The sequence below is a fragment of the Taklimakanibacter deserti genome (genome assembly GCA_003574785.1).
Genome location: QORU01000002.1, coordinates 166,417 through 221,874 on the forward strand (window position 1 = coordinate 166,417; position 55,458 = coordinate 221,874).

The 55,458-nt window shown below is 62.7% G+C and carries 57 protein-coding genes and 2 tRNA genes (2 of these 59 cut by a window edge); 14 read left to right on the forward strand and 45 right to left on the reverse strand.

Translation table 11 applies throughout. The annotated features are described in order from the left end of the window. The 5 genes from DS839_RS04055 to DS839_RS04075 form a co-directional block, all read right to left on the reverse strand. Window positions 1–1,712, reverse strand: the 5' portion of a protein-coding gene (locus DS839_RS04055) for a D-apionate lactonase family protein (RefSeq protein WP_119268999.1). Its footprint begins 244 nt before the window's first position; the window shows 1,712 of its 1,956 coding nt (coding positions 1–1,712); it begins with the start codon at window positions 1,710–1,712; the stop codon falls past the left edge of the window. 17 nt (window positions 1,713–1,729) lie between these two features. Continuing rightward, window positions 1,730–2,695: an ABC transporter permease gene (locus DS839_RS04060; protein ID WP_119269000.1), complete on the reverse strand. Its 966-nt coding sequence runs from the start codon at window positions 2,693–2,695 to the stop codon at window positions 1,730–1,732. Next, window positions 2,692–4,596 (reverse strand): sugar ABC transporter ATP-binding protein, encoded by a 1,905-nt coding sequence (locus DS839_RS04065; RefSeq protein WP_119269001.1) that lies wholly within the window; start codon window positions 4,594–4,596, stop codon window positions 2,692–2,694. The genes DS839_RS04060 and DS839_RS04065 overlap by 4 nt, the downstream gene beginning before the upstream one ends. A gap of 75 nt (window positions 4,597–4,671) precedes the next feature. Continuing rightward, window positions 4,672–5,655: a substrate-binding domain-containing protein gene (locus tag DS839_RS04070; RefSeq protein WP_119269002.1), complete on the reverse strand. Its 984-nt coding sequence runs from the start codon at window positions 5,653–5,655 to the stop codon at window positions 4,672–4,674. Window positions 5,656–5,699: 44 nt separating this feature from the next. Further along, complete coding sequence (locus tag DS839_RS04075) at window positions 5,700–6,446, reverse strand: FadR/GntR family transcriptional regulator (protein WP_119269003.1); 747 nt, start codon at window positions 6,444–6,446, stop codon at window positions 5,700–5,702. A gap of 226 nt (window positions 6,447–6,672) precedes the next feature. Between DS839_RS04075 and DS839_RS04080 the strand changes: the two genes are divergently transcribed. Further along, a complete protein-coding gene (locus DS839_RS04080; protein ID WP_368911148.1) occupies window positions 6,673–7,722 on the forward strand; it encodes a nucleotidyltransferase family protein in 1,050 nt (349 codons plus the stop codon). 198 nt (window positions 7,723–7,920) lie between these two features. On the opposite strand, the gene DS839_RS04085 is transcribed toward DS839_RS04080, so the two are convergent. The 6 genes from DS839_RS04085 to DS839_RS04110 form a co-directional block, all read right to left on the reverse strand. Then, window positions 7,921–7,996: transfer RNA gene (locus DS839_RS04085), tRNA-Val, on the reverse strand. 46 nt (window positions 7,997–8,042) lie between these two features. Continuing rightward, window positions 8,043–8,819 (reverse strand): class I SAM-dependent methyltransferase, encoded by a 777-nt coding sequence (locus tag DS839_RS04090; RefSeq protein ID WP_119269004.1) that lies wholly within the window; start codon window positions 8,817–8,819, stop codon window positions 8,043–8,045. 272 nt (window positions 8,820–9,091) lie between these two features. Then, window positions 9,092–9,367, reverse strand: coding sequence for an HU family DNA-binding protein (locus DS839_RS04095; RefSeq protein WP_119269005.1), 276 nt, complete (start codon window positions 9,365–9,367; stop codon window positions 9,092–9,094). 249 nt (window positions 9,368–9,616) lie between these two features. Next, window positions 9,617–12,052, reverse strand: coding sequence for an endopeptidase La (gene lon / locus DS839_RS04100; protein ID WP_119269006.1), 2,436 nt, complete (start codon window positions 12,050–12,052; stop codon window positions 9,617–9,619). A gap of 254 nt (window positions 12,053–12,306) precedes the next feature. Then, a complete protein-coding gene (gene clpX / locus DS839_RS04105) occupies window positions 12,307–13,584 on the reverse strand; it encodes an ATP-dependent Clp protease ATP-binding subunit ClpX (protein WP_119269007.1) in 1,278 nt (425 codons plus the stop codon). 186 nt (window positions 13,585–13,770) lie between these two features. Continuing rightward, on the reverse strand, window positions 13,771–14,397 hold the full coding sequence (locus tag DS839_RS04110; protein ID WP_119269008.1) for an ATP-dependent Clp protease proteolytic subunit: 627 nt from the start codon (window positions 14,395–14,397) through the stop codon (window positions 13,771–13,773). A gap of 147 nt (window positions 14,398–14,544) precedes the next feature. Between DS839_RS04110 and DS839_RS04115 the strand changes: the two genes are divergently transcribed. Then, complete coding sequence (locus DS839_RS04115) at window positions 14,545–15,852, forward strand: hemolysin family protein (protein WP_119269009.1); 1,308 nt, start codon at window positions 14,545–14,547, stop codon at window positions 15,850–15,852. Beyond that, entirely contained in the window at window positions 15,849–16,463 is a 615-nt protein-coding gene (locus tag DS839_RS04120; RefSeq protein ID WP_119269010.1) for an exopolysaccharide biosynthesis protein, read from the forward strand. Before DS839_RS04115 ends, DS839_RS04120 begins: the two co-directional genes overlap by 4 nt. Before the next feature lie 45 nt (window positions 16,464–16,508). Here the strand turns inward: DS839_RS04120 and tig are convergent, their stop codons facing one another. The 7 genes from tig to DS839_RS04155 all read right to left on the reverse strand — a co-directional run bounded on the left by tig (window position 16,509) and on the right by DS839_RS04155 (window position 22,561). Continuing rightward, the gene (gene tig / locus DS839_RS04125; protein ID WP_119269011.1) at window positions 16,509–18,083 is read right to left on the reverse strand and encodes a trigger factor; all 1,575 of its coding nucleotides are present in this window, start codon (window positions 18,081–18,083) and stop codon (window positions 16,509–16,511) included. Window positions 18,084–18,165: 82 nt separating this feature from the next. After that, window positions 18,166–18,250 (reverse strand) — tRNA-Leu (locus DS839_RS04130). A 33-nt stretch (window positions 18,251–18,283) separates the two neighbouring features. Continuing rightward, window positions 18,284–19,747: an NAD(P)H-hydrate dehydratase gene (locus DS839_RS04135; RefSeq protein WP_119269012.1), complete on the reverse strand. Its 1,464-nt coding sequence runs from the start codon at window positions 19,745–19,747 to the stop codon at window positions 18,284–18,286. A 39-nt stretch (window positions 19,748–19,786) separates the two neighbouring features. After that, entirely contained in the window at window positions 19,787–20,185 is a 399-nt protein-coding gene (locus tag DS839_RS04140; RefSeq protein ID WP_119269013.1) for a VOC family protein, read from the reverse strand. Between the two features lie 94 nt (window positions 20,186–20,279). Beyond that, window positions 20,280–21,470 carry a pyrophosphate--fructose-6-phosphate 1-phosphotransferase gene (locus DS839_RS04145; RefSeq protein ID WP_119269014.1) on the reverse strand — a complete coding sequence of 397 codons (1,191 nt, stop codon included), beginning with the start codon at window positions 21,468–21,470 and terminating at the stop codon, window positions 20,280–20,282. A gap of 58 nt (window positions 21,471–21,528) precedes the next feature. After that, complete coding sequence (locus DS839_RS04150; RefSeq protein ID WP_119269015.1) at window positions 21,529–21,912, reverse strand: nuclear transport factor 2 family protein; 384 nt, start codon at window positions 21,910–21,912, stop codon at window positions 21,529–21,531. A 10-nt stretch (window positions 21,913–21,922) separates the two neighbouring features. Then, a complete protein-coding gene (locus DS839_RS04155; RefSeq protein WP_119269016.1) occupies window positions 21,923–22,561 on the reverse strand; it encodes a glutathione S-transferase N-terminal domain-containing protein in 639 nt (212 codons plus the stop codon). Window positions 22,562–22,644: 83 nt separating this feature from the next. Here DS839_RS04155 and DS839_RS04160 point away from each other — a divergent pair, with 83 nt between their 5' ends. After that, a complete protein-coding gene (locus tag DS839_RS04160; protein WP_119269017.1) occupies window positions 22,645–23,241 on the forward strand; it encodes a TetR/AcrR family transcriptional regulator in 597 nt (198 codons plus the stop codon). Here the strand turns inward: DS839_RS04160 and DS839_RS04165 are convergent. Next, complete coding sequence (locus DS839_RS04165) at window positions 23,228–23,824, reverse strand: GNAT family N-acetyltransferase (RefSeq protein ID WP_119269382.1); 597 nt, start codon at window positions 23,822–23,824, stop codon at window positions 23,228–23,230. The two genes, DS839_RS04160 and DS839_RS04165, sit on opposite strands and share 14 nt — an antisense overlap. Window positions 23,825–24,032: 208 nt before the next feature. Between DS839_RS04165 and DS839_RS04170 the strand changes: the two genes are divergently transcribed. Both DS839_RS04170 and glnA read left to right on the forward strand, forming a co-directional pair. Beyond that, the gene (locus DS839_RS04170) at window positions 24,033–24,371 is read left to right on the forward strand and encodes a P-II family nitrogen regulator (RefSeq protein ID WP_119269018.1); all 339 of its coding nucleotides are present in this window, start codon (window positions 24,033–24,035) and stop codon (window positions 24,369–24,371) included. Window positions 24,372–24,415: 44 nt separating this feature from the next. Further along, on the forward strand, window positions 24,416–25,834 hold the full coding sequence (glnA, locus tag DS839_RS04175; protein WP_119269019.1) for a type I glutamate--ammonia ligase: 1,419 nt from the start codon (window positions 24,416–24,418) through the stop codon (window positions 25,832–25,834). Window positions 25,835–26,024: 190 nt separating this feature from the next. Here the strand turns inward: glnA and DS839_RS04180 are convergent, their stop codons facing one another. Both DS839_RS04180 and DS839_RS04185 read right to left on the reverse strand, forming a co-directional pair. Beyond that, window positions 26,025–27,659 carry an amidohydrolase gene (locus DS839_RS04180; protein WP_119269020.1) on the reverse strand — a complete coding sequence of 545 codons (1,635 nt, stop codon included), beginning with the start codon at window positions 27,657–27,659 and terminating at the stop codon, window positions 26,025–26,027. A 237-nt stretch (window positions 27,660–27,896) separates the two neighbouring features. Further along, window positions 27,897–28,994: a pyridoxal phosphate-dependent aminotransferase gene (locus tag DS839_RS04185; protein ID WP_119269021.1), complete on the reverse strand. Its 1,098-nt coding sequence runs from the start codon at window positions 28,992–28,994 to the stop codon at window positions 27,897–27,899. A gap of 118 nt (window positions 28,995–29,112) precedes the next feature. Here DS839_RS04185 and DS839_RS04190 point away from each other — a divergent pair, with 118 nt between their 5' ends. Further along, window positions 29,113–29,463: a hypothetical protein gene (locus DS839_RS04190; protein WP_119269022.1), complete on the forward strand. Its 351-nt coding sequence runs from the start codon at window positions 29,113–29,115 to the stop codon at window positions 29,461–29,463. 75 nt (window positions 29,464–29,538) lie between these two features. Further along, window positions 29,539–30,219: a L,D-transpeptidase gene (locus tag DS839_RS04195; protein ID WP_368911153.1), complete on the forward strand. Its 681-nt coding sequence runs from the start codon at window positions 29,539–29,541 to the stop codon at window positions 30,217–30,219. Between the two features lie 134 nt (window positions 30,220–30,353). Here the strand turns inward: DS839_RS04195 and DS839_RS04200 are convergent, their stop codons facing one another. From DS839_RS04200 to DS839_RS04210, 3 genes are all read right to left on the reverse strand, one after another. Further along, complete coding sequence (locus tag DS839_RS04200; protein WP_119269023.1) at window positions 30,354–30,842, reverse strand: BA14K family protein; 489 nt, start codon at window positions 30,840–30,842, stop codon at window positions 30,354–30,356. A gap of 163 nt (window positions 30,843–31,005) precedes the next feature. Beyond that, on the reverse strand, window positions 31,006–31,542 hold the full coding sequence (locus DS839_RS04205; protein ID WP_162918295.1) for a BA14K family protein: 537 nt from the start codon (window positions 31,540–31,542) through the stop codon (window positions 31,006–31,008). Window positions 31,543–31,595: 53 nt separating this feature from the next. Further along, the gene (locus DS839_RS04210; protein ID WP_119269025.1) at window positions 31,596–32,747 is read right to left on the reverse strand and encodes a BaiN/RdsA family NAD(P)/FAD-dependent oxidoreductase; all 1,152 of its coding nucleotides are present in this window, start codon (window positions 32,745–32,747) and stop codon (window positions 31,596–31,598) included. 64 nt (window positions 32,748–32,811) lie between these two features. On the opposite strand from DS839_RS04210, the gene DS839_RS04215 reads away from it, so the two are divergent. Continuing rightward, window positions 32,812–33,126, forward strand: coding sequence for a hypothetical protein (locus tag DS839_RS04215; protein WP_119269026.1), 315 nt, complete (start codon window positions 32,812–32,814; stop codon window positions 33,124–33,126). Between the two features lie 30 nt (window positions 33,127–33,156). Here the strand turns inward: DS839_RS04215 and DS839_RS04220 are convergent, their stop codons facing one another. The 4 genes from DS839_RS04220 to DS839_RS04235 form a co-directional block, all read right to left on the reverse strand. Beyond that, on the reverse strand, window positions 33,157–35,349 hold the full coding sequence (locus DS839_RS04220; RefSeq protein ID WP_119269027.1) for a TonB-dependent hemoglobin/transferrin/lactoferrin family receptor: 2,193 nt from the start codon (window positions 35,347–35,349) through the stop codon (window positions 33,157–33,159). Window positions 35,350–35,524: 175 nt separating this feature from the next. After that, window positions 35,525–36,457, reverse strand: a complete 933-nt coding sequence (locus DS839_RS04225) for a dimethylarginine dimethylaminohydrolase family protein (RefSeq protein WP_119269028.1) — start codon at window positions 36,455–36,457, stop codon at window positions 35,525–35,527. A gap of 114 nt (window positions 36,458–36,571) precedes the next feature. Next, window positions 36,572–37,486: a transcriptional regulator GcvA gene (gene gcvA / locus DS839_RS04230; RefSeq protein ID WP_119269029.1), complete on the reverse strand. Its 915-nt coding sequence runs from the start codon at window positions 37,484–37,486 to the stop codon at window positions 36,572–36,574. Between the two features lie 175 nt (window positions 37,487–37,661). After that, window positions 37,662–38,000 (reverse strand): hypothetical protein, encoded by a 339-nt coding sequence (locus DS839_RS04235; RefSeq protein WP_119269030.1) that lies wholly within the window; start codon window positions 37,998–38,000, stop codon window positions 37,662–37,664. Between the two features lie 289 nt (window positions 38,001–38,289). Here DS839_RS04235 and DS839_RS04240 point away from each other — a divergent pair, with 289 nt between their 5' ends. Next, window positions 38,290–38,481: a hypothetical protein gene (locus tag DS839_RS04240; protein WP_119269031.1), complete on the forward strand. Its 192-nt coding sequence runs from the start codon at window positions 38,290–38,292 to the stop codon at window positions 38,479–38,481. On the opposite strand, the gene DS839_RS04245 is transcribed toward DS839_RS04240, so the two are convergent. Genes DS839_RS04245 through DS839_RS04255 form a run of 3 tightly spaced genes read right to left on the reverse strand, consistent with a single transcriptional unit; the run spans window position 38,482 to window position 40,382 of the window. Beyond that, the gene (locus DS839_RS04245; RefSeq protein ID WP_119269032.1) at window positions 38,482–39,039 is read right to left on the reverse strand and encodes a thioredoxin family protein; all 558 of its coding nucleotides are present in this window, start codon (window positions 39,037–39,039) and stop codon (window positions 38,482–38,484) included. Window positions 39,040–39,093: 54 nt separating this feature from the next. Then, window positions 39,094–39,654: a GNAT family N-acetyltransferase gene (locus tag DS839_RS04250; protein WP_119269033.1), complete on the reverse strand. Its 561-nt coding sequence runs from the start codon at window positions 39,652–39,654 to the stop codon at window positions 39,094–39,096. Continuing rightward, window positions 39,651–40,382, reverse strand: coding sequence for a glutamine amidotransferase-related protein (locus DS839_RS04255; protein ID WP_119269034.1), 732 nt, complete (start codon window positions 40,380–40,382; stop codon window positions 39,651–39,653). The genes DS839_RS04250 and DS839_RS04255 overlap by 4 nt, the downstream gene beginning before the upstream one ends. A 222-nt stretch (window positions 40,383–40,604) precedes the next feature. On the opposite strand from DS839_RS04255, the gene DS839_RS04260 reads away from it, so the two are divergent. Both DS839_RS04260 and DS839_RS04265 read left to right on the forward strand, forming a co-directional pair. Further along, window positions 40,605–40,796, forward strand: coding sequence for a DUF1127 domain-containing protein (locus DS839_RS04260; protein WP_119269035.1), 192 nt, complete (start codon window positions 40,605–40,607; stop codon window positions 40,794–40,796). A gap of 73 nt (window positions 40,797–40,869) precedes the next feature. Further along, the gene (locus DS839_RS04265; RefSeq protein WP_162918296.1) at window positions 40,870–41,094 is read left to right on the forward strand and encodes a hypothetical protein; all 225 of its coding nucleotides are present in this window, start codon (window positions 40,870–40,872) and stop codon (window positions 41,092–41,094) included. Between the two features lie 4 nt (window positions 41,095–41,098). On the opposite strand, the gene DS839_RS04270 is transcribed toward DS839_RS04265, so the two are convergent. From DS839_RS04270 to parE, 3 genes are all read right to left on the reverse strand, one after another. Further along, window positions 41,099–41,326, reverse strand: a complete 228-nt coding sequence (locus DS839_RS04270) for a KTSC domain-containing protein (RefSeq protein ID WP_119269037.1) — start codon at window positions 41,324–41,326, stop codon at window positions 41,099–41,101. Between the two features lie 6 nt (window positions 41,327–41,332). Continuing rightward, window positions 41,333–41,689 carry a DUF2934 domain-containing protein gene (locus tag DS839_RS04275; RefSeq protein WP_119269038.1) on the reverse strand — a complete coding sequence of 119 codons (357 nt, stop codon included), beginning with the start codon at window positions 41,687–41,689 and terminating at the stop codon, window positions 41,333–41,335. 136 nt (window positions 41,690–41,825) lie between these two features. Then, window positions 41,826–43,859, reverse strand: coding sequence for a DNA topoisomerase IV subunit B (parE, locus tag DS839_RS04280; RefSeq protein ID WP_119269039.1), 2,034 nt, complete (start codon window positions 43,857–43,859; stop codon window positions 41,826–41,828). A 180-nt stretch (window positions 43,860–44,039) separates the two neighbouring features. On the opposite strand from parE, the gene DS839_RS04285 reads away from it, so the two are divergent. Continuing rightward, window positions 44,040–44,357: an ArsR/SmtB family transcription factor gene (locus DS839_RS04285; RefSeq protein ID WP_119269040.1), complete on the forward strand. Its 318-nt coding sequence runs from the start codon at window positions 44,040–44,042 to the stop codon at window positions 44,355–44,357. A gap of 23 nt (window positions 44,358–44,380) precedes the next feature. Continuing rightward, window positions 44,381–45,457, forward strand: a complete 1,077-nt coding sequence (locus DS839_RS04290; RefSeq protein ID WP_119269041.1) for an alkene reductase — start codon at window positions 44,381–44,383, stop codon at window positions 45,455–45,457. On the opposite strand, the gene DS839_RS04295 is transcribed toward DS839_RS04290, so the two are convergent. The 11 genes from DS839_RS04295 to DS839_RS04345 form a co-directional block, all read right to left on the reverse strand. Further along, a complete protein-coding gene (locus tag DS839_RS04295; RefSeq protein ID WP_119269042.1) occupies window positions 45,435–46,481 on the reverse strand; it encodes an Ldh family oxidoreductase in 1,047 nt (348 codons plus the stop codon). The genes DS839_RS04290 and DS839_RS04295 overlap by 23 nt on opposite strands. 11 nt (window positions 46,482–46,492) lie before the next feature. Continuing rightward, a complete protein-coding gene (locus DS839_RS04300; RefSeq protein ID WP_368911159.1) occupies window positions 46,493–47,326 on the reverse strand; it encodes an ABC transporter permease in 834 nt (277 codons plus the stop codon). Further along, on the reverse strand, window positions 47,307–48,077 hold the full coding sequence (locus tag DS839_RS04305) for an ABC transporter ATP-binding protein (protein WP_119269043.1): 771 nt from the start codon (window positions 48,075–48,077) through the stop codon (window positions 47,307–47,309). The genes DS839_RS04300 and DS839_RS04305 overlap by 20 nt, the downstream gene beginning before the upstream one ends. A 195-nt stretch (window positions 48,078–48,272) precedes the next feature. Further along, complete coding sequence (locus DS839_RS04310; RefSeq protein WP_119269044.1) at window positions 48,273–49,274, reverse strand: ABC transporter substrate-binding protein; 1,002 nt, start codon at window positions 49,272–49,274, stop codon at window positions 48,273–48,275. Between the two features lie 26 nt (window positions 49,275–49,300). After that, window positions 49,301–50,524 carry a UxaA family hydrolase gene (locus tag DS839_RS04315; RefSeq protein ID WP_368911162.1) on the reverse strand — a complete coding sequence of 408 codons (1,224 nt, stop codon included), beginning with the start codon at window positions 50,522–50,524 and terminating at the stop codon, window positions 49,301–49,303. Further along, window positions 50,517–50,813, reverse strand: a complete 297-nt coding sequence (locus tag DS839_RS04320; protein ID WP_119269045.1) for a UxaA family hydrolase — start codon at window positions 50,811–50,813, stop codon at window positions 50,517–50,519. Before DS839_RS04320 ends, DS839_RS04315 begins: the two co-directional genes overlap by 8 nt. Window positions 50,814–50,817: 4 nt before the next feature. Then, complete coding sequence (locus DS839_RS04325; RefSeq protein WP_119269046.1) at window positions 50,818–51,780, reverse strand: dihydrodipicolinate synthase family protein; 963 nt, start codon at window positions 51,778–51,780, stop codon at window positions 50,818–50,820. Further along, window positions 51,777–52,904, reverse strand: a complete 1,128-nt coding sequence (locus tag DS839_RS04330) for an ABC transporter ATP-binding protein (RefSeq protein WP_119269047.1) — start codon at window positions 52,902–52,904, stop codon at window positions 51,777–51,779. The genes DS839_RS04325 and DS839_RS04330 overlap by 4 nt, the downstream gene beginning before the upstream one ends. Then, entirely contained in the window at window positions 52,891–54,054 is a 1,164-nt protein-coding gene (locus DS839_RS04335; protein WP_162918297.1) for a sialidase family protein, read from the reverse strand. Before DS839_RS04335 ends, DS839_RS04330 begins: the two co-directional genes overlap by 14 nt. An 8-nt stretch (window positions 54,055–54,062) precedes the next feature. Next, complete coding sequence (locus DS839_RS04340; RefSeq protein ID WP_162918298.1) at window positions 54,063–55,271, reverse strand: sialidase family protein; 1,209 nt, start codon at window positions 55,269–55,271, stop codon at window positions 54,063–54,065. A 38-nt stretch (window positions 55,272–55,309) separates the two neighbouring features. Beyond that, a protein-coding gene (locus DS839_RS04345; RefSeq protein ID WP_119269050.1) for an aldehyde dehydrogenase family protein crosses the window boundary here: on the reverse strand, window positions 55,310–55,458 show its 3' end. It continues 1,321 nt past the right edge of the window; the window shows 149 of its 1,470 coding nt (coding positions 1,322–1,470); its start codon lies off the right edge, out of view; its stop codon occupies window positions 55,310–55,312.

Consider the following 55,458-nt stretch of genomic DNA (forward strand, 5'->3'; position numbering starts at 1 on the left):
TCGATGGAGGATTGCAACAATCGGACCGGTCGGCCTTTGAGCTTCGCCAAACCTCTGACGACATGCCAGACAGGATAGAGCTCGCCTTTGCCCTCGAACCCGGGCTGCGGGAACGCAGTCGGTACGGACAGGACGCCGAACGGGCCGACCGCGCCGCCGAGGGCGATCGCCTCAGCACCGCCTTCAGCGAAGGCCGCGAAATAGCCGAGGTTCCAGGCCGCACCCATGATGCCGCGCTGGCGCGGATCGTTGAAGTTCACCGCCTGCCTGATATTGCGCGGGTTTGCGACAGCCGCTTCCCCATAGGGGTTGTCGCGCAGCCCGATCGCGGAGGGTCCCACGGAATAAGGCAGCCCCTTCGCGATGGCCGGCACGGTCCTGACGATATGCGGCAGGCATTCGAGCGTGTCCATCAGCGAACGGTCGTCGCCGGCATGGAAGATCGCCGCTGTCGTGAATGTCACGAGGTCGATCGCCTCCGTCGGCGGACGCTTGCGGTTCAGTTCGGTGAAGAAGCTGAACATGCCGCCGCCGATGCGCGACCCAGGGAAGGCCCGGCGCGTCGCGGCATAGAGTTTCGCCGCATCCGGCGCCGGCGGCCAGACGCTTCCGGGGAGCGTGCATTTGAGATCGGGCGCCGGCGATACAAGGACCGTCGTGAAGGGATGGTCCAGCCGCGCCGCGACCTTGCCGAGGGCGTCGATTTCGGCTGATGCACCGTCATCGTCCAATTGTTCGACCACGGCTTCCAGCCAGGGCTCTGCCCCCATCGCGACGGCGGCCTGGACCTGCTTCGCCAGCGTTTCGGCATTATGGCCGCGCCTCGGATCGTGGTGGCAGATCACATGGGACAAGCCGAGCTGATGCAGCTTTTCGGCCTGTCTCAAGGCCGCGGCGGCATCCTCCGGCTGATGCCCCACACCCAGCGGCGGCACGGCACCCTTGGCTTCCGCAAGGCTCAGCACGGCGCTGCTGGCGCCCTGGCGGCGGGCCCCCTTGGAAGCACCTGTGATCGTCAGTGTAATTTTCTGGTCGACGCCCTCGCCCGGCGCGATCCGGTAAGGCCATGGCAGGGCCAGCGGCCGGACATAGGTCTTGTAGGACGCGTCGGTCCAGTTCCGCTGGTCCTCCATCTCGAAGGCATCTCCTTCCATGCGGCAAGTGACCGCCTGCCCGCCGGCCGAGACATACGAGATCTCGCGCAGGTCCATCATCGGCTGTACAGGATCGATCTCGACCGGGAAACGCGTCTCGATCCTTTCGCCGGTGGTATGGGTGATCGTCGCCGCGGCTCCGCTGACGCCGGTGATCGGGTGCAGGACGACGAAGCCGGTCCGATTGGTCAAAAAGCCGGTTTGCGTCTTGCCGCGGCCTGAATAGGTCAGCACGCCCGACGCCAAGCCTTCTATCGCTACCTCGTAGTCGAAGGTCTCGTCTTTGCTCGCAACACCCGCGCGATAGCCTATCGCGAAACGGCTCTCGTCTTCCTCAACGACGAGATCGGAAATGTCGGGGATGAGCGTGGCCCAGTCCTTGTCGCGCACCACAAATGAAATGGCGCGGATCACTTCCTCGCCATGCATGCGGATGTCGCGCAGATTGGCGCCGTCGAAGAGGACGCTGAGCGGCCCGGCCCGGAGCAGCCGCTCTTTCGCGGGCGCTTCCTCGGTGCCGTAGAGACGGACGGCGCGGGATGGTTCGGATCGTGTCATGGCGTTGTCCCAGGCTTTCAGATGCGCCGCGATTTCCAGGTGATAAGGCGTTCGGCCAGCAGTGCCAGGATGATGATGGCGCCAATCGCGGTGCCTTGCCAGAAGGGCGAAACGCCGAGCAGGTTGAGTCCGTTGCGGATCATCACCATGATCAGCACACCCATCAGCGTACCGAATATCGAACCGCGCCCGCCGAAAAGGCTGGCGCCGCCGATCACCACGGCCGCGATGGCATCGAGCTCCAGCTGGCTGCCGCCGATAGGATCGGCCGACATGATCTGCGCCAGCGAGAACGTCATCGCGGTTGCCGCAAGGGCGCCCGACACGACATAAGGCAGGATGGAATAGAACGTGGTGCTGAGGCCCGCCGCCCGGGCGGCTTCGATGTTCGATCCGACCGCGTATATCGTGCGCCCGCCCTTCGAGTAGGTCAGCCAGGCCCAGGTGGCGATATAGAGCGCGATCAGGAAAATGACGTTGGTCGGAATTCCCAGGACCGTCGTGTAGACGATGTCCTGAAGACCCATCGGCAGGCCCGAGATCGACCTCTGCCCTGACACGATATAAGCGAGGCTGCGCCCCATGGCCATGACACCCAGCGTCACCACGAAAGGCGCCAGTCCAAAGATGGCAATGAGCACGCCCGAGAAAAGCCCGATCAGCGCGCCACAGCCCACCGCGATCACGATCGCCACCGGAATGGGAAGCTCCTTCAGCAGCAGCGCCAGGACAATGCCGCTGAGGCCCGCGACGGAGCCGACTGAAAGGTCTATGCCGCCGGTCAGGATCACCAGCGTCATCCCCACCGCAATGATGCCGAGCACCACCGACTGATCGAGAATGTTGAACATGTTCCGTTCGGTGAAAAAGTGCGGCGAGATGATCGACAGTATCAGCGCCAGCACGACGGCGAGCACCAGCATTCGGAATTCCAGCGTGTTGGCGAACCTGGGTAGCGCAAATGACCGGCCGGGTTCGCTCATGCGTGGATCTCTTCGTCTTGACGTGATGTGATCAGGCCGGCCATCCGGTCGGCCAGGGATTCATGGTCGGGCAGCTTCGCGCCGGGAGGCAGGCTGAGACCTATCCAGCCCAGATCGTGGCCCCGGCGGTTGGACATTCGCGTGAGCAGAGTGGACCGGCCGTCCTTTTCGGTCACCACGCCGGGCTTGCGCTCTTCCAGGGCAGCCGGGATCGCCGTCTCTTGCGCGAAATAGACATGTCCCGCCGCGAAGCCCGTAGGAACGCCTCCCTTTCCCTCGGCAACGGCGAGGCAGACGAACTGGTCGCCGTCGATCAGGCCCCAGAACGCCGTGCCGCCGTGACGGGCGACGAGGTCCCGCAGGAAAACGGCGTTGCGTTCCGCCGAGCTGCGCGGGGCGGCGAGGAGCGTGAGGCTCTCTTCATTGAGGCGCGAGGCGGGAAGGTCGGCGATCGTGTAGCCGTCGCTCATCACCACGACGCGCTCGCAGATGCCGAGCAGCTCTTCGAAATCGGACGAGATGACCACCACCGCGATGCCCTTTTCGGCGACTTCGCGCAGCAGTTCGTAGATCACCTGCCGCGTGCCGATGTCGACCCCTTTGGTCGGCTCATCGAGGATGAGCACTTCCGGCTCGATAAGCAGCCAGCGCGCGATGATGACCTTCTGTTGCATGCCCCCCGAGAAATGAAGAAGATTCGCATCCATGCGATCGGCGGGAAGCCCGAGCCTCGCCATCAGCTCGCCGGCCTGCTTGCGGCGCAGGGAGTGGCCGCGGCCCAGTCCCCGGTGCTTGCCCATTTGCGCCAGGAACAGGTTCTCGCCGACGGTCATGTCGGGCACGATGTTCTGAGCCCGCCGGTCTTCGGCGACCATGCCCATGCCGGCGCGGATCGCGGCGATGGGGCTCTTCGGGTGGATTTCCTTGCCGGCGACGAAGACCTGCCCACCGGCGCGAGGGCGCAGCCCGAAGATCGCTTCGGCGCTTTCCGAGCGCCCTGCTCCCACAAGGCCGCCGAGGCCGAGAATTTCGCCTTTGCGCACCGAGAACGAGACATCGCGCACGGCCGGCGGCGCGCTGAGCCTGACGACATCGAGCACGACCGGCCGCTCGCCTGCAGCCTTTGTCGAGGGCGCCTTGCGATAGACGTTGCCGATGTCGCGCCCGACCATGTGCCGGATGATATCGTTCTGGGAAAGACCCGCCGTCGGCACACCTTCCGCCACAGTCCTGCCCTCCCGCAGGATCGTCACGCGGTCGGTGATGGCAAACACTTCCTCGAGCCTGTGGGACACGAAGGCGAGCGCCTTCCCGCTGTCTTTCAACCGCGTCATGATGTCGAACAGACGGTCGACCTCGGTCGGCGACAATGAGGCGGTCGGTTCGTCGAAGATCACGAGCTCGGCGTTGAGCGCCAGCGCCTTGGCGATTTCGACGAGCTGGCGCTGCGCGGCCGAAAGCCGGCGCACCTCCATGTCGAGCGGCAAGGCGTGATCGTGGCCGAGCTCGGACAGGATCGCCTGTGCCCGCTGGCGCAACTGCGCGAAGGAGAGTCGTCCCGGCATCGCATATCTGGGCAGGAAGATGTTTTCCAGGACGCTCATATCGGGGGCCAGGCTCGTCTCCTGAGCGACCAGCGCGATCCCGGCGCGCAGCGCGTCGCGGGCGGAACCGACGGCCAGCGGAGCATCCTTGAACAGGATTTCTCCCGAGGTCGGTGAAAGATGTCCGCAGACGATCCGCGACAGGGTCGACTTGCCGGCGCCGTTCGCGCCGAGCAGCCCGCAAATCTCATGTCGTCGGAGCGCCATCGTCGCATCCCTGAGCGCATAGGCGCTGCCGAAGATGCGCGTCACATTCCGGGCGACAAGCAGAGGCTCGCGGGTCTTGCTGTCGGTCATCGGCGGGAGAATTACCACAAGAAAGGTCCGGGGACTGCCGTCCCCGGACGGGTTTCGGTCACAAGCGTACCGCCATTACATCTCGTTGGCGAACACCGTTTCCTTGATGACCGGCAGTTCCTGCTCGATGTTCTTGCTGGTCACGATCTTGATCGGCACGAGGACCTCCTTCTCGGGGGTCTTGCCCTCCAGATGGGCGAGCATCGCGCGCGCCGACTCCTGACCCATCAGATAGGGTTGCTGCATGCCGGAAACGATCAGGTCGCCCGACTGCAGCAGCGGCACGAATTCCGGCACGCCGTCGAACCCCGCCACCAGCACTTCGCCGGTGAGACGAGCCGACTTGATCGCCTGCAGGGCGCCGAGCGTCGGTCCGTCCGTCTGCACGAACAGGCCCTTCATATCCGGATTAGCGGTCGTCATGTCCTGGGTGAACTTGAACGTCTCGTCGGCGGTGTAGGTCTGCATCTGCTGGAGGCCCGCTTCCTTGGCGATGCCGGCCGCCGTCATCGCATCCTTGAAGCCCTTGGTGCGGGCCTGGCCGTTGAGCCGGGCCTGGCTGATGCCGACGATGCCGACGCTGCCGTCCTGCTTCCCGGCGGCCTTCATGGCTTCGGCCAGGGCTTTGCCGACGCCGTTGGCGCCTTGATAGTTGTCAGAGATGATGAACGAGACATAGTCGCCGCCGTCGGTGCCGATGTCGGCGATGACCACCGGGATTTTCGCCTGCTTGGCGAGATCGAGCACCGCCGGAGCGGTCGAGCTGTCGGTGGGCGAAATGATGATGCCGGCCACGCCGCGGGCGATCGCGTCCTTGGCGTTCTTGAGCTGGGTCTGGGCATTGTTGCCGGAATCCAGCGCCTGATAGGTGTAGCCGCCGGCGGTCGCGACATTCTCGATGCCTTTGGAGAGGTACCGCCAGAAGGCGAGGTCAAGGCCGGGGGTCAGATAGACCAGTTCCTTGGATTGCGCGAGCGCGGTGGTCGCCGTGCCGGCGATGCCGGTCAGCGCGGCAACGCCCGCGAGGGCAGTGGTGGCAAAAAGGCGTCTTGTCAGCATGGAAATCCTCCCTGTTGTGCTGAATGGTTGTCCGCAATGCGCCCTCATCGCTTCCGGGCGGACTGCGTCAAGAGTTGTTGGGTCGTCGTGTAGATGCGTGTTTCGTGGATGGCGAAGGCCTTCGCGGCCGCTTCGGGATCGCCGGCCTCGAGCCCGGCAAGGATGGCGCGATGGTCGGCGATGCTCGTCGCGATGCTCGCGGGCTGGGCCACCGCGCGTCTTCGGTGGTCGAGAAGATACGAATAGAGATCGGCGGCCATATCCGCCAGCGCGGCATTGCCGCCGGCTCGATAGATGGCGGTGTGGAACTCGCGGTCGCAGATGAGGAAGCGGACCGGATCGTTGCTGGCAGCCTCCTGCGCCGCGATAGACTTGCGCAAGGTGTCGAGGGTCGCCGGCTCGATCCTTACGGCAGCGGCCCGCGCAACCTGATCCTCGATCAAGAGCCGCGCCTCGTGGACATCATCGAGGCTGTAGCCGGAGATGTCACGGAAGCGCGCCGACTGGACCGCGAGGTCCCCGACTTCGGTGGAGGCCACGACGGTGCGCGTGCCCTGGGCAACCGAAAGAATACCCTTGGTGGAAAGAATCAGGATCGCGCCCCGCACCGTTTCGCGGCTTACCGACAAGGCTGCCGCGAGCTCGCGCTCGCTGGGCATCGGATCGCCGACATCGAGAACGCCGGTCGCAATGAATGTCGCGATCTTCTGGACGACGAAGTCCTTCATGGACTGTTTCGGCACGCCGTTCAGCGCGCTTGCTTCGTCCGTCAGAATAGCCCGTAAATCCATTGTCCCGCCTGCGTTACAGGTCTGGTGGTCCGGTAAACATACCAGTAGACCTGCTGCGGACGGGCGTCAATATCGACGCAAAGACAGCGAAAATTCGGCCATTTGGGACGCTTCAACACCCGCAAGAGCCTCACGCCCAGCGCGACGTCCGGGCGATCCCTATCACAAACTTGCATTTTTGGTATAAATCGCTTATAACAAAATTGCAAATTTGGGATAAGCCCATATGACTCGCGAATTGGACCTTGCCTACACCACGATGGTCGCAGAGTTGCTGGACCGTGTTCTGGACGCGCAATTCGATGCCGATTTCGACGAAACCGGCCTGTTCCGAAAGCGCAAGGTGAACGATCGAAGCTACTGGTATTACAAGCCCTCTGAAAGAGGCACGGCCGCTCAGCCCGACAAATATGTCGGGCCCGCCGATGATCCGGCGATTGCCAAGCGCGTGTCGCAGTTTGCCGCCATCAAGGATGATTACCAGCGGCGGCGTAAACTGGTCTCGACGCTGACGCGGGAAGCCCGGCTGTTCAGTCCGGACAAGAAGGTCGGTGATCTCATCGAAGCCCTTTGGAAAGCCGGCGTGTTCCGCTTGCGCGCCTGTCTCGTGGGCACCGTGGCTTACCAGGCTTACGGAGCGGTGCTCGGCTACAGGCTGGCAGGCACGGCGATGCAGACGGGCGATATTGATATCGCCCAATTTCGGGCGACCTCCGTTGCCGTGGAAGACAGCATTCCACCCATATTGGAGATACTCCAAACCGTGGACGCCAAATTCCGGCCGGTTCCCGGGCTGCGGGACGAAAAAGGAATCACGCGCTTTGCCGGCCGGAACGGGCTTCGTGTTGAATTCCTGACGCCCAATCAAGGCAGTGACGATCGGATGGGGCGTCCCGTGTCCTTGCCGGCATTGGGAGGAGCGGCCGGAGAGCCTCTGAGGTTTCTGGACTATCTCATTCATGATCCGGTGCGAACGGTGATCCTGTACAAAGGCGGAATACCTGTCCTGGTGCCTCAGCCGCAGCGCTTCGCGGTGCATAAGATGATCGTGGCGACGCGGCGTTCCGGCAGCGGATCCAAGGATCTGAAGGATCTTCGACAAGCCAATTCGATCGCCACGGCGCTGCTGGCGACAGGACGGCATGCGGGTCTCACCGAAGCCTTTCACGTGGCCGAGAAGCGTGGGCCGCATTGGAGAGAGGCCCTCGCAAAAGCGCGCAAAAGGATGCAGCCGCTTGGGCTGAATGACGTCGAGAAGTGCTTGAACGCAAGCTGACACTTCGCTTTGGCTCGCTTGCCGAGCCGTAGCTCGCGGCAACAGGCCCGCCTTCGTCCTTTGGCTTCGGCGCGGCAGCCTTCGCATGCTTCGCGAGCGAAGTGTTTGATGGCCTGCCAGCCGTAGCTCGCGGAAACAGGCCCGCCTTCGCCCTTTGGGCTTCGGCGCGGCGGCCTTCGCATCTTCGCGAGCGAAGGCTGGTGGGCGGTGAGAGACTCGAACTCCCGACATCTTCGGTGTAAACGAAGCGCTCTACCAGCTGAGCTAACCGCCCTTCGAGGCCTCGCCTCTTAGCCGCCGGGGCCCTTCAAAGCAAGCCGCTAGGCCTCCAGGCGGCGGGCCGTCACCAGGCGGAACATGTTGCGCAATTTGGCCACGCCCTTGGCGTCGACGAAGGGGGCCAGCGCCTCTTCGAGCGTCTTGCGCACGGTTGCCTCGCCCTTGTGGCGGATGGCGCGCTCCGAGGCCGAGAGGATGGCGTTCACGGCGGTGGCGAGATCGGGATAGGTCAAGGTGGCGGTAATGTCGCCCTTGATCTCGGGCTCGAGGCCCGCATCGCGCATGAACTCATCGGCCGTCGCCGCCAGCGGCAAGGTCGGGACCGGCGGCTCGGGCGGCAGCAAGGCCAGGACATGCGGCATCACCTCGCCCTGGAGGTCGCATTTCTCGCGCGGGCCCCAGACCAGCATCGTCACCGTTCCGCCCTTGCGCGCCACGCGCGCCGCCTCGGCAAAGGCCTTGCGCTGATCGCGGGCGTACTGGAAGGAGTTGATGCCCGTCACCACATCGAAGGTCTCGTCGACGAAAGGCAGATCCTCCATGTCGCCCACCAGGATCTTGGCGCCCGGCAGGCGCTCGCGAGCGAGGCTCGCCAGATTCTCCGACGCATCGAAGCCCGAGACATGGGCGCCGCGTTCGCGCGACAGCACCAAGGCGCCGCCAGCGCCGCAGCCTATGTCGAGATGGCGGCTCCCCTTCCCGATCCGCGCCTGGTCGAGAACGGCGACATAGACATCGCGCCAGGCGGGCTCGTTGGCGAGGGCCCAATCCTGCGCCCGCGCCCCCCATAATTCGCCCTGCTCCTTCGCTGTGGTCATTGATCTCCTGTTATCCGCCTGGATCGCTTGGACTGCGTTCCCTGCTCCAAAAAGCCGGCGCTTCAATCTAATGATATGTAATTGCAAGATTTTTTAAAAACGAAATCGTGCCCTGAGGGCCGATTTTCAAAGTTTCCCTGTATTTTCCCTGTATCTGCGAAGCGCCAGGAAAATTTATGGCCGGCTTGCGGAAAGACCCTCACAAAAAATGCCCCGCGTGTGACTGAAGGGCACGCGGGGCTGATGTGATTTGGGCCGTCTGAAGCTGGCGTCTAGCCGTTCACCGCCTTCTTCAGCATCTTGCCGGCGCGGAATTTCGGCCGCTTGGAGGCCGGCAATTTGATCATCTCGCCGGTCTGCGGATTGCGCGCCTGGCCCGCCTTGCGGCGTCTCACCGAGAAGGTGCCGAAGCCGACGAGCCTGACGTCGTCGCCACCGCGCAACGCCTTCATGATATTGCCGAGCGTCGCCACGACGGCCTCGCCCGCTTCGCCCTTCGTCAGCTTGGCATCCTTTGCCACCTTGGCGATGAGTTCGTTCTTGTTCATGACCCAATTCCTCGTTGGTGATTGAGTGAGTACACGCAACTACGCCACAACGCCGTTCGAACCATTCGCCGCCCAAAAGAGAGGCTTTGCAAGCGCTTTCTCCCCACCCCGGAATTCGTGACTCAATTCAAGCAGTTATTGGGGGTTATCAACAGAAAGCGGCGCCTCCCTTGGGGAGACGCCGCGCATTTTCGGGTTCAGACTGATTCGCGGAAACCTTTGATTCCCTTAGGAATCTGGGGCCCGCTTTCAGTGGGCGGTCATCGGCTCGCCGGTCTCGTCCGGCTTGCGGCGCGAACGCTCGGCGGCCTCTTCGGCCTCCTCGTCCCAGGTGATGGCCTCGGGATGCTTCAGCAGGGCGTGACGCAGCACCTCGTCCATCCGGGCGACGGGGATGATCTCCATCTCGGACTTCACATTGTCCGGGATCTCGGCCAGGTCCTTGGCGTTCTCTTCCGGGATCATCACCTTCTTGATGCCGGCGCGGAGCGCTGCGAGCAGCTTCTCCTTGAGGCCGCCGATGGGGAGCACGCGGCCACGCAAGGTGATCTCGCCCGTCATCGCCACGTCCTTGCGGACCGGGATGCCGGTCATCACCGAGACGATGGCTGTCACCATGGCGATACCGGCCGAGGGACCATCCTTGGGGGTCGCACCTTCCGGCACATGCACATGGATGTCCTTCTTGTCGAAGATCGGCGGCTTGATGCCGAAATCGGTGGCCCTGGAGCGCACATAGGAGGATGCGGCCGAGATCGATTCCTTCATCACGTCGCGCAGGTTGCCGGTGACGGTCATCTTGCCCTTGCCCTGCATCATCAAGGCTTCGATGGTGAGGATCTCACCGCCGACCTCGGTCCAGGCAAGACCGGTGACGACACCCACCTGGTCCTCGCGATCGATTTCGCCATGGCGGAACTTCGGCACGCCGAGATACTTCTCGACGACGTCGGGGGTCGCCTTGATCTTCTTCTTGGCGGTCTTGGACATCATGATGTCCTTGATCGCCTTGCGGGCAAGCGAGTTGATCTCGCGCTCGAGGTTGCGGACGCCCGCTTCGCGCGTATAGCGACGGATCACTTCCATGATGCCGGCTTCGGTCAGCTCGAACTCCTTCTTGTCGAGGCCGTGATTCTCCATGGCCTTGGGCAGAAGGTGGCGCTTGGCGATCTCGAGCTTCTCCTGCTCGGTATAGCCCGCGATGCGGATGATCTCCATGCGGTCCATGAGGGCCGGCGGGATGTTGAGCGTGTTCGCCGTAGTCACGAACATCACATTCGAGAGGTCGTATTCGACCTCGAGATAGTGGTCCATGAAGGACGAGTTCTGCTCGGGATCCAGCACTTCGAGAAGCGCCGATGACGGATCGCCGCGGAAGTCCATGCCCATCTTGTCGATCTCGTCGAGCAGGAAGAGCGGATTGGCCTTCTTCGCCTTCCTCATCGACTGGATGACCTTGCCGGGCATCGAGCCGATATAGGTGCGCCGGTGACCGCGGATCTCGGCCTCGTCGCGAACACCACCCAGCGACATGCGGATGAATTCGCGTCCCGTCGCCTTGGCGATCGACTTGCCGAGCGAGGTCTTGCCGACGCCCGGAGGACCGACGAGGCACAGGATAGGGCCGCGCAATTTATTGGTGCGGCTCTGCACCGCGAGATACTCGACGATGCGCTCCTTCACCTTCTCGAGGCCGAAGTGATCGGCATTGAGAACGTCGTCGGCGAATTTGAGGTCGCGCTTGATCTTGCTCTTCTGGCCCCACGGGATGTTGAGGAGCCAATCGAGATAGTTGCGCACCACGGTCGCTTCCGCCGACATCGGGCTCATCTGGCGGAGCTTCTTGAGCTCGGCCTCGGCGCGCTCGCGCGCTTCCTTGGAGAGCTTGGTGTTCTTGATCTTCTGGTCGAGCTCGTTCAGCTCGTCGCGCTCGTCGCCATCGCCCAGCTCCTTCTGAATGGCCTTCATCTGCTCATTCAGATAGTACTCGCGCTGGGTCTTCTCCATCTGGCGCTTGACGCGCGAGCGGATGCGCTTCTCGACCTGGAGAACGGAGATCTCGCTCTCCATGAGGGCATAGACCTTCTCCAGCCGCTTCGCGGGCGACGTCAGCTCGAGCAGCTCCTGCTTCTCGGGGATCTTGATGGCAAGATGGGCGGCGATGGTGTCGGCGAGCTTGGCATAGTCGGTGATCTGCGACAGCGTCGCCATCACTTCCTGCGGCACCTTCTTGTTGAGCTTCACATAGCTCTCGAACTGCGCCATGGCGGTGCGCGACAGGGCCTCGGTCTCGGACTGCTCGTCGGACTCGTTCGGCAGCACGGCGATCTTCGCCTCGAAGAATTCGGCGCGGTCGGTGAAATTCTGGATCTTGGCGCGCTCCAGGCCTTCGACCAGGACCTTGACGGTGCCGTCGGGCAGCTTGAGGAGCTGCAGCACCTGGGCGAGCGTGCCCACCTCGTAGATGGCATCGGCCTGCGGATCATCGTCGGCCGGGTTCTTCTGCGCCACCAGCAGGATGCGCTTCTCCTCGCGCATCACGTCCTCGAGCGCCCGGATGGACTTCTCCCGGCCGACGAAGAGCGGCACGATCATGTGGGGGAAAACGACGATATCGCGAAGCGGGAGGACGGGGAGCGTTTCGGGTCCGGCGGAAGACGCAGGCCGGGAGGGGGTCGAGGTCATTTTGTTTCCTTTCGCGGGTTGGGCCACGCGTGAAATCCGCACTCCTAATACGTTCCCCAAGGGGCAAACGCATCAACTTTCCAAGCTACGGACTTTCGGTGCCGAGACTCAGGCCACACCATCCGCAAGTGCCCTATTTTACGCGGAAACTTGCGGGCAGCACAGCTCAAATCCGCTCCTCAAATGGAGGCAGCGTTAACGTTTTTCAATCCCTTGACAAAACGCCTGAAGCGGCATGGTTCCCGCCTACTACTTTAGGCGGAGACGGGGGCAGCCTTGATCGATTGCTTCTCGCGATCGGCATAGATCAGCAAGGGCCTGGCATCGCCGTCGACGACGTCCCTCGAGATCACCACTTCCTGGACCCCGTCCATGGCCGGCAGATCGAACATCGTGTCGAGGAGGATGGCCTCCATGATCGACCGCAAGCCGCGGGCACCCGTCTTGCGCTCGATGGCCCGGCGGGCGATGGCGCGCAGCGCCTCCTCGGCCACCGTCAGCTTGACCCCTTCGAGCTCGAACAGGCGCTGATACTGCTTGATGAGCGCGTTCTTGGGCTCGGTCAGGATCTGGATGAGCGCCGGCTCGTCGAGGTCATCGAGCGTCGCCACGACCGGAAGACGGCCGACGAATTCCGGGATCAGGCCGAACTTCAGCAGGTCCTCGGGCTCGAGCGCGCGCAGGACCTCGCCGGTGCGCCGGTCTTCCGGCGACTTGACCTCGGCGCCGAAGCCGATGCCCGAACCCTTGCCGCGCTGCGCGATGATGCGCTCGAGGCCGGCAAAGGCGCCGCCGCAGACGAAGAGGATGTTGGTGGTATCGACCTGCAGGAACTCCTGCTGGGGATGTTTGCGGCCGCCCTGCGGGGGAACCGAGGCGACGGTCCCTTCCATGATCTTGAGCAGCGCCTGCTGCACGCCCTCGCCCGACACATCACGCGTGATTGAAGGATTGTCCGACTTGCGCGAGATCTTGTCGACCTCGTCGATATAGACGATGCCGCGCTGGGCGCGCTCGACATTGTAGTCGGCCGACTGCAAGAGCTTCAGGATGATGTTCTCGACATCTTCGCCGACATAGCCCGCTTCGGTGAGCGTTGTCGCATCCGCCATGGTGAAGGGCACATCGAGGATGCGGGCGAGCGTCTGGGCGAGCAAGGTCTTGCCGCAGCCCGTCGGACCGACGAGCAGGATGTTCGACTTGGCGAGCTCGACGTCGTTGTTCTTCTGCGCGTGGTTGAGGCGCTTGTAGTGATTGTGGACCGCGACGGAGAGAACCTTCTTGGCGTGGTCCTGGCCGATGACATAGTCGTCGAGAACCTTGCGGATCTCGTGCGGGGTCGGCACGCCGTCCTTGGTCTTCACCAGCGAGGATTTGTTCTCCTCACGGATGATGTCCATGCACAGCTCGACGCATTCATCGCAGATGAATACCGTAGGCCCGGCAATGAGCTTGCGGACCTCGTGCTGGCTCTTGCCGCAGAAGGAGCAGTACAGAGTGTTCTTGCTGTCGCCGCCGCCGGATTTGGTCATCGTAAGTCTTCCTTGAACTCTCAACTGGCCGGGCCCGAATGGCTGTCACCATTTTGACACGGCCGACTCAATTTCAGCATGCGCCATGCCGGTTAATCAAGGATTGATTCAACCGGCGTGCCAGTCGGCCCCAAGGGCAGCCTTCCGTGCAAAACTATAATAGGGGGTAAAAGCCAAATTCGCCAATTATTTGGCCTCTGCCGGAATCGGCCGCTTCTCGATCACTTTGTCGATCAGGCCGAACTCCTTCGCCTTCTCGGCGGTGAAGAAATTGTCCCTTTCGAGCGCCTCCTCGACCGCCTTGAGCGACTGGCCGGTGTGCTTCTCGTAGATCTCGTTCAGCCGGCGCTTGAGCGCCTCCACTTCCTTGGCATGGATCAGGATGTCGGTCACCTGGCCCTGGAAGCCGCCGGAGGGCTGATGCACCATGATCCGGGCATTGGGCAGCGCGAAACGCATGCCCTTGTCGCCGGCCGCCAGCAGGAGCGAGCCCATCGACGCCGCCTGTCCCATGACGGTCGTCGAAATGGCCGGTCTGATGAACTGCATCGTGTCATAGATCGACAGACCCGCGGTCACCACGCCGCCCGGCGAATTGATGTACATCGAGATTTCTTTTTTGGGGTTTTCCGCCTCGAGGAAGAGGAGCTGCATCGACACCGATGCCGCCACCGCATCGTCGATGGGCCCGGTGATGAAGATGATGCGCTCGCGCAGGAGCCGCGAGGGAAGGTCATAGACACGCTCGCCGCGGGATTCCTGGACAATGACCTGGGGCCAAAAAGAACTATAAGTTTCAATAGGATCGCGCATGAAAATCCTGGAATTTGCGATTCGGGATGAGGTTCAGCCCCGCATAGATAAGTGATCGCCGGGCAATCCGGAAGAGGTCCAGCATTTCCGCATCCCTGCGTCAAGGGATTTGCAACCGGGGGGTCGCTGCCCCATTATTGCGAAATCATGCCTCTCCTAGACATTATTGTCGTCGTCATCCTCATTCTCATCAATGGCCTTTTCGCGATGTCGGAACTTGCGGTCGTCTCGGCGCGGCGGCCGCGCCTCAAGACGCTGGCCGATCGGGGCGTGAAAGGCGCCAAGCGGGCGCTGGCGCTCGCCGCCCATCCGGGACGCTTCCTGTCGGCGGTGCAGATCGGCATCACCCTCGTCGGCATCCTGGCCGGCGCCTATTCGGGCGCCTCGCTCGGCGATCATGTCTCCCTGTGGTTCCAGGATTTCGGAATGAGCAAGAACCTGGCCGAGCCCTTGGGGCTGGGCCTCGTCGTCGCGGTCATCACCTATTTCTCGCTGATCATCGGGGAACTCGTGCCGAAGCAGCTCGCCTTGCGCAATGCCGAACGCATCGCCTGCATCGTCGCCCCCTTCATGACCATCTTGTCGCAGGCCATGAGCCCGGTCGTGTCGCTGCTCGACGCCTCCGGCCGGTTCGTGCTCTTCCTGCTGCGCCGCAAGGCCTCGCCCGACTCGCAGGTGACCGAAGAGGAGATCCGCACGCTCATCGCCGAGGCCGAAACCGCGGGCGTCCTCGGGCGCGATGAACGCCAGATGATCTCGGGCGTCATGCAGCTCGGCAGCCGCCCGGTGCGCGCCGTGATGACGCCCCGCCATGACGTCGATGTCATCGATCTGACCGATTCCGTCGCGAAGATCCGCCGCCGGATCACGGAAAGCGTGCATTCGCGCCTTCCCGTCTGCGACGGCGATCCGGAAATCATCATCGGCATCATCCAGGCCAAGGACATGCTCAACGCCTATCTCAAGGGCCGCAAGCCCGATCCGCGGAAATTCGTGCGCCAGGCGCCGGTCATCCCCGACACGATGGACGCGCTCGATGTGGTGGCGAAGCTCAGGGACAGCCCCGTCCATGTCGGCCTCGTGCATGACGAATTCGGCCATTTCGAAGGTGTGGTCACCTCGGCCGACATCCTTGAGGCGATCGTCGGCAGCTTCCATACCGAGGAAGGCCCGCCCGAGCCCGATGCCACCGAGCGCGACGACGGCTCGTGGCTGCTTTCGGGCAGCATGCCGGTCGATGATCTCGAACAGCTGTTGAGCCTGCCTTTGCCCGAGAAGCGCGTCTATCACACGGTGGCGGGCCTCATGCTCGAACGCTTCGGCCGGCTGCCGAAAGTGGGCGAGCATGTCGATTTCGCCGGCTGGCGCTTCGAGATCGTCGATCTCGACGGGCGGCGCATCGACAAGGTGCTGGCGGCGCGCCCGCTGGCGCTCAGACGTAAGGGGGCGGCGTGAGACAGCCGCATTCCGAACGGCTCTCCGATATCCTGAAAAGGCTGGGCGAGAACGGAAATCCCGACATGACGCTCGGCGACATCATCAAGGCGCTGGGCGAGCGCGGCTTCGGCGCGCTCATCCTGCTGTTCGCAGCACCCAATCTCATTCCGCTGCCGCCCGGATCGTCCTTCGTCTTCGGCGTGCCTCTGGTCTTCATCACCGCGCAATTGATGATCAAGCAGGACAAGATCTGGCTGCCGAAACGGCTCAATGATGCCCGGATGGGCGGCGGCCGCCTGCTCCATCTGCTGCAGCGGCTCGTGCCCTATGTGGTCAAGGTCGAGAAGCTGCTCAAGCCGCGCGGCACGCTCCTCACCTCGGCCTTCGGCGAAAGGCTCGCGGGGCTGGCGGGACTGTTCTGCGCGATCGTCCTGCTCCTGCCCATCTTCGGCGCCAATATGGCACCGGCCCTCGCGCTGTGCTGCTTCGCGCTCGGTCTCATCGAGCAGGACGAGATCGCGATGCTGGCGGGCTGGCTCGGCACTTTCGCCACCGTCGTCATCCTGGCCCTGCTCTATCTGTTCGGCACCGCGATCTTCGCCTTCCTCAGCAACTGGATCACCCCATAAAAAAGGCGGCCGAACCGGCCGCCTTCAATCCATATCGGGCAGAGACTACTCGGCCTTCTTCGCCTTCTTGGCGGGAGCCTTCTTCTTGGCCGGCGCCTTCTCAGGCTCATGGGCATGATCGTGATCATGATGCGCGTGATCGTGATCATGATCGTGGTGATGATGATCGTGATCGTGGTCATGATCATGGTGGTGATGATCATGATCGTGGTCATGATCATGGTGGTGATGATCATGGTCGTGGTCATGATCATGGTGGTGAGCGTGATCATGCTCATCCTCGTCCTGCACCAAAGCCTGCAGCTCTTCGCGCGTCACCTGCTTTTCCGCGACATTGGCCTTGGACACGATATGATCGACGACCTTCTGCTCGAAGATCGGGCCGCGCAGCTCGAGCAGCGCATTGGCGTTCTTGCGGTAGTAATCGAATACCCGGCGCTCCTGGCCCGGGAACTGGCGGGCGCGGTCGACGAGAGCGCGCTGCAACTCCTCATCGGTGATGGTGACGCCTTCCTTCTCGCCCAGGGTTCCGAGGACGAGGCCCAGGCGCACGCGGCGCTCGGCGATGGCGCGATATTCCTTGCGCGCCTCTTCTTCCGTCGTGCCCTCGTCGGCAAAGCCCTTGCCGGTGCGCTGCATCTCGGTCTCGAGCGCGTTCCAGATGCCGTTGAACTCGGTCTCGACTAGCTTTTCCGGCAGCTCGAAGCTGTAGGTCTTGTCGAGCGCATCAAGCACGTCGCGCTTGAGCTTGAGACGGGTCATCTGGCCGAACTCCTGGCCCAGGCGCTCGCGGATCGTCTCCTTGAGCTTGTCGAGGCCCTCGAGGCCGAGCTTCTTGGCGAATTCATCGTCGATCGCCGTTTCCTTCTGCGCCTCGACGCTCGCCACCTTGACGTCGAACTCGGCCGCCTTGCTGGCGAGCGTCGCCACGCCATAGGTCGCGGGGAACGTAACCTTCACAGTGACGTCATCGCCCGTCTTGGCGCCCGTGAGCTGATCCTCGAAGCCCGGGATGAACTGGCCGGAGCCGAGCTCGAGCGGCACATTCTCGGCGGTGCCGCCCTCGAAGGCCTCACCGTCGATCTTGCCGACGAAGGAAATCGTCACCCGGTCGCCCTTCGCCGCCTTGCCGTCCTTGGCCTGCCAGTCCTTGTACTGGCCGGCGATACGGCCGAGCGCCTCATCGACATGCGCATCGGTCACCTCGATCACATGGCGCTGCAGCTCGAGGCCGGTCGTGTCCGTAAGCTCGAAGGTCGGAATCACCTCGAGCGACATGGTGTAAGCGAGGTCGCTCTTGCCGTCGAAGATGCGCGCCACTTCCTCTTCGTCTTCGGGAAGCTTCACTTCCGGCTGATAGGCCGGCTTCAGGTTGCGCTCCTCGAGCACCTTCTTGCTGGCATCGTCGAGCTGCTTCTGCACGACCTCGGCCATCACCGACTTGCCATAGACGCGTTTCAGATGCGGCACCGGCACCTTGCCGGGACGGAAGCCCTTAAGATGCGCCTTGCCGGCCATCTCGGTCAGACGCTTGTTGACTTCCTTGTCGAGATCCTGGGCGGCGACGACGACTTTGAATTCGCGCTTCAGGCCGGAGCTCAGCGTTTCGGTAACCTGCATGTTCCCTGCTCAATCCTTATGGGGTTCGTACTTCTTCGCAGCATCTGTTGCGAAACCAGGCTTGCTTCGGGCGCTGAGGCCTTGGTGCGGGCGGAGGGACTTGAACCCCCACGGGTTGCCCCACAGGAACCTAAATCCTGCGTGTCTGCCAATTTCACCACGCCCGCGCCGAGGCTCGGGCCCGTTGCGATGGGCGCGGTCTATAGCAGAGGGTTTTGCGCGATGCCACTAGAAATGAGGCCAGGTAAGTCCTCGGCGATGAGGCCGAAACCGCCGAATTTCCGGGCCGCTTCGCCATGGAGCCACATGGCGGCAGAGGCCGCCTTGAGGGGCTCGAGGCGCTGGGCCAGGAGACCCGTCACCAGGCCCGCCAGCACGTCGCCCGAGCCCGCCGTGGCGAGACTCGCCGGCGCGTTGGTATTGACGATCGCCCGGCCATCGGGGCTCGCGGCGACGCTGTCCGGCCCCTTGAGCAGGATGACGGCATGGCTCAGCGCCGCCGCCTTCAGGGCACGCTCACATTTCGACTCCGCCGCCCCGTCCATATTCTTGAAAAGACGGGCGAACTCCCCCTCGTGAGGGGTCATCACCACGGCCCGCTCGGGGAATTCGCCTACAGCGTCGAAGAGCTCCTCCGGCGCCTCGGCGAATGACGTAAGGGCATCGGCATCGAGGACGACCGCGGCACCGCTGGCGAGCGCCGCACGCACCTTTGCCCGCGTGGCCGACCCGACGCCGATGGCGGGACCGAGGCAAACGGCATTCTTCCGCCGGTCGGAAAGAAGCCTGCCCAGGGCCAGGGCATCATCGGCCTCGGCCAGCATGACGGCGGTCAGATGCGCGGCATTCGCCGCCAGGGCGGCCTTGGGCGAGGCCAGAGTGACGAGGCCGGCGCCCACCCGCAAGGCGGCGAGCGCCGCCAGGCGGGCCGCCCCCGTCTGATGCGCGGCACCGGACAGGATGACGGCATGGCCGCGCTGATATTTGTGCTGCCCGGCGCTGGCAACCGGCAGGTCCGGCGCGTGGTTCTCCGAGAGCGTCGGCGCGATGATCTCGAGAACCTTCGCCGGAATGCCGATATCGGCGACGACGGTCTCACCGCAATAGGAGCGTCCCGGCATCAGCACATGGCCGGGCTTCTTACGGAAGAAGGTCACGGTGAGGGCGGCGTGGAAGGCGTCGGGCCTCGCCTGCCCCGTGGCGCCATCGAGCCCCGACGGCACATCGATGGCGACAACCGGCACGGTCGTTTCCCTGATCCGCGCGACGAGTTCGTCGCTCAGGCGTTTGGAGAGGCCGGCGCCGAACAGCGCATCGACGATGAGACCGGCACGTCCCGGCGCACCAAAGGTTTCGACGGGACCCGCCCAGCGTCCGGCCATGATGGCCGCATCGCCCTTGAGCTTCGATGGATCACCCAGGAGAGCGAGCCGCACCGGCCATCCCCATTGTGCGAGATAGCGCGCCACGACGAAGCCGTCGCCGCCATTGTTCCCGGGCCCACAAAGAACGAGAGTCGGGCGCGCGCCGAAGCGGCGGATGATCTCTTCCGCGACGGCGCGGCCCGCATTCTCCATGAGCGTGAGCGAGGGCACGCCCGCTTCGACGGCGAGCGCGTCGGCGCGATACATCTGCTGAGGCGTCAGGAGCGCATGGGCATACATGCGGTCATGTTCGCCGAGCCGGTTCCCTGCCGCAAGACGCTACTTCTTGGCGGGCGCGCTGATCGACCAGTGATGGCCGTAAGGATCGGCGAGCAGACCCCAGCGGTCGCCCCAGAACTGGTCGTCGAGCGGTGCGAGCACCGTGGCGCCCGCCTTGGTCGCGCGCTCCCACCATTTGTCGGGATCATCGACGCGCAAAGCGAGCATGATGCCGGCCGGGCTGGTGTTGGGCGAGCCGTGTTCCGGGAACGCATCCATGAGGAAGACATCATGGTCATTGACCTTGATATGCGCGTGCATCAGGCGCTTGCCGTCCTCGGCATCATGGCGGCCCACTTCCTCGGCGCCGAACGCCTTCTTGTAGAAATCGATCGCGGCCTTGGCGTTGTTGTCGTTGATGGTCATATGCGGGATGAGACCGGTGCTGTACTGCGTCATGTGGTTCTCCCTGGGTGAAGTTCAGTCGAAATGCCGTCCCGACGCCTATTGCAATGGAGTCTACCTCACAATGTTGCAAAATCGTGTCGGTGCTTCAGCCTTGCTCCTGGCCGATCTCGTGCAGCAGGGCTGTGAACCAGGAAGCCGAAGGATCGAAATGCTTGCCGCCCTTGATGCGCGAAAACTCGATCGTGCTGAGTTGCCCGCCCCGTTCCTCGTCATGGCCGACGAGTCCGCTCTCGCCCGTGAGGCCCGAGGCCACGGCATGATCGACCATGGCGCGGATGAGCTTGAGGTCGTCCGCGCCGGCGGCGGCCGAGCGCACGAAATAGCCCGACTTCTGCACCAGGGTGCGCTCCGCCCCGATGAGCTTGGCGAAGCGCTTTGAGAACCAGTCGCCAACATTGATCTTGTCGATCTTGACGTGACCGAAGGCATCGCGCTCGACGGCCTCGCCGCGGGCTTCCATCTCGCGCACCAGATCGGCGACGCCCGCACCTTCGCTGAGGAAGATCGCGACCGAGTTCTTGCTGTTCATGACCGCTTTGAGCCTTCGCGCCTCGGCGTCGATGGCGATGGGTATTTCGGGGATATAGAGGGCGTCGATGTCCTTCTGGACCACGGTGAAGGGTGATGGCGCCTTGGCCCTGAGGCGGCGGCGATAGGCTTCGGCCGTTGCCGCCGCGAGCCAGCCCGAGTTGCGGCCCATCACCTCGTGGATCACCAGCGTACGCGGTGCGGTGGTGCGCTCATTGACGACATTCTCGAAGAAGACGGCGCCCTGCTCCGCCGCCGTCTGCGCACCCAGCGACTGGCGGATCGGCACGATGTCGTTGTCGATCGTCTTGGGCAAGCCCACCACGGTGAGCTTGTGGCCGCTATCGGCCAGGAAGCGCGCCAGGTCGGCGGCCGTCGTATTGGTGTCGTCGCCGCCGATCGTGTGGAGGATCGTGACCTTGTCCTTCAGCAATTGCGCCGCCGCCACGTGCAGCGGATCCTCGCCCTCCTTGATGAACCCGCGCTTCACGAGGTCGGCGGCATTGGTCAGCTTGACACGGCTGTTGCCGATCGGGCTGCCGCCTTCCGCCTCGAGGAGATGCGCCTCCTTGCGAATAGCTGCCGTGATGGGGATGCTGTCGCCAAGGAGCAGACCCTGATAGCCATAGCGATAGCCGATGATCTCGGCATCGGGGGCAAGGCTCGAATAGCGCATGATCAGGCCGCCGACAGCCGCGGAGAGACAAGGCGCAAGACCGCCTGCGGTCAGCATCGCCACTTTGACCATGAGCCTGATCCTTCACGCAAATGAACTGCCCCAGTGGTGACAGTTCACGCCGTCGCGATCAAGAGGCCTTTACGTAGCCGAGCGCTTCGACGATCCGTCCGTCTCTCACACGCATCAGGTTGACGCCACGGACGGAACTCGCACGATCTGGCCCCCAGACCAGCCGCCAGCGGATCTCGCCGCGATCGCCGCGGGCGATAATGGTCTCCGGCTCGAAATGCGCATCCGCCATGGTGGCGATATGGGTCCACAGCGCGATGCACGCCGCCTTGCCTTCATGGCGCGAGCCATCGGGCGCGGGGTTGGTGTTCTCGATGACGCAATCTTCCGCCACCAGCTCCGAGAGTGCGGCCGGATCGTGGGTAAGGAAGACCTGGTTGAAGCGCTCGAGGATCGCCTCGGTCGCGCGGCTCTCGGCATCCTGAAAGCTGGCGCTGGTCATGTTCTTCTCCTCATGCTGCGAGCGCCGGGGCAAAGAAAATGCCGTCGCCCCAAGGCGCCAGGCCCTCGGCCTGCAAAGCCGCGAGGACCGCCGGTCGCCCGCCGACACGCTGCATGAAGACCTCGAGGCTCGGCCAGCGCGAGAGGTCGATACCGTTCCACTGCGACCAGTTCAGGCAAACGAAGAGATAGGCGTCCGCCACGCTGAACGTGTCGCCCAACAGATAATCACCGGTGAAACGGTTGGCGATCCAGTCCAGCCGGGGTGCCACATGCTTGTAAAGTGCCTCCTTCACCGGCGCATAGTCGGGGGTCAGCATCTGGGCCATGGGCTTATGGAGCTCGGTGGCGATGAAGTTGAGGAGCGATTGGACGAGCCGCCTGCCCTTGGCGTCATCAGGGATGAAACCTGTCTCCGGCTTGAGGCTCACCAGATATTGGAGGATCGCCGTCCCCTCGATGAGGATCTCGCCATCGTCAAGCACCAGGGCCGGCACATAGCCGTTCGGATTGATGGCGAGGAAATCCTCGCCGTTGCTGGCGCGGTGGGTGGCGCGATCGACGCGAATGATCTCGATATCGAGCCCGAGCTCATAGGCGATGATATGCGATGCGAGCGAACATGCCGCGCGTTGCGTATAGAGCTTCATATTGACCTCCTGCCTTGATTTTTGTACTATCTCGCATATATATCGGAAGCCGTCAATCATTTTATGCGGAACAGTACAATATTATGCCAAAGCGTGGCCGCCCCATCGAATATGACCCCGAAGCGGCTCTCGCTTCGGCGCGCGACGTCTTCTGGGCAACCGGATTTGCGGCGAGCTCGCTCGATGCCCTGAGCGAGGCGACCGGCATGAACCGGCCGAGCCTCGCGGGCGCCTTCGGCGACAAGGAAACGCTCTATATCGCGACACTCGAGCAGTATCGCGACGCCGGTGTCGTAGCGCTCAAGGAAACGCTGAATGGCAGCCGGCCGCTCGCCAGGGAGCTCGCCCAGGTCTATGCGAAATCCATCGACATCTATCTGGGGTCGGACGATGCGGCCAAGGGCTGCCTTCTGATCGGCACGGCGTCGGTAGAGGCGGTCTGCCGCCCGGCGATCCGGCGCGTCCTGTCGGAAAGCCTCACGGCCTTCACCGCCATCATCGAAGAGCGCCTGCGCAAGGCGGTTCGCGACGGCGAGATCGCCAGAAACGCCGATGCCGCGGCGCTGGCGCAGATCGCCGGCGCGATACTGCATTCCTTGGCGGTGAGGGCGCGCGCCGGCGAGCCGCGCAAGGCCCTCGATAAACTGGCGAAGACCGCCGTCGAGCTTATTTGTTCTTGAAGGAAAGCCGCATCAGGGGCCGCCTGAGCGAGCGGCGCGCCACTTCCTCGAAGCCCAGCTCACGGAACACCGAGACGACGCCGACGAAGCCCTCGCCCCACATCAACGGCTTATCGGTCTCGATCGGGCAGACATCGATCGCCGTCGCCTTCTTCTTTTTCGCATAATCGACGGCGGCCTTGGCGAGGTCGGTCATCAGGCCGCGCTTCCTGTGCCCGGTGCGGACATAAAAGCATGTGATGGCATAATGCGTCTCAGGGTCCTTCCCGGGCTCGAGCGCCGACGTCTTGGCCTTCTCGAAGCGGATGACCTCGGCGCGGGGCGAGACCGCGACCCAGCCGATCGCCTGGCCCTTCTCATAAAGCAGAAGGCCCGGCACCGGTCCCGCCGTGACGCAGGATTTGAAGGCCTTCTTCCGCTTGTCCCGGCCCATGGCCTGGAAGTCCTTGGCCGTAAGCCTCGGCCACATGCACCAGCAGCCGGAATTCGCGCCCTTCTCCGGCCCGAACAGATCCTCGACATCCGCCCAGCGCGATGGCGTCAGGGGCCTCACCGTATATGACTGCTTGACCGCCTTGCCCATGATCCGATCCATAACCCGTTTCAGCCGATTTGTCCGTTGCCGGATTTGCATGCCCAAGGCTTGGGCGAATGCCTTATAATTAGGCAATGGAATCGCGCAAGCTGGCGTCATCCAAATGTCAGCCGGTTGATTTCATTTATTTTTTTGTCCCAATGCCGGTTGGCATGCGGCCTGCAAACAGGCCCGCAAGATCAGAACAGGGGTGTGCATGAAAAAGATCGAGGCCATCATCAAGCCGTTCAAGCTCGACGAAGTGAAAGAAGCCCTGCAGGAAGTGGGGCTGCAAGGCATCACCGTCACCGAGGCCAAGGGCTTCGGGCGCCAGAAGGGCCATACAGAGCTCTATCGCGGTGCCGAATATGTCGTCGACTTCCTGCCCAAGGTGAAGATCGAGATCGTCCTCGCCGACGAGCTCGTCGACAAGGCGGTGGAGGCGATCCAGAACGCGGCGCGCACCGGGCGCATCGGTGACGGCAAGATCTTCATCTCCACCATCGATCAAGCGATCCGCATCCGTACCGGCGAGTCGGGCACGGACGCGCTCTGATTTCTTCAAAAAAGCAACCAAGCCAACCAGAGGGATAACAGAAAATGGCAAAGCCAAAAGATGCCGATGCAGTATTGAAGCTCATCAAGGAAAAGGATGTGAAATACGTCGATCTCCGCTTCACCGATCCGCGCGGCAAGATGCAGCATCTGACGATGGACGTGTCGCAGATGACGGAAGATGCGTTCGCCGAAGGGCTGATGTTCGACGGCTCCTCGATCGCGGGCTGGAAGGCCATCAACGAGTCCGACATGGTGCTGATGCCGGATCCCGCCACTGCCCATATGGACCCCTTCTACGCGCAGACGACGCTCGCCGTGTTCTGCGACATCCTCGAGCCTTCGACGGGTGAAGGCTACGCGCGCGACCCGCGCATGATCGCCAAGCGCACCGAGGCCTATCTCAAGCAGACCAAGATCGGCGACACCGTCTTTGTCGGTCCCGAGGCTGAATTCTTCATCTTCGACGACGTGCGCTTCGCCTCTTCGCCCTACAATTGCGGCTACAAGCTCGACTCGGTCGAATTGCCGACCAACATGGATCGTGAATACGAGACCGGCAATCTCGGCCACCGCATGCGCACCAAGGGCGGCTATTTCCCGATGAATCCGCAGGATTCGGCGCAGGACATGCGCTCGGAGATGCTGTCGGTCATGGGCCAGATGGGCCTCTCGGTCGAGAAGCACCATCACGAGGTGGCGGCCGCCCAGCATGAGCTCGGCACGAAATTCCAGCCGCTGGTCACCGCCGCCGATCACATGCAGATCTACAAATATGTGATCCACAATGTGGCGCATGCCTATGGCAAGACCGCCACCTTCATGCCGAAGCCGGTGTTCGGCGACAACGGCTCGGGCATGCATTGCCACTTCTCGATCTGGAAGGACGGCAAGACGCAGATGGCCGGCAATCAGTATGCCGACCTCTCGGAAACCTGCCTCTTTTTCATCGGCGGCGTGATCAAGCACGCCAAGGCGGTCAATGCCTTCACCAACCCGTCGACCAATTCCTACAAGCGCCTGGTGCCGGGCTATGAGGCGCCGGTGCTGCTCGCCTATTCCTCGCGCAACCGCTCGGCGTCGTGCCGCATCCCGCACACGTCCAACCCCAAGGCGAAGCGTGTCGAGGTGCGCTTCCCGGATCCGACGGCCAATCCCTATCTCGGCTTCTCGGCCGTCATCATGGCGGGCCTCGACGGCATCGTGAACAAGATCCATCCCGGCGATGCGATGGACAAGAACCTCTACGATCTGCCGCCCGCCGAGCTCAAAGGCATCCCGACGGTCTGCGGCTCGCTGCGCGAGGCGCTCTCATCGCTCGACAAGGACCGCGAATTCCTGAAGAAGGGCGGCGTCTTCTCGGACGACCAGATCGACAGCTTCATCGAACTCAAGATGGAAGAGAACATGCGGTATGAGATGATGCCGCACCCGATCGAGTTCGACATGTATTACAGCTGCTGAGCCTGAACTACCCCTGGAAACTGGCCGGAGGTGCTGAGCCTCCGGCCTTTTTATTGATCGGTTGTCTGTATTGTCATGCCGTTCGATGACGAAGACATTTTCTCCTTTGCGGATCGCCAGACCCAGAACCCGCCAATCGCGACGATCAGCAGCCAGATCAGGACAAGCAGGATCGGGTGGCGTATCGGCATCAGCCGGCGAATCCCTCATGCCGATAGACCTCGCATCCGCCGAGCAGAGTCAGCATCACTTGCGTCGCGGCGATGTCGTAGGGATCGATGGCGAAGAGATCCTGGTCGAGAACGATCAGATCGGCATGTTTGCCGAATTCCAATGACCCGGTGTCGGCCGAGCGCCAGGCGGCGGCCGCGGCATTGACCGTATAGCCCTTAATGCATTCATCGAGCGTCATGCGCTCCTCAGGCAGAAAAGCCGGATAGTCCCTGCTTTTGCTCGGCGGCTGGCGCGTGATCGCGGTCTGCATGATCTTGAACGGATTGAGGGTCGAGACACCCCAGTCGCTTGACAGAGCGCAAGTGGCCCCAGCATCGATGAGCGAGCGGAAGGGATAGATCCAGCGCGCCATGCGCGGACCCGCGATCGGGACCGCGACATCGGTCACCGAAGGCTCGTTGCACGCCCAGAGCGGCTGGATATTCGGCATGACGCCGAGCCCGGCGAAACGCGGAATGTCGTCGGGATCGACGCATTGCACATGCGCGAGCTGATGCAGGCTGGGCCAGGCGCCATTGACGTCGCGCGCCGCTTCCAGCGCATCGAGCGCCACCCGCACCGCCTTGTCGCCGATCACATGGCAATGGATCTGGAAGCGTGCCGCGTCGAAGGCGATGAAGAGCTCGCGCAAGTGGTTCTCGCCGAACATGACCGGCGCATTGCCACCCTGCTCGTCATGATAGTCCTCGATCATCGCGGCGGTGCGGTTCTCGAGCACGCCGTCGATGAAGAACTTGGCCGAATGCACCTTGAGCATGGGCGAAGCGAAATCGCGGCGCAAAGCTTCGATGCGCTTCAATGCGCCATCGACCGTGTCGGAGGGCTCGACCAGCGCCGTCGAGGCGACCCGCACGGTCAGCCCGGTGCTTTGCTCCACCGCGCGATAGACGCGCAAATAACGCTCGGTGACCTGCGCATCGAGAATGCCGGTAAAACCGTAGCGGTTGGCGAGCGCCTGGCCAAAACGCACGCCGTCTTCCCAATCGCTGTCGGGTGTCTGCGGCATGCGCTCGCGCAGCCACTCGATGGCGAGTTCATGCAGCATGCCCGTCGGCCGGCCTGATTTGTCGCGCGCGAAGCGGCCATTCTCGGGATCGGCGACAGCCTTGTCGAGCCCGACCCGCTCGCAAGCCTTCGAGTTGATGACGGCACTGTGATAATCCGAGGAAAAGAGCAGCACGGGCCGGTCGGGCACCACGGCATCGAGCACCTCGCGGGTGAGGTTGTGCTCACCGAAAATGCCGGAATACCAGCCATGGCCCCTGACCCAGTCGCGCTCGGGCTTGCTCGCGGCAAACCGGCCAAGGGCTTCCTGCAATTCGGCGATGGTGCGCGTCCCGGCGAGATCGACGTCGAGCGCGTGACGCGTGCCCGAATCCTGCAAATGGATATGGGTGTCCTGGAAGCCCGGCAGCACCAGCCTGCCGCCGGCGTCGATCACCCGGGTGGCCTTGCCGGCGAGTGCTTTGATTTCAGAGGTCGTGCCCAGGGCCGCGACACGGCCGCCGCGCGAGGCCAGCGCCTCAGCCTGCGGCTTCAACGGATCCATGGTCCGTATGTTGGCATTGATGACAATGAGATCAGGCGTCATTCATTTCCCCCTTATTCGAGCCGCGCCGGAAAGTCCGGAGCCCGCAAACCAGTATCATTGTCGTCGGTGATGAGCTTGACGAAGATGAAATAGCGCCCGCCCCTAGCCCGGCGACGGATTGCCGACGATGAATATCTTGAGATCCCTGCCCCTCACCTGAACCGCACTCTGCCCTTTATCGTGCTCACCATCGCCTGGAGCGCCGCGACGACACAAGAGCCAGCTCCGGTCACCAGATCAAACGGGGGCGACATGGTGGAGAGCCTCGGCAAAGAGATCGAGCTCATCATCAGGCGCGACACTCACCCGGATGCAACGGTTCAAGGGCTGAACACCCGGCATGCGAACGAAAATGCCACGCTCGATCAGGGCATCGAGCACGCTCTTGGCGAAGGCGCCGTCGCGGCCGCAATCGATGGTGACGAAATTGGTGGCAGACGGCAAAGGCCGAAGCCCCTCGCCGCGGGCGATCGCGGCGAGGCGCTCGCGCGCCCGCCCGACCTTGGCGATCACGTCCTGAAGGTAGGGCTGGTCAGCGAGCGCCGCGAGGGCCGCCGCCTGCGCCATGCGATTGACCCCGAAATGATTGCGCACCTTGTCGAAGCATTTGACGAGGTGGGCCTCGCCGATCACATAGCCGATGCGCGCCCCCGCCAGCCCATAGGCCTTGGAGAAGGTGCGGAAGCGCAGGAGCTTCGGATTGTCGAGATCGAGCGGCGGTAAGGTGCCGAGTGGTGCGAATTCGCCATAGGCCTCATCGAGGATGAGGACCGTGCCGTCGGGGACGTTGTCGATGAGCTCCTCGACCTGGGCCTGAGCCCACCACGAGCCCATGGGATTGTCGGGATTGGCGAAGAAGATCAGCCGCGCTTTTTCGCGCTTCGCCAGATCGAGCAAGGAGGCCGGATCCTCGCGATCCGCAACATAGGGTGTCGTCACCAACCGCCCGCCATAGCCCGCGACATGGAAGTTGAAGGTAGGATAGGCTCCGAGCGATGTCGCGACGGTGATGCCCGGCTCGACGAACATCCGCACAGCATAGCCGAAGAGCGCATCGATCCCCTCGCCTACCGCGATGTTCTCCGGGCGTACGCCGTGATGCCGTGCCAGCGCCTGCTTGAGGTCGTGGTTCTCGGGGTCGCAATATTTCCATACGTCAGACGCCGCCTCGGCGATCGTTCTCTTGACGTAGGGTGATGGGCCGAAGCCGTTCTCATTGGCGCCGAGCCGCGCCCTGAAGGCGACGCCGCGCTGGCGTTCCAGCGCCTCGGGACCGACAAAGGGCACCGTCGAGGGCAGCCCATTCACAAGAGGTGTCAGCGGTATGCTCGGCACGCAGGGCCTCCATACGTCAATTCAAAGTGTGGCCATAGCGCAACAGTCGCCAAATTTGCACGCAATTTCACAATCTCGTGAGTCCTCCCCGCCACGAAGGGAGTAAAAGGCAACCGTAATGAATCGCGTAACTCTTTCCGCCGGGCGTCATGTCGCAGTTGCCATTGTGTTCCTGTGCGTGCTGGCGCTCAGCCTGTGCCAGATTCTAGGTCCGACGGCACGGCTCAATCACGATTTCAGGCCGGCCGACCTCTCCGAGCCGGGCTTGGTCACGCTCGCCGTGCAGACCGGCGCAGCGCATAGTCCGCTGCCGAGCCGCTGCGCCAGCATCAAGCTCGCCCCGATAGAGATCGCGACAGCCGATTTTGCGCCGGCCGAAGCTGCTTGCGGAACCTTCAGCGCATTGACTTCCGCACCGCCACAAAGTGCCGAGCTCAGCGTCCCCACACCGCCGCCGCGCCGCGCCTGATCCTCAAGAGTTGGCCAACCCGGCCGTGGCGCTTCTGCCGCGGCATTTCCCCTGTTTGATCAAGGACCACTTCCCATGCCGATCACCCGGCGCATTTTTCTGCTCAGCGGCGTAGGCCTCGCCCTCAGCGCCTGCGTTCAGGACGGAACCGAAGAAGGCATCGTCGCCGAGCCTGCGGGTTCCGGACTGGCTTCGCTCACCAACTACAGCTATGGCGCCCGTCCCGACGAGCCCTATCCGATACCGGCCGTCAATCTGAAGAAGCTCAAGCCGAAATATCGCCGCCGGATCGTCGATTTCCCGACCGCGGAAATTCCCGGCACCATCATCGTCGATACGCCGAACCGCTTCCTCTATCTGGTGCTGGGCGACGGCAAGGCGATGCGCTATGGCGTCGGCATCGGTCGCGACGGGTTCACCTGGGGCGGCCGCGGCCGCATCCAGTACAAGCGCGCCTGGCCGCGCTGGACGCCACCCGGAGAAATGATCGCCCGCCAGCCCGAGCTCGAGAAATATCGCTATGGCATGGATCCGGCGCTCGACAACCCGCTCGGCGCCCGTGCCCTCTATATCTTCCAGAACGGGCAGGACACGCTCTACCGCCTGCATGGCACGCAGGATGCGGCGAGCATTGGCCGCGCCGTCTCGTCCGGCTGCGTGCGGCTCGTCAATCAGGACATCATCGATCTCTATAACCGCGCACGGCCTGGCGCCACGATCATCGTGCGCCAGCGCGCCGGCGATGAAGCTGCTTGAGAAAAAGTATCGGACCGAAAAGCTCGTGGCCGGGTTTACCCCGGCCATCCCGGTTTTCGGATAATCCGATGCGCAGAGAAAGAGAAAAGGCCGGAGATTCTCCGGCCTTTTTGATCTGATATCGATCGAGCGTCCTACAGACGGCAGGGCTTCCACTTGCCCGAGGCCGTCTTGTACTTGCCGGTCTGGGGATTGAAAGAGCTGTATTTGCGGGCGCAGGCCTTGGTCCAGGAACGCCCGCCGCCATTGTCATAAGCCTGGTAGCTCGTGCGCTGGCCTTCATAATTGTCCATGCAGCGCTCATAGGCGTTGTAATAGGCGCGCTTGTAGCGGTCGCTGGTGACGCCGGCGCCGAGAACGGTACCACCGACGCCGCCAATGATGGCGCCCGTGCCGGCGCCCTTGCCTTTGCCGATCAGCCCGCCAATGATCGCGCCGCCTATGGCGCCACCAACGGTGCCGACGAGCACATCGGCACCGCCATTGGTCTTGTGGTCCGCGACGTCGCGGGCATAGGAATCACAATATTGGCGCGGCCCCGCCGAAGCCTGCCCGACAAACCCGGCCATGACGGTCACCGCCATCGCGGCGCCCATGCATTTCGCCAAGATCATCCGATTCATGCCGTACTCCTATTCATAATCCGATCCCTCACTTAGAAAGCGATTGTGGCCGGTCCGGGGCAAATTGTAACCGTTCTAAACAGACCCACGGCGAAGCCGCTTGAACCAAACAAAAAGGCCGGGATGTGCTCCGGCCTTTTTTGTTTCCATGTCGATTGATCGCCTATAGCCGGCAGGGCTTCCATTTGCCGGAATAGGATTTGTATTTGCCCTTCTGCGCATCCCAAGATCGATATTTGCGCGCGCAGGCCTTGGCCCATGAGGCCCCGTTTGCTTCATCCTTCTCGGCCACCTCATTCGCGGCGACCTTGGTCGCAGTCACCTTGTTCGCCGCGGCCTTGGTTTCGGTCACCTTGGTTTCGGTCACCTTGGTCTCGGCCGCCTTGGTTTCGGTCACCTTGGTCTCGGCCACCTTATTCTCGGCCGGCTCGGTCGTCGCGCGCTGGCCTTCATAGTTGTTGACACAGCGCTCGAACGCGTTGGTGTAAGCGCGCTTGTAGCGGTCGCCGGTGACGCCCGCGCCCAAGATCGTGCCGCCGACACTGCCGATGCCGGCGCTTTGTCCGCGGTCGCTCAGACCGCCAACGAACGCACCATTGATTTTTCGGTGTGCAACATCGCGGGCATAGGAATCACAATACTCGCGAATACCTGCCGAGGCCGGCCCGGCCATCACGGCCACCGCCAGTGCGGCGCCCATGCCTTTCACCAAGATCATCTGTTTCATCCCGAACTCCCAATTTCGAGTAACATTTACTTGGAAGGCGATTGTGGCCGGCCCAGGGCAGATTGTAATCGTTCTAAACAGGCACGGGAAGCCATATTCGCGGTGGCAAAACAGGCCTGCAGGAGATAGCCGCCGGTCGGCGCCTCCCAATCCAGCATCTCCCCCACGGCATAAACCTGGGGCCATGCCTTGAGCTCGAAATTCCGGTCGATCTCGGTCAGAGCCACGCCCCCTGCCGACGAGATAGCCCGCGCCAGCGCGTCGGTTCCGGTCACGGTCAAGGGCAGCGCCTTGATGGCCGAGGCCGTCGCCGGCAGATTAGCCTCGCGCAAGAGCGCAATCGCCGCGGGCGCCAGCCCCGTCGCCTTGCGCAACCAGGTGCTGTGCGAGGATTTGCCCTTGGGATGCGACAGGCGCTCCGCCAAGGCGGCGACGGTCAAGTCAGGCTTGAGATCGAGCGTGAGGTCCCCCGACTTCCGCAGTTCAGGGTTGAGCGCATAGATCGCTCCACCTTCGAGACCGGTCCTGGTGATGACGGCCTCGCCGCGCACGGTCCTGCCGGCGCTCGACACCGCGATGCGCTTGAGCGGCACGCCTGCGAAGCGCTCGGAAAAATGCGCCGACCAGGGGATCGTGACTCCGCAATTCGTCGGGATGAATGGATTCACCTTGATGCCCCGCCTGGTCAGAATCTCGGTCCATTGCGCATCGGAGCCGAGACGCGGCCAACTGGCGCCGCCCATAGCGAGGATCATGGCATCGCTTTCCTTCTCGCCCATCCAGCGCGTCCTGAGCTCGAGCGTAACCCCGAGACTGTCGAGGCGGCGCAGCCAGGCGCGCAGCAACGGCGATGCCTTCATCGCCCTGGGAAAGACCCGGCCCGATGAGCCGATGAATGTCTCGATGCCGAGGCCGTTGCACCAGTCGATCAGCGCTTCAGGCGGAAAGGCGCGGATGGCGGGCTCCAGAATTCCGCGCGCTGCGCCGTAGCGGTCAACGAACGTCTCCAACGCTTCGGAATGGGTGAGATTGAGACCGCCGCGGCCGGCCATCAGGAACTTGCGCGCCGGCGATGCCATGTGGTCGACCACCCGCACGCTCGCGCCACCCTTCGCCAGCACTTCGGCGGCCATGAGACCGGCGGGGCCCGCACCGATGACGTCGACGCGATAATTCATGCGCCGGCATTGCCAGGAGAGATGCGGCGACTAGAATGCCTGAACATGAAAAAGGAATTCATCGGTGATCTTCAGAATAGGCCTCTTGGCTCTTGCCGCCATCCTGTCCTCCACCCCTCTCCTAGCAAAGCAGACGCTGCCGCCGCAAATCACTGAAGCGATCAAATCCTGGCAGCAATGCGCGGCCGCCGCCTACAAGGCGGAACGGCAGGTCAAAGCGGACAGGGATCTGGCCGCCGAAGCGAGCTTCGCCCAATGCGAGGCGCAGTTCGAGACGGTGGTGGCGCGCGCCGGCGAGAGCGGCCTCAAGCCCCAGGATGTGCGCGCGGCGCTCGCCAAGAGCAAGGCGGCCCTCAAAAAGCAAATGACCGCGCATTGAGCGCGGTCATCGCCGGTCCCCTCGAAAGTTTCAGCCGCCGAAGCGCCAGGTCGCCGATATCTTGGCGTTGAAGCCGGGCTCGTCATAAGGATTGCCCCCGGCCCCGCTCACGGCGCTCAGATAGTTCACGTATGACACGTCGAATATATTCTCGAGCCGCAGATCGAGGCGAAAATCGCGTGTGACTTGGTAGCCGGCAAAAAGGTTCACCAGCGTGTAGTCTTCGTCCACCGTCTTCGTCACGCGAGGTTTTGTCGGATGAGGCACTTCGTATTCGTACTGAAATACATGCTGGACTTCGCCGCCGACCACAAGGCTCTGCTCGAGGAAACGGAAGCCAAAGAAGCTGAAGAGCTGATCGGGCGGAACCGTGTCCAGCTCTTTGTTGTCTTCCTTGTTCTTGCTGTCCATGAAGGAGCCGGAAAGCCCCGTAAAGAACGTGCCGCGATCATAGACCGTTTCAAACTCGATGCCCTTGAGGATCACCTGGTCGAAATTCTGGAACTGCGCGCAGGCCGGGAAGGAGCTTCCTGGCACGAAGGGACAGGCCGGATCACCGCCCGGGAAAATGCCCGGCAGAATGTCAGTCACCATCCCGATATAGTCATCTACGGTGTTGTGGTAGATTGCGGCCTTGACGCGAATGCCGTCGTCCGGCGTGAATATGCCGTCCCTCTTGTAGTTCAGTCCTACCTCGAAGAGGTGAGCGGTTTCAGGTGTCAGGTTGGGATTCGGAATGAACGGAAAATAGACGCCAGCCGGATGCATGCCCGTCATCAGGGTCTCGATCACGCTTGGCGAGCGATAGCCTTCGGCATAGGTGCCGTAGATCTGCAATCCACGCAACGCGGTCGCTTCGAACGGTTTGAAGCCGGCTGTAATGCGCGGTGACAAGCGATCATCTTCGCTCTCGACATCGCCCTCATCGCTTTCGAGCTTGTAAGAATCATAGCGCAGCCCGCCGATCATCTCGAACCAATCGGAATATTCGAGCTTGTCCTGGACGAACGCCCCCCACACCTCGCGTGTGCCCGATGGACTATAGACATAGCTGCCGCCCAGCGGATCATCCACATCGACCTTGTCCTCGAACCAGTCGCCGCCAGCGGTGAAAGTGTGGCGGACAGCGCCGGTGTCGAAGCGCGAGGTGTTGTTGGTATCGAAGCCGGTCGTCACGAGGTCAAAGCTCCTTTCCGATCCGGCCGGGACGATGATCACACCGCCATTCTCCTGATCCCAGCGTGCGGCATCCTTGAGCGACGTCTGGTTCTGCTTCGTGTCGTTGACATAGCCGCTCAAAGTAAAGTCGACCCAGGGCGAGGTGGGATCGACATAACGATATTTGCCGGTGAAGATGTCTTCCTTGACCTCGCTGTCCTGCGGCATCGAAGTCGACGGCTCGCGATAATTTTCGTTGTTGCCGATCCAGCCCAAAGTGATCTCATGGCCGTCGGCGGGGCGGATGACGCTCTTGAGCAGGCCGGCGGTGACGTCATAGGCCGAATCGTCCACCTTTTCGCCGTCGCCGCCCGTGTAGTCGTCGCGCTCACGATAGGTGAAATTGCCGAGGATATCGAAAGCTTCGACCGGCCTCATGGCGCCGGTGAGGCTCGTCATATAGCCATCGCCGTTGCTCTCATACCCGCCCTTGACCGAGCCGCCGATTTGCTCGCCCTCGCGCAGGAAGTCGCTCGCCGACTTCGTTTCGAAGACGACGACACCGCCAATGGCGCCCGAGCCATAGATATTGGCGACGGGACCGCGCACCACCGTGACCTGCTTGAGGAGCTCGGGTTCGATCCACATCGAGGCGGCGCTGCCATGATCGTTGCGCGAGAAATTGTTGCGCGCCCCATCGGTGATCATGGCGACACGGCCGAAATCCTGGAGGCCGCGGATATTGATGCTGGTGCCGATGCCGGTGCGGTCCTGCGAGCCCGCGGTCGCAACGCCCGGTATGCCGTTGAGGACCTGCGAGATGTTGGAAGGCTGCTGCTGCTGCAGCTTCTCCTTGCCGACCACGCTGGTCGACGTCATCGATGAGACCACTTCCTCGTCGAATTTCGAGGCGACGATGGTGATCTGGTCGAGCAGATCACCTTCCGCGCCGGAATCCTGTGTGGCTTGCTGTTGCTGTTCTTCCTGGCCGAGCGCCGGCCCGGAATAGAAAATGACGGCGGCCGTCGCCAATAGCCCCAGCCGCAAACAATTTGTGCGTCCCATAAGACCCCTCTCCCCTGAACCATCGAAAGGCTGGCTACTGGACTTGAGGAGTCTTTTGCTGGCGGCCGGGCCAACCGTTAACTTTTGCCCGGCCCGCCGTTTACTAAAGGTATCCGACTAAAATAGTCAAGTATCTAAATACCCGTCATATCACCCAAAATTGGTGCTGAGTGGCTTATGCAGCCTCCCGGCGAAGGGGCTGGCACATGCAATGGACGCCGCCGCCGGCCTGAGTGAACATGGTCATGTCGGGGTCATAGACCTTGAAGCCCGCCGCCCGCATCTTGGTGTTGAGATCGTGCGCATTCAGCGTCGACAGCACCCGGTCATTGCCCAGCGCCACGACATTGCAGCCCAAGGCCATCGTCTCCTTGAACCTCACCGGGATGATCTCGATCTTCTTCGATTTGAGCCACTGGACGATGTCGTCCTCGGTCGTCTCGAGGCACACTGCGGCGCAATGCTCGTTGAGCATGCACACCATCAGGTCGATATGGACGTAGAACTGGTCGATGGGCGCGAACTTGATCTCCCAGCCCTCCTTCGCGAACCACTCGGCGACCTGGCGCGCCGCCACTTCTTCCGAGCGATGATCGGTGTAGCCGACCAGAGCCACGCCCGGCCGGATGATGTTGAAATCGCCGCCTTCGAAATTGCCGGCGCTCACCATGTCATAGATCGGGATGCCGCGCTCGAGATAGAAGCGCAGCACCGGCGCATATTCGCCGCGCCGGCGCGGATTGGCGAGCTGGCAGACGACGGCGCCGTAAGGCGACATGAAGGACGAGTCGCGCGCATAGACCTGATAGGGATTGTTCATGTCGACGGGCAGGAAATGACAGGTCACGCCGGCATCCTGATAGGCGTCGATCATTTCGCGATGCTGGCGCATGGCGAGCTGCTTGTCGAATTTGTAGCCCTTGCGCAGCGTGTCGCGCACCAGCGACGACCATTGCGCGTTCTCGAGCCCCATCCAGCGGAAGCTTTCCGCCGGTCCCAAGAGCACATCCTTGAGGGGGCCGGTCTCCGATTTGAGGTACCAGTCCTGCATCAGGGGCGTTCCGCCGCCTTCCTTGCGGGCGCGAAGGGGAATTGGGTCTTGGGCCATGCTGTTCTCCCGGGGATGGTCGCATCTCAAAGATGGGCGCAAACTGCGAGAGCGCCGCCCCCGGCGCAAGCGATTAAAGCTCCAGATGTCGGTGACAAATACTCACCAAGCGTCTCAACCTGCCGTCGTGGAGGACATGAAGCTCACCATCTCGGCCTCGAGCCAGTCGGCGAAGACGCGCGCTCCCGGCGAGGCAAGCTGCGGCGTGATGAGGAAGTAAGCGCCGAGATCCTCGACCGATTGCTCGAAGGGACGCACCAGGCTCCCGGCCGCGAGGTCGGCGCCGGTGGTGATGGGATCGCCGAGACAGATTCCCAAGCCTTCGCGCGCGGCGGCAAGGATATGGTTGAAGTCCTGGAAATAGAGGACGCCGCGCGGCTCGACTTGGCGCAGATCCGCATGGTCGAGCCAGCGCTTCCAGTTCTCGCCTTCCGGGTCGTCGAACAGGAGCGTGTGATGGGCGAGATCGGCCAATGTCGCAAGACCCGGCGGATGTGCGAGCAATTTCGGGCTGCAGACCGGGAAATAGCGCACATGGGCCATGAGCCTGATGGCACAATTCTTCCACACCGGCTTGCCGAAACGCACCGCGAGATCGATATCGTCGTCGAGCACATCGGTCGTGCGGTTGGAGGCGAGAACATAAAGCCGCAAGGTCGGCGAGCGCTGGCGAAACGCCTGCAGCCGCGGTATCAGCCAGTTGGCGGCGAAGGCCGGCGGCACCGAGATCCTGAGCTCGCCTTCGATCGCCTCGCCATCGAGTCTCGCGATCGCGTAGCCCAGCTGATCGAGCGCGGCATTGGACGCCTTGAGCAGCTTGTGACCGCGCTCGGTCAGCGACAGCCGGTTGCCGGCGCGGGTGAAGAGCGGAAAGCCCAGATGGTCCTCGAGATTGGCGATGTGCTTGGAGACCGCGCCATGCGTCACCGCCAGCTCATCGGCGGCCTTGCCGAGATGCAGATGCCGGGCGGCCGCCTCGAAGGCGCGGATGGCATTGAGCGGCGGCAAATAGCGCTTGCGGATCTTCATATCAGTGAGCTTTTCTCACTGAGAGTGCCCGGAACGGTCGTTTGTGTCCAGAACATCGCGCATGTAAAGCGCACCCCGTGCTCGTGGGCCTGCGCTTTCCGACCTTTCTCTTACGTGGCGGCACAGCGGCTGCTAGCTTTCCTTTGTCGTGAGCCCTCAGGCTCTTCGAAACCTTTCACCTTTTCGCCCGGCATTGGGTCGGGGACAGGAACCGGTCGCGATCGAGCCCCCGCGGTTTCGGTGATCCGTGCCGGCGCCGCCCCAAGGTCGGCAAGGAGTCCGCATCCTGCAGCGTCATCACGGCCGGGTGGGACAAGCATGGCCATATCGCGCGAAGCAAGCCCGGCCACCCGGCTTTCCGGCAACAGACGCCCGGCTCATGCAAGGTGTCGCCGACATTTTCCACCATCGACAGGATGGTTTTGACGATGATCCCAAAGAGCTTGGCGATCTTCACCACCCAGAGCGCGATGATGCAGCCGAGCGCAACGCTCTGGCAAAGCGTGCCGGTCATGTGACAGTTCCTTTTTCAGGGAGGTGCGAGAACATCAAGCAAATATGCCGACAGCGGCTGCCCAGGCACATTTGCAACTCTGATATTTTCCAAATCACCCTTTGGCCCGCAATGTCAAGAGGCACCATGGCCCGTGCGAGACGAACGTTAGAATGAGAGCCTAGCATGTTACGACATAGCGCAGCGTCATCTATGAACGGCAGCTAACCGGCGCATTCAGCCTTCCTTCGGTACGACTCCTCTAGTCTCACAGCCAAGTTCGATGCTTTCGACTTACTGGGAGACTTAAATGTTAGACGCCGTCGTCATTCCGTTCCCGAAGCGCGCTGCGCCCACGCCGCAGGCCAATGCGGACGTCAATGGCCCTGCGCAAATCATCATCTTTCCGGGCGTGCGCTACATGCACATACCGGCAGAGACAGAAGATCTCTTCTCGATCGCGACCGCTCCGCTCAAGAAGCCGTCGAAGGGAAAGAAATAACTACCAGTTTCCGGATTTCCATTTGATCGAACAGCCCATCGAGGGAACCTGCTCGGTGGGCCCCTTTCCGGTCCGGACCACCTGCATCATCGCCTCATGGAGATCGCGGCGGGCGCCGGCGAGCGGCGATGTGCGTGACGCATCGAGGCGGCCGCGATACTGCAATTCATCTTGCGCATTGAAGCCGAAGAAATCGGGCGTACAGACGGCATCATAGGCGCGAGCGACCTTCTGGCTTTCATCATGGAGATAGGGAAAAGGAAAGCCATTGGCGGTGGCGAAGGCTTTCATTTTGTCGAAGGAGTCCTCCGGATAGGCGGCCGCGTCATTCGAGCAGATCGCCGCCACGCCGATGCCGGCTTTCGCCAGGTCCTTCGCATCGCGCACCAGAAGACCGGTGATCGCCTTCACATAGGGACAGTGATTGCAGATGAAGGCGAGGAGCGTGCCCTTCGGCCCTCTCACATCGGCCAGCGCATAGATCTTGCCGTCCGTCGCCGGGAGGCGGAAATCCCCGGCCTTCCAGCCGAAATCGCAAATGGGTGGCGTCGAAGCCATGACATGCCTCTTTGCTTGCTGCACCGGCCTTCGCGATGAGTCGAGATCAGCCGCTCAATAACCGGCGTCGAAATAATCTTCCGCCGTGATGGCGAAGAATTCAACCGCCTCGAAGCGGCCATGGCCCGCCGGATAGTCCGGATGCGAGCGTTCATGCTTGAGGCCGATGCGCCGGGCGAGTTTGAGGGACGCCGCATTATTGGCCATCACCTTGGCCCAGACACGGACGGCGCCGACGCGCTCGACCGCAAGGCCGAGGAGGGAGCGGCCGATCTCGGTGCCGAAGCCCCTGCCCCACAGATCGGGCGCCACGCCCCAGCCGATCTCGGCCAGGCCGCCGCGGCCCAGGATGATGAAGCCATCGCCGACCGCGAAGCCTCGCGTCTTGTCCTCGGCCGCGAGATGGAAGATGTGGCGGCGCTCGTCGCCCTGTCGCGCCACTTGGCGAGTGACGAAATTCTTGACGTCGTCCTCGCTGCGCAGTCGTAGCGCGATGTGACGCTGGTAGGCGGATTGCGTCATGAAATGCGAGAACGCCTTCCAGTCGCGCGCCTCGATCTCGCGCAGAACCAGAGAACGCGTTTCAACCGCAGGAAGTATGGTGACAATCGTCATTCGGCCGCCTCGTATCTGATCTGCCGTCCGCTTATCCAGCCGTCGAGGAACTTATTGAACCAATCGCCCAGCGCCCGGTCGTAGAGCAGATTGTCCGCAAGCTGACGAGCGGCGGGATGAGCGCCCTTCATCGTCTGCCTGTGCGCCGAGCGGCGCGAGATCCAGCGGGTGAGGCCATTGCGGCTGGTCTCGGGATGGAACTGGAAGCCATAGGCGTTGGGGCCGTAGCGGAAGGCCTGCTCGGGGAAATCCGCCGTGCCGGCGAGCTTCACCGCCCCTTTCGGGGTCTCAAACCAGCCATGCCAATGCGACTGCAGCACTTTCAACTTGGCTCCGAAGAAGCTCGCTCCCACTTGCGTGGGCAGGAGATCATAATAGCCATATTCGGCATGACCTCCAGGATGCTTCGAAACATTCTCGCCCAGCGTATGGGCAAGAAGCTGGGCGCCGAGGCAAAGACCCAGAACCGGCGTCTCCCGTTTCAAAGCCTCATCGAGGAATCGCATTTCATCTTTCAAGTAAGGAAAGCTGTCCTGCTGGTCGACATCCTGGGCGCCGCCATAGACGACGATGCCGGCAACACGCTCATCCACAGCCGGCAAAGGATCGCCGTCGGCGGGGCAAACCCACTGCAGCTCATAGCCTTGCCGGCGAGCCCAGGCCGAAGCCCGGTCGTCCATTTCATCGCGGTCATGCACGATGAGGAGCATCTTTTGCGAATCTGCCATGGCCTTACTCTAAGCACGGAAGTGAAATTGGGAAACCGGTTTTCGGTTTTTCAAATGCCCAAATAAGACGGGCATTGGGGCATCGAAAAGGCAGAAAATCGAGCTTTGTCCGGTATTTGCATTCCTAAATGGCAGATGAACGGACCGTTCAGGATGGATTACGCCTGAGCTTGCTAGAAGCAGTGTCATCGGGACAGCAGTTTCTCTTTCAGGAGGCCACTCATGACACTCGATACCGCCCGCGGCATTATTCTTGGCACACGCCATCGCCCGACGCCCGGCCTGTTCGAGCGTGTGCGCAAGCACTTTTCCCGTGCCGCTACGAAGCAGCATTTGCGTGGGCTCGATGACCACATGCTTCGCGACATCGGCATCAGTCGTGCCCAGATCGAACTCCGTGAGTTTCTGAACTGATTTTCAGAGCTACCGGACGGCGAGACGGAGGCGGTTCGACGGCGGACCGCCTCCGTTCATTTTGGAGATGCTTGTGAAGCCCCGTGATCTCATTCTCGTTGTCTTGACCGGCGCCAGCCTCATCATCTTGGCGCCAACCGCCAAGCGAGCGGGCCAGGCCGAGAAAATGGAGCCGGCTCAAGACGTCAAGATCATGCCGGCGGAGGAAGAGAGACGCGAGCCCGTTTCGCAACAAGCGAAACTTCAGCCTGCTACCTTCAGCGGTGACACCGAGAAACTGAAAACCGTCGACAACTGATCGCTTAGGCCGCGTGCCGGCCGCCATCCGGATCGCTTATGTGCTGAAACCGATAGCGGTCCTTGATGTAATAATTGAAGAATCGCCCCTTTGAGCCTGCCTTGCGGAAAGCGTCATAGATGCGCCCTGGCACTTCATAATAGCGATAGAGCTCGCCCGATCCGCGGAACCAGACACTGAGCGTCTCGGTCTCGCTTTCATAGGCAATCCGGCTGATCGCAGTCGACGGCACGCAACCTCACATCGGCCGATGCCTCGCCGCCGGTCCCGGCTTGGCGATTTTGGGCCGGCGTTTCGATGCGGTCGGCTTGCGCTTCTTAGGCACTTCCTGCTCGCCCTGGTCGGTCGTGGTCGGGAATTCGCCCTGGTTTTCCAGGACAGAGGCCTCCTCGACCGGCTCGCCCCAGGGACCCGCATTGTTATAGCCTTCGTCAGGCGCTTCTCTTCCCTCCTCGGGATCGGCTTCGAGAGCGAGAAGCTCGCGCGCTCTCTCCCAATGTTCGGCGTGCTTGCCTTCCGGCTGGCCTTCCTCGAGCCACAGACGATAGGCGCGCTCGCGGATACGTTCTTCGGTGATGGGCGACGATCTGGTCATGGGCAGCTCCCTTGCCGGCAATGAATGCCGACATCCGATAAGCGCTGGAACCTTAGCAAGGTTCCAGCGAAGCTCCCACCTGTAATGAAATTAGCAGGATTCGGCGGCAGCGATAGCCCCAACCGGGACGCGAGCGTCAGATATCTAGTCCCTCTTCGCTGACGAACTCGGCGCGGTTGGAGATGAACTTGAACCGCTCCTCGGGCTTGTTGCCCATGAGTTGCTCGACCACCTTGGCGGTCGTCGTCTTTTCGTCGCCCAGGATCGCGACGCGCAGCAGCGCTCGTTTCATCGGATCCATCGTCGTTTCCTTGAGCTGTCCGGGCAGCATCTCGCCCAAACCCTTGAAGCGCGAGATCTCGACCTTGCCGCGGCCAGAGAAATCGCCCTTCAGTAATTCATCCTTGTGCTGATCATTTCGCGCATAGGCGGTCTTGGCCCCTTGCGCCAGCTTGTAGAGTGGCGGCACCGCCAGATAGAGGTGGCCCTCCTCGATCATCTGCGGCATCTGGCGATAGAAGAAGGTGATGAGCAGCGAAGCGATATGGGCGCCGTCGACATCGGCGTCGGTCATCACGATGATCTTGTCATAGCGCAGGTCAGCTTCGCGATAGCTGGCGCCCGCGCCGCAGCCCAGCGCCTGCAGGAGATCGGCAAGCTGCTGGTTCTGGGCGAGCTTGTCCTTACCGGCATTCGCCACATTGAGGATCTTGCCGCGCAAGGGCAGCACCGCCTGGGTGGCGCGGTTCCGCGCCTGCTTGGCGGAGCCGCCGGCCGAATCGCCTTCGACGATGAAGAGCTCGGAGCCCTCGGCCGCCGTCGATGAGCAATCGGCGAGCTTGCCCGGCAGGCGCAATTTCCGCATCGCGGTCTTGCGGCCGACTTCCTTCTCCTGGCGCCGGCGCACACGCTCCTCGGCGCGCTCGATGATCCAGTCGAGCAGCTTGTCGGCCTGGGCCGGATGGCCGGTGAGCCAGTGATCGAAATGATCGCGGATCGCCGCCTCGACGATGCGCGCGGCCTCGGGCGTCGCGAGCCGGTCCTTGGTCTGGCCCTGAAATTCGGGCTCGCGGATGAAGACCGAGAGAAGCGCGCCTGAGGATGCCATGACATCGTCGCCGGTGACGACGCTCGCGCGCTTGTTGTTGGTGAGCTCGGCATAGTTCTTGAGCGAGCGCAGCAAGGCCGAGCGCAGGCCCAGCTCATGCGTGCCGCCGTCGGGCGTCGGGATCGTGTTGCAGTAGGAGGAGATGAAGCCGTCATCGCCGCCGAACCAGGCGATCGCCCATTCGACCGAGCCATGGCCGCCGGGCTTCGTTACCTTGCCGGCGAAGATCTCGTCCGCCACGCGCGGCCGGCCCTCCAGGCGCTCTTCGAGGAAGTCCTTGAGGCCGCCCGGGAAATGCAGCACCGCCTTTTCCGGCGTCTCCTTGTCCTTGATGTGGGAGGGAGCGCAGGACCAGCGGATCTCCACACCACCGAAGAGATAGGCTTTCGAGCGTGCCATGCGGAAAAGGCGGGCGCCGGAGAACTCGACCGTCTTACCGAAGATCTGGGGATCCGGCCTGAAGCGCACGCTGGTGCCGCGCCGGTTGTTCACCTTGCCGAGCTTCTCGAGCTTGCTCGCGGGCTTGCCGCGCTTGTAGCTCTGGCGATAGAGCTGCTGGCCCCGCGCCACCTCGACGATCAGGTCTTCCGACAGCGCATTCACCACCGATACGCCCACGCCATGCAGGCCGCCCGAGGTCTCATAGACCTTGGAATCGAATTTGCCGCCGGCATGCAGCGTCGTCATGATGACTTCGAGGGCGGACTTGGTCTTGAACTTGGGATGCGGATCGACCGGGATGCCGCGGCCATTGTCGATGACGGTGAGCCAGCCCTCCTTGTCGTATTCGACCTCGATCCAGGAGGCGTGGCCGGCGACCGCCTCGTCCATGGCATTGTCGATCACCTCGGCGAAGAGATGGTGCAGCGCCTTCTCGTCGGTTCCGCCAATATACATGCCGGGCCGGCGGCGCACGGGCTCCAGCCCCTCCAGCACCTCGATGTCGGCGGCGGTATAGCTCTCATCGCCGTTCTTCGGCTTCATCGCGCGCGCCTTGGCGGCCTGCGGCGCCATCTCGGCTTCGAGCTTGTCAAAAAGGTCCTTCACCTTGTTCTTGGCCATCAGAATTCCAGTCGAATCAGTCGTTTTGGGCTGTTTGCCCTTGTTAACCCAGATCGCCGCCCCTGTCCCAGTTCGGGGAATAACGGCGAGACGGCGCTGATTTAAGGCGCCAGAGGGTTACAATCCAGTATTACTGCAATAGTCTTGCACTATTGAATTCCTGAACTATATGATGGAACCATGGCCCGGTCGTTCAACCATCCCGCCGTTTGCGACATCTCGCTCGATCATGTGCTTCATGCCCTGTCGGACCCGATGCGGCGCCATATCGTACAGAAACTCATGGCGAGCGACAGCATGAGCTGCATCCAGGCCTGCGCGACGCTGCCGCCTTCGACGGTCTCCTTCCACCACAAAGTCTTGCGCGAGGCCGGCCTCATCCGCTCCGAAAAAAAGGGCGTCGAGGTCATCAACACGCTTCGCCGCCAGGACATCGACGAACGTTTCCCCGGCCTGCTCGAAGTTGTTTTCCCACCTGGCCTCAACTCCCCCTCCTGAACCCACCCTGCAGAGAGCCTCCCATGCCCACCCTTTTCGATCCCTTGAAGCTCGGCCCCTATACGCTGCCCAACCGCATCCTGATGGCGCCCTTGACGCGGAGCCGCGCCGGGTCGGAGCGCGTTCCCAATGGGCTGATGGCCGAATATTACGCGCAGCGCGCCTCGGCCGGACTGATCCTGAGCGAAGCCACCAGCGTCACGCCCATGGGGGTCGGCTATGCCGACACGCCCGGCATCTGGTCAGATGAGCAGACGGCGGGCTGGCTTAAGGTCACCCAGGCCGTGCATGCGAAAGGCGGGCGCATCTTCCTGCAGCTCTGGCATGTCGGGCGGATTTCCGATCCGATCTTCCTCAATGGCGAGCTGCCGGTGGCGCCCTCCGCCATCCAGCCCGCCGGCACGGTGAGTCTCGTCCGGCCCAAGCGTCCCTATGTGACGCCGCGCGCGCTTGCGCGCGACGAGATCCCGGGCGTCATCGCGGCCTATCGCCGGGGTGCGGAGAATGCGCTCAAGGCCCAGTTCGACGGCGTCGAGCTGCATGGCGCCAATGGCTATCTGCTCGATCAGTTCCTGCAGGACAAGACCAACCGCCGCATCGACGACTATGGCGGATCGATCGAGAACCGCGCCCGCCTGATGCTCGAAGCGACCGATGCGGCGATCTCGGTCTGGGGACCGGAGCGCGTCGGCATGCATCTCAATCTCAAGCGCAACTCGCATGATATCGACGACTCGACGCCGGAAGCGACCTTTTCCCATGTCGCCCGCGAGCTCGGGCGGCGGAAGATCGCCTTCATCATCGCGCGCGAGCCTTTCGATGGATCTCGCATCGGGCCCGCCGTGAAGAAAGCCTTCGGCGGCGTTTATATCGCCAATCAGGATATCAACAAGGAAACCGCGGAGCGCATCCTGGCGCAAGGCGAGGCCGATGCCGTTGCCTTCGGCAAACTCTTCCTCGCCAATCCCGATCTTCCCGCCCGCTTCGCCAAGGACGCAGCGCTCAACAAGCCGGACGATACGACCTTCTACACGCCGGGCAGCACCGGCTATACCGATTATCCGTTCCTCGATACGGTCAGCGCGGCACCGGTAGGCTGAGAGAGAAGCGTTTCGCCAAGCCTTCGAGCCCCGCTAGCCGCACGCCATCAAGCGCGAGGCCGTCCCTCTCGGCCTCGCCCTTGCGTTTGAGCGCGGCCTGCCCGGGCAAGCGCACCTGCGGCTTACCTTCAGGCACTACCGACTGGGCGCAGGCCTCGACCAGCCAGCCGGTCTGGCGCAGAAATGCGTCACGGCCGCCAAAGGCTTCCGGCGCAAAGGCGAGAACCAGGACGGAAGCGCCCCACTCCGTCGGATGATCGGCGCGGCCGAAGCCGCCGAGCCCCTGCGTCAGCGCTTCGACCATCAGGCTCAGGCCATAGCCCTTATGGCCGTGGTCCACGCCGCCGATCGGGAGGATGGAGCCGCCATCCTTCATCACATTTGCATCGTCGGTGACATTCCCGTCCTTGTCCAATAGCCATTTTCCCGGCAGCGGCGTCCCTGCATTGCGCATGCGCGCGCACATGGCCGCCGTGGTGATCGAGGTGCTGACATCGATCAGGATCGGATCGGGCTCTGCCGGAATGCCGATGGCGATCGGATTGGGCGTCATCACCGGTGTCACGCCGCCAAAGGGCGCCACATGGGAATCGCTCGGGTCGGAAGAGAGAATGACGAGCGCCAGCCCGTCGCGCGCCGGCGCTTCGAGAAATACCGCGAGACAGGCAATGTGATGGCTGCGCCTCAAGCAGACGGCGCCCAGGCCGAAGGACCTTGCGCGCTTCGCCGCTTCGGCAATGGCAAGCTCCGTGGTCCAGACGCCGGGAAGCCGCCTCGCATCCCACAGCGCCACCGCGCCGAAATCGCTCACGACCTCGGGGGCCCCTTCCTTCGTCATCGCGCCACTGGCGATTTCGTCGACATAGTCGGGAAGCAGAGCAAGCCCATGGGTCGAATGACCATAGAGATCGGCCTCGACGAGCCCTTTGGCCACGACGCGCGCGGGCTCCGCCGGAAAGCCGGCTTTCATGAGCACGTCGCAGGCAAATTTCCGCAAGCTCTTGGGCTCGAATTTCGTGGGCATTGAGTTTTCCTTCAGCGCGAACGGCGTTGCGAAATGTGCCAGGGGATGACCCAGTGCTCGACAAGGGTCACGGCGCCGAACAGTGCCAGGCCCAGAAGCGTCAATAGGAAGATTCCAGCGAACGCGAGGTCGGGACGCATATTGCCGGTGACGATCTGGATATAGAAGCCGAGGCCCTGATCGCTGCCGATGAATTCGGCGATGGTGGCGCCGACGGTTGCATTGATCGCGGCATATTTGAAGCCGACGAAGCATTGCGGCAGCGCCGCCGGCAGGCGAACCTTGAAGAAGGCCCGCAATGGGCTTGCCCCCGTCGCCCTGATGAAACGCACCAGCTCTTCGCTCAATGACCCGAAAGCCAGGATGGCGTTGAGCACCACCGGGAAGAAGCAGACCAGGAAGACGATGATCACCTTGGGCAGAAGCCCGAAGCCCAGCCAGGAAATGAACAGCGGGGCGAAGGCGATCTTGGGCGTCATCTCCAGGCTGACGAAGAAAGGATAGATGGTGCGGCGCAGGAAGGACGAGAAGGCGATGGCGAGCCCGAGCGGCACGGCGATGACGATCGCCACCAGATAGCCGAGCACGCTCTCGACCGCGGTGACATAAGTATAATAAAGAAGCCGGTCGATATCGGCCCAGCCGCGGGTGACGATCTCCGAAGGCCTGGGCAGGATATAGGCCGGAATGCCGAAGAGATCGATGGCATATTCCCAGAACAGGAAGAAGCTGGCGAAGAACAGAATGAACGCCCAGGAGCGCGCCAGCATGCGCCAGAGGCCGGCAAGCCATGACGCGCGCAGCGGGGGCGCGCTATGCTTCTGTTCAGAGGACGCCATAGCCATGGAAGATCTCCTCGATCTCGCTTGCATAGGCGCTGAATTTCTCGCTCCTCTTGACGGCGAGGTCGCGCGGCCAGGGCAGATCGATGTCGATCACCTTCTCGATACGGCCGGGTCTCGGCGAGATGACGCAGACGCGCGTCGAAAGCTGGATCGCCTCCTCGATACTGTGAGTGACGAAGACGACGGTCGGCCGATCCTGCAACCATAAGGTCTGCAGATCGCGCCGGATAGCTTCGCGTGTCATGGCGTCGAGCTTGCCCAAGGGCTCGTCGAGCAGCAGGACGCCCGGACGATGCACCAGAGTCTGGCAGAAGGCGGCGCGCTGCTGCATGCCGCCCGACAACTCATAAGGATAGCGCTCGGCGAAACCATCGAGCTTGACCGAGCTGATCAGGCGATCGACGGTCGCACGATAGTCGGCAACCGGTAGCCCCCGCAATTCTATCTGCAGTTCGACATTGCCACGCACGGTGCGCCAGGGCACCAGCGTGTTGTCCTGGAACATGATGCCGATCGAGGTCTGCGGCGCCCTGACCACCTCGCCCGCGACCTCGATCTCGCCCGACGTGCAATCGAGAAGCCCCGCGATCATCAGCATCAAGGTGGATTTGCCGCAGCCCGATGGCCCGACGAGCGAGATGAACTCGCCGGGCGCGATCCGGAGTGACGAGGGACCGAAGGCATGGATGGCCTCCGGCCCCGAGGCATAGGTCTTGGTCGCCGATCTTATATCGATGGCCGCAGCCGTCATGTCCTCACCTTACAAGCTTTTCCCTTCTCCCGCGCGGCACGCGTGGGAGAAGGTGCCCAAAGGGCGGATGAGGGCTCTTTCGTGCAACGAGCCTTGATCTCGACGAGCATTCCCTGCTGAGACAAAGAGCCCTCACCCGGCCTTCGGCCACCCTCTCCCATTGCTTCGCAACGGGAGAGGGGAAGCCCGAACAAATCACGGCACGAAGTCATTGGTATAGAAGGCCGCGGCCGGCTTGTCAGTCTGAAGATCATTGTACTTCTTCATCAAAGCCAGCATGTCGTCCCAGTCGGCCGCCACATTCATGCCGAGATGCTTGTCCTTGTTGGCCTTGGAATAGAGGACGCCCAGCGTGACGTCGAGAACGGCGCGCGCCTGTGCCTTGCCCTGGTCCTCGGCCATCGAGCCGCCGACGATGTCGGCCATCGAGGCGATCGCGGCATCGGGATTGGCCTCGGTCTCCTTGTAGGCCTTCATGGTGGCGGCGACGAAGCGCTTCACCAGGTCGGGATTAGCCTTCACCGTCTCGCTATTGGCGACAATGCAATAGCCGACCTGGTTCACGCCATAGTCCGAATAAGGGAAGGTCACGGGTGCGGCACCGCCATTCGCCTTGATCTCGGCCGGCTTGTCGTCGAGGCCGCCCAATATGCCGACGGCTCCGCCCGCCCCTTGCAGATAGCTCGAGACGAGGGCGCCGTCCGGCACATTGGTGATGGTAACATCGCCCTCCTTCAGGCCCGCCGCCTGCAGGACCAGCGGGAAGAAGGTGTTCACCCCGGCATTGGCGGTGGTGAGGATCGTCTTGCCCTTGAGATCGGCGAGCGACTTGACGCCGGCATCCGGCCTGACGATGACCGCTTCCGTCCCCATGGCATCGATGACGCCGACCGACACCAAAGGCGCGCCCTTGGCCGCGAGATTGAGCATCGAGGCGCAAGAGCCATAGGCGAAGGTGCTGTCATTGTTGGCAACCAGACGATGGGCCGAGCCTGAGCCGTTGCCGGAGCGGATATCGAGATCGATGCCGGCATCCTTGTAGTAGCCCTTGTCCTTGCCATAGGCGAAGCCGGCATGGGAGCCGTAATACATCCAGTTGAGACGCAGACGGACGTCGTCCGCCGCCTTGGCAAGGCCCGCAGACGCTAACAGCGTCGCAACACATGCAGCCGTCAGAATGCTATGCTTCCTGTTCATCTGTTTCCTCCGTGGCGCTTTATGGTTCAAACCGGCAGGCAGGCCGGACCTGCCGGTTCGTAGGTCTTGTAGTTCAAGGCAAATTCCTGGTGGCCGAGGCTCTCCGACTTGCTCGGGATCCCGGAAGCGAGACTTACGACCTCGGCGAGGATGCGCTCCGCCACGTCATCGACCGTCTCGATGCCGTCGGCGATGGTGCCGCCATTCACGTCGATATCGTCGGCAAGGCGCTGATAGACGCGCGAATTGGACACGCCCTTGATCACCGGCGCCACCGCCTGCCCCACGACGGAGCCGGCGCCGGTGGTGAAGATGATCATGTGACAGCCGCTCGCCACCATCTCGGTGATGGTCTGGGTGTCGTTGATATTGGGAATGCCATGGCGCACCGGCCCGTCATTCACCGTGTCCATGAGATAGAGACCCGGATGGGGCGGGCGCGTGCCGGGCTTGATCAGGCCCGCGAGCGGACGCGTGCCGCTCTTCGCATAGGCGCCGAGCGATTTCTCCTCGAGCGTCGAGAGGCCATGCTTGATATTGCCCCCGCCGAAGCTGCCATGGCCCAGGTCGCGGTAATAGCGATCGGCCTTCGCCACTGCCTCTTTCAATTCACGGCCGAGTTCCGGCGTCACCGCGCGTTTGGCGAGATGGTCCTCGCAGCCGATGAGCTCGCAGGTCTCCTCGAACATCAAGGTGGCGCCGAGATCGCCGAGCCGGTCGAAGGCGCGGCCGACGGCGGGATTGATGGTGATGCCGCTCAAGCCGTCGGAGCCGCCGCATTTGGTGCCGATGACGAGATCGCCAAACGAGATGGGCACGGTCTCTGCGGCATGCGCCGCCGCGAGCATCTGCTCCAGCCAGCTGCGGCCCTCATCGATGGCGGCGCGGGTTCCGCCACATTCCTGGATGACCAGGAGCTTCGCGTCCCGTCCCGAGGCTTCGACCGCCTCGAGCAAGGCGCTGCGGCGAAACTCCTCGCAGCCCAAGGACACCAGGAGAACGGCGCCGACATTGGGATGGGTGCCCATCGCCTCCATCACCCGATGCGCATAGTCGCTCGGATAGCAGCCGGGAAAGCCGATGAGTTGCGCTCCCGCCGTCTGATGGGGTTGGGCGATCTGGCGCGCCACGTGATGAGCGCATTCGACCAGATAGGCGACGACGACGAAATTGCGGATGCCCTTGCGGCCGTCGGCGCGCAAGAAGCCCCGCATATTCGCGGCATTTTTCGGTGACGAAGCCCTATTCATAGTGGTCCTCATCATTGTTGAGATACTGGCTTCTGACATTGTGAACATGGACGAGATGGCCGCGCTCGATCGGCGCCGTGGCGATGCCGACGGCAACACCGAGCCGTATGATCGCCTCACCGTCGGCGATATGGCGCAGCGCGATCTTGTGCCCCTGGGCGATGCGCTCGACCGCCGGCACTTGCGGACCTGAAGCGCTCCTTGCCTGCTCATTCGCGGCAATGTCGCGCAAGGCGACCCCGACATTGTCGCCTTCATCGAGAATGATCATGTTCGTCAGGCCGGTCATGGTCCTATCTCGCGATCAATCGCGGCACCTTCTTCTGTTTCATCATCTTGTACGTGTCTTCCCTGTAGTGTTCGCGCACATCGCGGGTCGGCGGGCGGCAGCGCGACGACGGCAGGCCGACGAGCTCCATGCACAGCTTGTCGAGATAGCCGTCACCGCTGGTATATTCCTTCTCGATCCTCACCCAGAGCTTGTAGAAAGGCATCGCCTCCTCGATCATCATGCGCGAGATCTCGGCATAGTTCCTGGCCTTCACTTCATCGATGAGCTTGATGCCCCATTCCGGCCAGTAATTGCACAGATGGACCTCGAAGGCCCTGGCCCCCAGGGCCGGCATCGCCGAATAGGGAAAGAACAGATTGTTGTCGATGATGGTGAAGCGCTCGGAGAAATGCGACGTCACGTCCTCGAACTCCATCGCATCGGTGCGCGGCGTCGCCCATTTGAGGCCGACGATATTGGGAATGCGCGCCAGGCGCTCGATCATGGCGAAGGAAAGACCCGTGGCGGTCCAGAAGGTATTATAGACGATGATGCCGACCTTCGGCGCCGCTTTCGCGGCCGCCGTGACGAATTCCTCGAAATCGCCTTCCGTATGGGTGAAGTAGAAGGGACAGGAGACCTGCATGAAGTCGAACCCCATGCATTGCGCGGCATCGGCCAGGCGAACCAGCTCGAGCGTCGAGGTCGATTGGCCGCCGAAAGTCAGGGGCACCCTGCCCTTCGCCTCATCGGCGACGGTCTCGGCCACGGCAAGGCGCTCTTCGAAGGTCATGGTCGAGAAATCGCCCGCGGCGCCCCCGGCAAGCAATGTCGCATAATCGGTGGTGAGGCCGCTCTCGATGAGGAAACGCACATAGTGGCGCAGCGCCTCGTGATTGACGGGGAAACCATCCTCATCCCCGAAAGGCGTCGGAATAGTGACATAACAGCCCGCAAGCCGGGATTTGAGCAGTTCAGGATTCACGCAATTTCTCCCTGGCTTACACGCGTTTGCCGTCTGACTTCGATGGCGCGGCCATCGCCCGCGAAAAGATGGACCTGCCGCCAGTCCACCCCCACTGACGTGGGCTTCGATCCCGGCTGCACCAGGCGCGGATCGTCCTGGCGGATGATCAGGCTCCCGGCCGGATGATCGGGCGCATGCAGATAGCTGTCGCCGCCCAGCCTTTCGACGAAGTCGATGCGGACCTCGAGGCGCGGGCCGGGGCTGCCCGCAAGCCTGAAATGCTCGGGCCGGATTCCGATCGTCACTTCATCAGGCACCGTCATTGCCGGTGCCAACTCGATCTCGACCGTCGCCGGCGACATGCCCTCGACGGCGAGGCTGAGCTTGCGGCCTGAGGTCTTGGCGATCCGCGTCGCAAGGAAGCTCATCTTGGGCGAGCCCATGAAACCCGCGACGAAGCGATTGCGCGGCGATGCGTAGATCTCGAGAGGCGTGCCGATCTGCTCGATGATCCCTGAGCGCAACACGACGATCCTGTCGGCCAGCGTCATGGCCTCCGTCTGATCGTGGGTCACATAGATCATCGTGGCGCCCAGCGTGCGGTGGAGCTTGGCAAGCTCGAGGCGCATCTGGACGCGCAATTCGGCATCGAGATTGGAGAGCGGTTCGTCGAACAGGAAGACCTGCGGGTCGCGCACGATGGCGCGGCCGATGGCGACGCGCTGGCGCTGGCCGCCCGACAGCTCCTTGGGCTTGCGGCTTAGTAGTTCGCCCAGTTGCAAGGTCTCGGCTGCGCGCCGCACCCTGGCCTCGCGCTCCTTCTTCGGCACGCGCTCCATCAGCAACGAGAAACCCATATTCTCGGCGACCGTCATATGCGGGTAGAGCGCATAGTTCTGGAAGACCATCGCCACGCCGCGTTTGGCCGGCGGGACGCCGCGCATCGGCTTGCCGCCGATCGCAAGCGTGCCCGACGTGATGGGCTCGAGCCCGCAGATCATGCGCAACAGCGTGGACTTGCCGCAGCCCGAGGGGCCGACAAAGACGACGAACTCGCCATGCTCGACGGCAAGATCGATGCCGTGGATCACAGCGACTGTGCCGAAGGACTTGGCCACGCCTTTGAGCTCAATGGCGGCCATCGATCGCCTCCGGGTTCACCAGGCTCGCCTCAAGGCCCGTCACGCCGTTTGCATCCTGGCCGTAATAGGCGATGAACAGGCGGCCATCGGCCGTGAGCGCCATGGACGGGTAACCGAGATCGCGATTGGGAAAGCCTCCGCGCACCATGATCGGGCGATCGCTCGGCCATGTCTTCCCGCCATCTTCCGACAGATAAAGCGTGATGCCGAAGGGCGGCACGCGCCGCGCCGCCACGCAGGCAACCCGGCCGTCCGGCAGTTCGAGAAGATGGGCCGGATAATCGACGATGCCGGTCGGAACAGCCGGGCTCCAGCTCCGCCCGCCATCGTCCGAGCGCACGAGATGCAGGATGCGGCTCTCATTGTCGCGCAACAGCATGACGAGCCGGCCCGAGTGCAAGAGCAGAAGCGCCGGCTCCTCGAATTCATGCCCCTCTCCTCCGGCCACGAGCTCAGGTTCCGACCAGCGCTCGCCGCCGTCGCGCGAGCGGAGGATGAACACATTGCGGTAATGCGGGACGTCCGAGAGCGGCAGGATGATCTCACCGTCGGGAAGCTCGACGCCGCCACGCAGGCCATAGCCGCCGCTGTAAGGCGCGGTATCGACCGGTATGGAATAAGGGAAGCTTCGCCCACCATCCTCCGACACGTGGATCCAGCTCGAGCCGCCCCCGCGGGCCCAGGGGAAGCGCCCGGCGATCGTTGAAGGCTCTGGCGCCCAATCGCCGAGCTCGGCCGCCATCGCCTTCGGCCCGATGAACTTCTCAGGCGGATCATAGTTCTTAGGGCTGAGATGGGCCTGCGCATGAGCCAGCGGATACCAGTCGAAACGCCACTGGTTGAGCAGCACCCTGCCCGACCGCAATACGGTGAGGCCGGCGCATTCGACGCCGTGCCAGCGGAAGGCCGGCACGATCGAAGGCTCGGTCCAGCTCAGCCCCTGGTCCTCTGACCGCATCAGCATGTTGCAGTAGAAAGGATCCTGCGGCGGATGGAGGACGATGTCGCGGCGCATGCTCCTGGTGAAGACCAGGAGCCAGTTGTCGGGCCTTGCCGCGACAAGATGCGGATGCGCGCAATAGGCATGGGCGTCGCGATGGAGCACCTTGTGCGCCATCGCCTGCTCCAGCTTGATGTCGATCGCGTTCACCAGACCCCTCAGACACGGAAGCGCGTGCAGCGGACATATTGCAGGGGCTTCGGATCGTCGCTCCATTCATGGAAGGAGCAGACGACCGTGCCATCCTTCATCTGAGCGACGCTCGGATAGCCGATATGCTGGTAGATGCCGGGATTGCTCCAGTCGACGCCGCCGCCCGCGATCTTGCCGGAGGCCGGCGTCATGCGGCTCGAGCCTGGCGTCTCGGTGACGGTGCCGCCCGGCACCCCACCCTCGCGGATGACGAACTCGTTTTTGCGGTCCCAGGTCACGCCATCACCTGAGATGATGGCGCGCACGCCATAGGGCGGACGGCGATAGCCATAGACCATGAGATAGCGGCCGTCCTCGAGCGCGATGAGCTCGGGCGGATAGCCCCAGATATTCGTCCATTTCGGCGGCGTCCAGCTGAAGCCGTCGTCTTCCGAGATGGTCATCACCATGTTCTTGGCATCGCCGCTCGGATTGACATGGGTGCGCATGAAGCAGACGAGACGCCCGTCCTTGAGGCGCAAGAGTCCCGGCTCTTCGTAATCGATGATGTTGGCCGGATCGTAAGCGAGCGTCGAATAATATTCCCAGTTCTCGCCGCCGTCGTCGGAACGCATCAGCGCCGAACGCGTGCTTTCGCCCTCGCCTTCCTCCTCATAGCCGTGGATGCGCCCATAGAGGCCCATCAGCAACGAGCCGTTCGGCAGGAGCCATGAGCCGAGCCGGCAACCGCCATGTTTCAAGGGCCGGACATTGACCGGGATCGGATCGGTCCAGGTCGCGCCGCCATCCTTCGATTTCACCACGAAGGTCCCGAGCCAGGCTTGCGTCTTGTAGGCCCAGGTCCAGTCGCCCCACTCTTTCGTGTGGGGATGGGTGCTCCAGGAGGGCTGCTCTGGCTTGACACCGCGCTTGAAGAAGCCGGTGATCGTCATGTTGACGAGCAATGTTCCGTCCTCGAGCTCGCAAATGCCGCAGTCCCAGTTGCCTTGCGTCGCCGACCAGGGAAGGACGACGGTCGGCTCGCTCCATGTCTTGCCGCCGTCCTTGGAGCGCGTCAGCAAGGTCTGGCCGCTGTCATGATGAAACGGAAAGCGCTCCTCATTGAAGACGGCAATGAGATCACCGTTCTTGAGCGCACGCGTCGCGATCTGATTGACGCAATGCTCCTTGTGCTTGAAGATCGTGTAGTGCTCCACATTCTTGATGGGACTCATCCTGTTTTCCTCATAGGGCATGGTCGAAACCTTTCCTGTCAGAGCCTTATTCCGACATTCTTGATGCTGAGATAGTTGCGGATCCCGGGCAGGCCGCGCTCGCGGCCGATGCCTGACTCTTTGATGCCGCCGGTGGGCGCCTGGACGCCGCCGATGAACCAGCCATTGATCCACACCGATCCCGCCT

Coding starts and splice junctions, on each gene's coding strand:
- DS839_RS04060 (WP_119269000.1), bottom strand. CDS start 2,695: ATGAGCGAACCCGGCCGGTCATTTGCGCTACCCAGGTTCGCCAACACG.
- DS839_RS04065 (WP_119269001.1), bottom strand. CDS start 4,596: ATGACCGACAGCAAGACCCGCGAGCCTCTGCTTGTCGCCCGGAATGTG.
- DS839_RS04070 (WP_119269002.1), bottom strand. CDS start 5,655: ATGCTGACAAGACGCCTTTTTGCCACCACTGCCCTCGCGGGCGTTGCC.
- DS839_RS04075 (WP_119269003.1), bottom strand. CDS start 6,446: ATGGATTTACGGGCTATTCTGACGGACGAAGCAAGCGCGCTGAACGGC.
- DS839_RS04080 (WP_368911148.1), top strand. CDS start 6,673: ATGACTCGCGAATTGGACCTTGCCTACACCACGATGGTCGCAGAGTTG.
- DS839_RS04090 (WP_119269004.1), bottom strand. CDS start 8,819: ATGACCACAGCGAAGGAGCAGGGCGAATTATGGGGGGCGCGGGCGCAG.
- DS839_RS04095 (WP_119269005.1), bottom strand. CDS start 9,367: ATGAACAAGAACGAACTCATCGCCAAGGTGGCAAAGGATGCCAAGCTG.
- lon (WP_119269006.1), bottom strand. CDS start 12,052: ATGACCTCGACCCCCTCCCGGCCTGCGTCTTCCGCCGGACCCGAAACG.
- clpX (WP_119269007.1), bottom strand. CDS start 13,584: ATGACCAAATCCGGCGGCGGCGACAGCAAGAACACTCTGTACTGCTCC.
- DS839_RS04110 (WP_119269008.1), bottom strand. CDS start 14,397: ATGCGCGATCCTATTGAAACTTATAGTTCTTTTTGGCCCCAGGTCATT.
- DS839_RS04115 (WP_119269009.1), top strand. CDS start 14,545: ATGCCTCTCCTAGACATTATTGTCGTCGTCATCCTCATTCTCATCAAT.
- tig (WP_119269011.1), bottom strand. CDS start 18,083: ATGCAGGTTACCGAAACGCTGAGCTCCGGCCTGAAGCGCGAATTCAAA.
- DS839_RS04135 (WP_119269012.1), bottom strand. CDS start 19,747: ATGTATGCCCATGCGCTCCTGACGCCTCAGCAGATGTATCGCGCCGAC.
- DS839_RS04140 (WP_119269013.1), bottom strand. CDS start 20,185: ATGACGCAGTACAGCACCGGTCTCATCCCGCATATGACCATCAACGAC.
- DS839_RS04145 (WP_119269014.1), bottom strand. CDS start 21,470: ATGGTCAAAGTGGCGATGCTGACCGCAGGCGGTCTTGCGCCTTGTCTC.
- DS839_RS04150 (WP_119269015.1), bottom strand. CDS start 21,912: ATGACCAGCGCCAGCTTTCAGGATGCCGAGAGCCGCGCGACCGAGGCG.
- DS839_RS04155 (WP_119269016.1), bottom strand. CDS start 22,561: ATGAAGCTCTATACGCAACGCGCGGCATGTTCGCTCGCATCGCATATC.
- DS839_RS04160 (WP_119269017.1), top strand. CDS start 22,645: ATGCCAAAGCGTGGCCGCCCCATCGAATATGACCCCGAAGCGGCTCTC.
- DS839_RS04165 (WP_119269382.1), bottom strand. CDS start 23,824: ATGGGCAAGGCGGTCAAGCAGTCATATACGGTGAGGCCCCTGACGCCA.
- DS839_RS04170 (WP_119269018.1), top strand. CDS start 24,033: ATGAAAAAGATCGAGGCCATCATCAAGCCGTTCAAGCTCGACGAAGTG.
- glnA (WP_119269019.1), top strand. CDS start 24,416: ATGGCAAAGCCAAAAGATGCCGATGCAGTATTGAAGCTCATCAAGGAA.
- DS839_RS04180 (WP_119269020.1), bottom strand. CDS start 27,659: ATGACGCCTGATCTCATTGTCATCAATGCCAACATACGGACCATGGAT.
- DS839_RS04190 (WP_119269022.1), top strand. CDS start 29,113: ATGAATCGCGTAACTCTTTCCGCCGGGCGTCATGTCGCAGTTGCCATT.
- DS839_RS04195 (WP_368911153.1), top strand. CDS start 29,539: ATGCCGATCACCCGGCGCATTTTTCTGCTCAGCGGCGTAGGCCTCGCC.
- DS839_RS04200 (WP_119269023.1), bottom strand. CDS start 30,842: ATGAATCGGATGATCTTGGCGAAATGCATGGGCGCCGCGATGGCGGTG.
- DS839_RS04205 (WP_162918295.1), bottom strand. CDS start 31,542: ATGGGCGCCGCACTGGCGGTGGCCGTGATGGCCGGGCCGGCCTCGGCA.
- DS839_RS04210 (WP_119269025.1), bottom strand. CDS start 32,747: ATGAATTATCGCGTCGACGTCATCGGTGCGGGCCCCGCCGGTCTCATG.
- DS839_RS04220 (WP_119269027.1), bottom strand. CDS start 35,349: ATGGGACGCACAAATTGTTTGCGGCTGGGGCTATTGGCGACGGCCGCC.
- DS839_RS04225 (WP_119269028.1), bottom strand. CDS start 36,457: ATGGCCCAAGACCCAATTCCCCTTCGCGCCCGCAAGGAAGGCGGCGGA.
- gcvA (WP_119269029.1), bottom strand. CDS start 37,486: ATGAAGATCCGCAAGCGCTATTTGCCGCCGCTCAATGCCATCCGCGCC.
- DS839_RS04235 (WP_119269030.1), bottom strand. CDS start 38,000: ATGACCGGCACGCTTTGCCAGAGCGTTGCGCTCGGCTGCATCATCGCG.
- DS839_RS04240 (WP_119269031.1), top strand. CDS start 38,290: ATGTTAGACGCCGTCGTCATTCCGTTCCCGAAGCGCGCTGCGCCCACG.
- DS839_RS04245 (WP_119269032.1), bottom strand. CDS start 39,039: ATGGCTTCGACGCCACCCATTTGCGATTTCGGCTGGAAGGCCGGGGAT.
- DS839_RS04250 (WP_119269033.1), bottom strand. CDS start 39,654: ATGACGATTGTCACCATACTTCCTGCGGTTGAAACGCGTTCTCTGGTT.
- DS839_RS04255 (WP_119269034.1), bottom strand. CDS start 40,382: ATGGCAGATTCGCAAAAGATGCTCCTCATCGTGCATGACCGCGATGAA.
- DS839_RS04260 (WP_119269035.1), top strand. CDS start 40,605: ATGACACTCGATACCGCCCGCGGCATTATTCTTGGCACACGCCATCGC.
- DS839_RS04275 (WP_119269038.1), bottom strand. CDS start 41,689: ATGACCAGATCGTCGCCCATCACCGAAGAACGTATCCGCGAGCGCGCC.
- parE (WP_119269039.1), bottom strand. CDS start 43,859: ATGGCCAAGAACAAGGTGAAGGACCTTTTTGACAAGCTCGAAGCCGAG.
- DS839_RS04285 (WP_119269040.1), top strand. CDS start 44,040: ATGGCCCGGTCGTTCAACCATCCCGCCGTTTGCGACATCTCGCTCGAT.
- DS839_RS04290 (WP_119269041.1), top strand. CDS start 44,381: ATGCCCACCCTTTTCGATCCCTTGAAGCTCGGCCCCTATACGCTGCCC.
- DS839_RS04295 (WP_119269042.1), bottom strand. CDS start 46,481: ATGCCCACGAAATTCGAGCCCAAGAGCTTGCGGAAATTTGCCTGCGAC.
- DS839_RS04300 (WP_368911159.1), bottom strand. CDS start 47,326: ATGGCTATGGCGTCCTCTGAACAGAAGCATAGCGCGCCCCCGCTGCGC.
- DS839_RS04305 (WP_119269043.1), bottom strand. CDS start 48,077: ATGACGGCTGCGGCCATCGATATAAGATCGGCGACCAAGACCTATGCC.
- DS839_RS04310 (WP_119269044.1), bottom strand. CDS start 49,274: ATGAACAGGAAGCATAGCATTCTGACGGCTGCATGTGTTGCGACGCTG.
- DS839_RS04315 (WP_368911162.1), bottom strand. CDS start 50,524: ATGAATAGGGCTTCGTCACCGAAAAATGCCGCGAATATGCGGGGCTTC.
- DS839_RS04320 (WP_119269045.1), bottom strand. CDS start 50,813: ATGACCGGCCTGACGAACATGATCATTCTCGATGAAGGCGACAATGTC.
- DS839_RS04330 (WP_119269047.1), bottom strand. CDS start 52,904: ATGGCCGCCATTGAGCTCAAAGGCGTGGCCAAGTCCTTCGGCACAGTC.
- DS839_RS04340 (WP_162918298.1), bottom strand. CDS start 55,271: ATGAGTCCCATCAAGAATGTGGAGCACTACACGATCTTCAAGCACAAG.